This is a genomic window from Paenibacillus methanolicus (assembly GCF_008124765.1).
Lineage (GTDB): Bacteria > Bacillota > Bacilli > Paenibacillales > Paenibacillaceae > Paenibacillus_Z > Paenibacillus_Z methanolicus.
Genome location: NZ_VNHS01000012.1, coordinates 230,687 through 288,357, shown reverse-complemented (window position 1 = coordinate 288,357; position 57,671 = coordinate 230,687). Strand labels below are relative to the sequence as shown.

Below are 57,671 nucleotides of genomic sequence, written 5' to 3'. Positions count from 1 at the left end.
AAGTATCCAGCTGGCACACGCGCATCATGATACAGCCCAGAACGACGAGCGGTGCCGTCGAGAAGCCATATTCTTCGGCGCCAAGCAGCGCTGCGATCGCGAGGTCGCGGCCGTTCATGATTTTGCCGTCCGTCTCCACCACGACGCGGTCGCGGAGGTTGTTCAGGATCAGCGTCTGATGCGTCTCGGCAAGGCCGAGTTCCCACGGCAAACCCGCATGGCGGATCGATGCCAGCGGCGATGCGCCCGTGCCGCCGTCATATCCCGAGACGAGAATGACGTCCGCGCGGCCTTTGGCAACGCCCGCCGCGATCGTGCCTACGCCAACCTCGGATACGAGCTTAACGTTAATGCGCGCGCGAGGATTCGCGTTCTTCAGATCGTGGATGAGCTCCGCCAAGTCTTCGATCGAGTAGATGTCATGGTGCGGCGGCGGCGAGATGAGACCTACGCCCGGCGTGGAGCCGCGGACTTCGGCTACCCAAGGATAAACCTTGCGACCAGGCAGCTGACCGCCTTCGCCCGGCTTCGCGCCTTGCGCCATCTTAATCTGGATCTCGTCGGCATTGACTAGGTAGTTACTCGTGACGCCGAAGCGGCCCGATGCGACCTGCTTGATCGCGCTGCGGCGGGAATCGCCGTTCGCGTCCGGGATGAAGCGCGCCGGATCTTCGCCGCCTTCGCCCGTATTGGACTTGCCGCCGATGCGGTTCATCGCGATCGCAAGCGCTTCGTGCGCTTCCTTGCTGATGGAGCCGAACGACATCGCGCCCGTCTTGAACCGTTTCACGATCGATTCCACGGATTCGACTTCGTCGAGCGGAATCGGCTGAGCGTCGAAGTTGAAGTCCAGCAGCGAGCGGAGCGTCAGGTGCTTCTTGTCTTCGCCCTGCACCATCGCCGAGAATTTCTTGTACATGTCATAGTTATTCGTACGCGAAGCCATCTGCAGCGTATGGATCGTCTGCGGGCTGAACAGGTGGTCTTCGCCGTCTTTACGCCATTGGTATTCGCCGCCGGAGTCGAGCTCCTTCACGCGGCCTTCCTGCTCGGCGAACGCCCGGTTATGATGCTTGAGCGTCTCTTGCGCCACGATATCGAGGCCGATGCCGCCGATACGCGATGGCGTCCAAGTGAAATACTTCTCGATCAGTTCTTCCTGCAGACCGACGGCTTCGAAAATTTGCGCGCCGCGGTACGATTGGATCGTCGAAATCCCGTATTTGGACAGAATTTTCGTAACGCCTTTCGTCGCTGCTTTAATGAAGTTTTTGACCGCTTTCTCGTGCGTCACGCCGCGCAGCAGGCCTTGGCGGATCATGTCGTCGAGCGTCTCGAACGCCAAGTATGGGTTTACGGCGCTGACGCCGTAGCCGAGCAGCAAGGCGAAGTGATGCACTTCGCGCGGCTCGCCAGACTCCAGCAGGATGCTGACGCGCGTGCGCGTGCCTTCGCGGATCAAATGGTGATGCAGCGCGGAGACGGCAAGCAGCGCCGGGATCGCCGCGTTCTCGCGGTCTACGCCGCGGTCGGACAAGATCAAGATATTGTGGCCTTTGGCGATAACGCGGTCGGCCGCTTCGTTTATTTGCGCAAGCGCGGCGCGCAATCCTTCTTCGCCTTCGGCAGCCGGGAACAGAATCGGCAGCGTGATCGACTTGAAGCCTGGACGGCGAACATGGCGCAATTTTGCGAACTCTTCATTAGAAAGAACAGGCGATGCGAGCGAAATCTGGCGCGCGCTCTCCGGCTCCGGATGAAGCAGGTTGCGCTCCGGCCCGATCGTCGTCGTCGTCGCGGTGATGATCTCCTCGCGGATCGCGTCGATCGGCGGGTTCGTTACTTGCGCGAACAACTGCTTGAAGTAGTTGTACAGTCGCTGAGGGCGTTCCGACAGAATGGCCAACGGCGCGTCGTAACCCATGGAAGCGATCGGCTCAACGCCGCTGCCCGCCATCGGCTCGAGCACTTTGCGCACGTCTTCGAACGTGTAACCGAATGCTTGCTGGCGGCGCTCGACGGACTCATGGTCCGGCTCCGGCAGTTCCGGCGCGTCCGGCAGATCGTCAAGGCCAATCAGGTGCTCGTTCAGCCATTCGCGGTAAGGCTGCTCGCCCGCGATCGCGGCTTTCACTTCCTCGTCGGAAATGATGCGGCCTTCCTTCGTGTCCACGAGGAGCATACGGCCTGGGCGCAGGCGGTCTTTATAAAGGATGTTCTCCGGATCGATCGGCACCGTGCCGGCTTCGGAACCGAGAATGATATGATCGTCCTTCGTCACGTAGTATCGCGCGGGACGCAAGCCGTTGCGGTCGAGGATCGCGCCGATCTGCGTGCCGTCGGTGAACGCCATCGCCGCAGGACCGTCCCATGGCTCCATAAGCGTGCTGTGATATTCGTAGAAAGCCTTCTTCGTGTCGTCCATCGTCTCATGATTCGACCATGGCTCCGGCACCATCATCATCGCGACGTGCGGGAGCGAACGGCCGGATAGGAACAGGAATTCCAGCGTGTTGTCGAACATCGCCGTATCGGAACCGTCCGGGTTGATGACCGGCTTGACTTTGTCCATGTCGCTGCCGAACAGCTCGCTCTCGAAGAGCGACTGGCGGGCATGCATCCAGTTGACGTTGCCGCGCAGCGTGTTGATCTCGCCGTTGTGGATCATATATCGGTAAGGATGCGCGCGCTCCCAGCTTGGGAACGTGTTCGTCGAGAATCGGGAGTGGACGAGCGCGATCGCCGTTTCGACGGCTTCGTCGCTCAGCTCCACGTAGAACGAGCGAACCTGCTCGGTCGTGAGCATCCCTTTATACACGATTTTCTTGCTCGAGAGGCTCGGGAAGTAGAATACGTCCCCGCCCTCTGCACCGGCATAGCGAATCGCCAATTCGGCGCGCTTGCGGATGACGTACAATTTGCGTTCAAAGGACAATTCGTCCTGCAGATTGGCGGCTTTGCCGATGAATACTTGGCGTACGTACGGTTTGACGGCAAGCGCCGATTTGCCAAGCTTCTCGTCGTTCGTCGGCACGGTACGCCAGCCGATGACGGTCTGACCTTCCTCGCGGATGATCGCCTCCAGCTCGCGCTCGTTTTTGCCGCGGACCGTCTCGTCTTGGGACAAGAACAGCATGCCTACCGCATAATCGCCGCTTGCCGGCAGTTCGATTCCGAGCCCTTTCATCTCGCGCTCGAAGAACTTGTGCGGGAGTTGAAGCATGATGCCCGCGCCGTCCCCCGTATTAGGCTCGCTGCCTTGGCCGCCGCGGTGTTCCATGTTCTCCAGAACCGTGAGCGCCTGACGGACGATTGTATGCGACTTTTTCCCCTTGATGTTTGCCACAAAGCCCATCCCGCATGCGTCTTTCTCGTACTGCGGGTCGTATAGGCCTTGCTTCGGCGGCAATCCGAAACGATTCTCTTTCATTGCGTGCAACCTTTCTATCAGAAGATTTTTGTGCAAACGTAAATCATGACGGCCTTACGCTTCAATTTAGAAGCACAATCGCTTACAATGGAAAAGGAGTGCAACCTCGACCGTTTCCGCATCTTCGAGAGCACGAACATTCCGGCTCTACAGATGTTGATTGTACGGAATCTCGCTTTATCGCTTCGATGTGCCGCAGTTCAAACATCCAATGCGCAAATTTTGTATTTATATGATAATACCATCCCCCCATTGCGATATCAATTTATTCTTTTTATGATTGTGATAAGAGATCTTTTACGAAAGATGTCAGTTTCGGACTTTCATACAGCCTAACTATAGCAAAAGGAAGTGGTCTCTTTGTATAGCAACTTCAGGAAAACCCCTCTTGCCCTTCTCTCCCTCGCGGCGATCATGCTCGCCGGTTCGCTCCCGCAGGCCGGCGCGACAACGTCCGCGGCATCGCCGAACGCGAACCGAATATCCGCTGGGCAAATCGCCGAAATCCGGACAATCCCCCTCGCGGCCTCGGCGCCGGTATCCGCTTACAAGCGCGTCGATCCGTACAAAATCGTAGCTATCGGCGACTCGCTCACGGTCGGTTACGAGATGGGGATTACCGAACCGTCGGCGCTCTATGGTTACGTCGGGCGGATCTATGAGCAGGCGCTCTATCACGGCGCGGCCGAGGTGCAGAACTTCGGTGTACTCGGTCTGAAGAGCGGCGGCCTCAAGAACTGGCTGGATGCGGCGGTTCAAGGCACGACGGTCGCGGCCGAAGACGCGCAGAGCGGCTTGTCCAAATACCCGTACGCAGCCGAGACGATCGCCAAATCCGCAGCGCTGAAGGAAGCGGCCGGCGAGGCCGATTTAATCGTCATGACGATCGGCGGCAACGATTTTCTTCCTATATTTACTGAGCTGCAATCGAGAACCGTAGAACCAGCCGAGCTGCAGAAACTGCTTGACGACTTGCTTGCGGGTTATAGCACGACGCTCGAAGCTTCCCTACGAGCTATCGTCAGCCTGAATCCGGACGCCAAGATCGTGCTTGCCGACCAATATCTGCCACTCCCGAAGCCAAGCCAGTTCGTGAAAGTAGTCACGGAGGAGCAATATGCCGTCCTCGAGAAGGCGGTCTCCTCCCTGCACGACGCGCTAGAAACCGTGGAGTCGAAATTTGCCGGAGAAGGCGTATCGTTGTCGATCGTCGACATCGCAACGCCGTTCGCCGGCCAGCAATTCGTACTCACTTCCATTCGCGATAAAGACGTACATCCGAACAATGCCGGCTATGAAGTGATCGGACAGCAGTTCGCCAGCGCCATCTGGGGCGAGTACCGCAAGGCCGCTCCGCTTGCCGCTGACGTGCCGCTTCATCTAATTGTGAACGGAAAGGAGCTGGCGGGCGGCAACAAGCCGGTCATCAAGAACAACACGACGTTCCTGCCGATGCGCGACGTCGCGAACGCGCTTGGCGCCACGCTCGCTTGGGACGGCAAAACCCAAACGGCAACGATTCAGGCGGCAGGCAAGAAGGTCGCCTTCACGATCGGCGCGAAGACGATGAACGTGAACGGCCAACAGGTACCGCTGACAACGCCGGCATATCTGGCCAAGAACGGCAAGAACCTCTCCACGTATCTGCCGCTCGCGGCGCTATCGGAAGGCATTGGCTATCAGGTCGTCTACCGCAAAACGATCAAAACCGCATTCATTAATTAATAATTTTCCTTCCTAATATAAGAACGATGTAAGTACGCGTAAAAAGACCAGCTTAGGAATCAGCCGGATGACGGCTCCCTTAAGCTGGTCTTTTCTTGTATCCCTATACGGCCTGCCCCTACTCCTCCATGTTCGGCTTGCCTTCCTCGCCGCCAAGTCCGATGCGGGTCAGCTCCTCGAGCGTGAAGAGCGCGTGGAAACGTAGGCCGGCCGCTTCGATGTTCCGACGGCCCTCCGGATCCTGTTCAATGACGCAGACGACGTCGGTGACATTCGCCCCGGCCGCGCGAAGATCGTTCACGCTCTGCAGCACCTGCATGCCCGTGGAGACGATGTCCTTGACCACGCAGACGCGCTTACCCGAGATCTCCGCGCCCTCCGCGACCCGCCCGGTGCCGTACTGCTGCGCCTTCAGCCGCACGAACACGGCCGGCAGCCGCGTCTCCAGGGACAGTACGGTTACGAGCGGTATGCCGCCCAGCTCCAGACCCGCGAGCACCTGAGTGCCGACCGGCACGAACGTGGACATTTCCCACGCGATCGCGCCCATGAGACGCGGATCGGACTCGAATCGGTACGGGTCCACGTAATTATCGCTCGTCGCGCCGGAGCGCATGCGCACTTCCCCGTTCCAATGCGCGAGCTTATAGATTTCCTCGGCCATCATTTGCTTGTCCATGGTAAGAAAGATCGACTCCTTCGCTGAGATAAACGGACGATGGGGCTTGCCGCCGGCGGCGTCCATGCTACTTGTACTCCCGACCGAGCGCCTCGAGCGAACTCAAACCCTTCTCCGCCCAGCGTTTCAGCCTGTCCAACCCCTCGATCTCGCGCGCCAGCGCGGCCGCTAGCGAACTCTTGTAATCCGGCACGTCGCCGCGGTAAGGCGATAAGTCGCCGTACGGCACGTTCGTCTTCTCCGTATAGCTGAGCGCCCGGCGTTCATGAAACATCGGCACGTCGGGATTGTACGGATTGTGCAGATCCCCCTGCTCCGGATGTTTGCGCACCGCCAGAATCTTCACGAGCGCGCGCGGTCCGCCCGCTTCGACCACCTCTCCGATATATTCTCCCGTCTTCACCTGCGCGATGACCAGTTCGCCCGCTTCCGGACGATAGGGTTCGCCTGCTCTCATGACGCGTTCACGCTCCATTCCTTGAACTATTCTTTCCATAGCATATCGGAAGTGGCGAGATGTAAGCAAGTTATGGAAAAAAGCAAGCGTTATCATCTTTTTACCCGCTATGCTCGTCGGTATTCATGGGGGATGCGAACCCCCCTTGGCAATTTACCTAATTTTTAGGCGCAATTCGTACCGGTTTACAGCTTAGATAGGCGCTACAATCTTGTGTTAGCGCTCCTGCCGAAGTAATATGGTATAAGATAAGCCGCGGAGAACAGATGGCGGGCGAACCGAAGTCCTTCGTCTCTATACAGAAAAGCAGGTGAGAAGATGCGCAAGAAACGAGTGCTGCTGCTCTCGGAAGGGTTCGGCTCCGGACATACCCAAGCCGCCTACGCGCTGGCCGTCGGGCTGCGCGAGCTGGATCCGGGAATTCAGACTCGCGTCATCGAGCTCGGGAAGTTCCTGAATCCGGTGTTGGGACCGATGATTGTGAACGCTTACCGCAAAACGGTAAGCAAACAGCCGAAGCTTGTCGGCATCATGTACCGCAGACAATACAAGAAATCGCTCAACCGGCTCACCCAGCTTGCGTTGCACCGCATTTTTTATACCCATACCTCCCAAGTCATCGAACAACTGAAGCCCGATCTGATCGTCTGCACCCACCCGGTGCCGAACGCGGTCGTCGCCCGGTTGAAGCGGCTGGGGCTGGACGTGCCGCTATTCACGCTGATTACGGACTATGACGCCCACGGCACGTGGACCAGCGGCGAGGTGACCAAATACCTGGTTTCCACCCCGGTCGTGATGGAGAAGCTGCTCGAGCGAGGCATCCCGGCTCAGCGGATCGAAGTAACGGGCATCCCCGTGCATCCGAATTTTTGGCATACGCACGACAAAGCCGAGATTCGGGCCCAATTCGGCTTGAAACCGATGCCGACGGTGCTCATCATGGGCGGCGGCTGGGGTCTTATGAACAGCGACGATCTACTCGCCTATATGACCGAGTACCGCGAGCGCGTCCAGCTTATCTATTGCGTCGGCAATAATGAGGAATCTCGCGCGCGCCTGCTCGCCGACCCCCGGTTCCAGCATCCGAACGTACGGGTGATCGGCTTTACCCGGGAAGTCAGCAAGCTGATGGACATCTCTGATCTGCTGGTGACGAAGCCGGGCGGCATGACGTGCACCGAGGGACTCAGCAAAGGCATCCCGATGCTGTTCTACGAGCCCATCCCCGGCCAGGAGGAAGAGAACTGCGAATATTTCGTGCAGCAGGGATTCGGAGAGATGCTCGAGACCGCCGCCACCGTCAAACGATGGTTCGAATTAATTCAGGAGCCTTACGCCTCCGATCAATTTAGACGAAAGCTGCTGACCAAGCGGAATCAATATTATAATCCAATGCAATGCTCCCGTGCCGTCCTGCAGTTTATGCAGTGACGGTTTTTCTTTTTGGTGCCGAACGAGACAACCTTTGCCTGTATAACGCATCCCCTTCAGTGGTAAATATACCTTAAGTATGTTATCGAAGCGCGCGATGCTTGCCAAGCCAGAAGCCGGCATCGAACGAAAGGGGAACCTTATGAACAACCGCTCGCTGGACGGGAAAACGATCATTTTGCGGCTGGAGCTCGACACGGCGACCGCCCAATTCGGCAAGGCGGCGACCGCGATCGAGAAGGCCGGAGGCGACATCATCGCCATCGACGTCATTTCGACCGGACGCGGTCTGAGCGTGCGGGACTTGACGGTAAAAGTATCCGAGCAGGGGACCACCGCCCGCATCTCCGAGGCGCTGGGGGAGCTCCCGGGCATCCGGCTCGTCAACGTCTCCGACCGCACGTTCCTTCTCCATCTGGGCGGCAAAATCGCGATCGCGCCCAAGACGCCGATTCAGAACCGCGACGACCTCTCCCGGGTCTACACGCCGGAAGTGGCGCGGGTGTGCACGGCGATCAGCGAGGACCCGTCGAAGGCGTTCAACCTGACGATCAAACGCAACACGGTCGCGGTCGTCTCCGACGGCAGCGCCGTCCTCGGCCTCGGCAACATCGGCCCCTACGCCGCCATGCCGGTCATGGAGGGCAAAGCGATGCTGTTCAAGCAGTTCGCCGACGTGGACGCCTTCCCGATCTGTCTGGACACCCAAGACACGGAGGCCGTCATCACCGCGGTCAAGGCGCTCGCGCCCGGCTTCGGCGGCATTAACCTCGAGGATATCTCCGCGCCGCGCTGCTTCGAGATCGAGCGCCGGCTGCAGGCCGAACTGGACATCCCGGTCTTCCACGACGATCAGCACGGCACGGCGGTCGTCCTATATGCCGGGCTGCTGAACGCGCTCAAGCTGACGGAGCGTTCGCTCGCCGAGGCGCGCATCGTCATCTGCGGCATCGGCGCGGCGGGCACCGCCTGCACGAAGATGCTGCTGGCCGGCGGCGCCAAGCATGTCATTGGCGTCGACCGCGAAGGCATCCTGACGCGGGACAAGACTTATGCGAACGCGTCTTGGCAGTGGTACGCCGACAATACGAACGAGGAACGCCGTAGCGGCGGTCTCGCCGAAGCCCTCGAAGGCGCCGACGTCTTCATCGGAGTGTCGGCGGGCGGCATCCTGAAGCGGGAAAATATCCAGCGGATGGCCCCCGATCCGATCGTCTTCGCGATGGCCAACCCGGAACCGGAAATCCGGCCCGAGCAGGCGGAGGATCTCGTGGCCGTCTTCGCGACCGGACGATCGGATTACCCGAACCAGATCAACAACGTGCTCTGCTTCCCGGGCATCTTCCGCGGGGCGCTCGACTGCCGGGCCACCCATATTAACGAAGCGATGAAGCTGGCCGCCGCCGAGGCGATCGCATCGGTCATCGGCGAAGACGAGCTGAGCCCGCTTTACATCGTGCCCAGCGTGTTCAACGGGCGCGTCGTCGAAGAGGTGCGCCGCCGAGTCGTGCAGGCCGCCGCGGCGACCGGCGTCGCCCGCAGGCAGGTCCGCGAATAGCCGGCTCTTCGACGCAAAAAGGGACATCCGCGCCATATGGCCGCTGGATGTCCCTTCTTCATATTAATGTATAAGTGCGTTCTAAGCCGATCTAATCCTACAGCGCGCTGCCGCCGTACAGGAAGCGATGCTCCCAATGCGTGCCGGCGATGTCGTTCGTGCGTACGCCGCCGGATTCGGTCGAATACGTATGCAGCACTTTGCCGTCGCCGAGGTAGATGCCGACGTGCGTGATCGTCGCCGTGGACTTGTTCACGCCCGCGTAATTCGACGCGCTTGTTCCCTTGTAGGACATGAATAGCATGAGATCGCCGCGCTTCAGACTGCGCCAGTCGGTCTTCACGGCGCCTTTGCTCTTGACGTACTCGCCTTGCTGGCGGGAGTCCGCCGGCAGCGTCAAGCCCATCCCCTCGCGGAACGCCGTCCGGACGAAATCCGAGCAGTCGAACGTCGTCGTCGTGCTGCGGTCGGAGCTGTACTCATACGGCGTGCCCCAGTATTTCATGCCGGCCGCGATGACCGCTTCGATGGCTGCGTTCGTGTCGACGGCCGGTGTTTGCACCGCGCCGCCGCCCGTCGAGCCGCCGCCCGTGCCGCCCGTATAGTTCGTCGTCACGTACTTCGGATCCGAGCTGACATAGCCTTGGACGCCGTTCTGATCCTGAACCTGGTACCAGTAGCTGTTCGGCTGGCCGATGATCGTCAGCGGTTCGCCCGTCTTCAGATAACGGATGCGCTCCGCGCCCGTGGAAGGCCCCGTCCGGAAGGAAGCGGACGACGCCGCGACCGCGTTCGCCGTGGACGGTGCGCTGACCGCTTCGTCCGGCGCCGTAAACTCGATATATTTATCCGCGCTCGACATATATCCGACTCGGCCCGCGCCGTCTCTAACCTGAAGCCAGTACGCGTTCACTTCGCTCAGCACCGTGACGTTTTCGCCGGCTTTCAGGTAGCGAATCATCGCGCCGCTGGTGGACGGTTGCTCGCGCAGCGTGACGGAAGCCTGAATCTCGGCTTGGCCGGTCTGGGCCATGGCCGCGATCGGCATCGTGATGGAAGCGGCAAGAATCGAGATCATCGTCATTGCGGTAAGTTTCTTCATTCGTTAGGTACCCCCGTTGTCATGTTGTCGTTGGTCGCATGTCTTCACGTCATTACCTATCGCCTAGCAATCGAAGGCTGGCTGCATCCCGCTTGGGCAAGGATGCGGTTGCTTGTCCTGGCACCATTGTACGAAGTTCGACAGGCTGTCGGCTATCGACCGCTCGACCCATCTTGCCAAGTCTCCTGATCGGCAAGCCCCAATTGCGGCGAAGCCCAAAAAGCGCTCCGGCGGACATGCCCAAACGATCAAAATCGCTTGGCATCTCCGGTCGGAGCGCTGCTAGGTTGGCGGTTGACAATCGGCTAATTAGATAGGACCAAAGACGCAAACCAGGGGCAAAAGCCGAGCGGCCAGGTAACATTTACCACCTTGCCTCTCAGCTTGTTTCTTCCTGATTATGCCTTCCCCTGCGAATACTGCGGCGCCTGTTCTTCCTGCTTAACTCCCGGCGCCGCGGCAAGCTCGCGATATTTGTCCATATACTTCACGCACGTATTCACGTAGGTCGCGTGCGACCACGTCAGCGGCGTGACGGAGAGCGGCGATCCGCTGAACGGATCGAGCTGCTCCGGCAGCATGCCGGTGCGCAGCGCATGATCGGCGACCCATTCGATCGTCTGGCTGGCCGCTTGGAGTTCGGCCAGCGTCGTCGCGGATTCGATCTTCCAATCGGCGACCCACAACGTGCAGATGATCCACGGATTGCCCGGCGCTTCATGCAAGTTGCCTGTGCGCTGGAAGTAGTAATCGTTATAGTAGCGGGCGATGCCGCCGATCGGCGTGCGCACGAGCAAGCCTTGCGCGATCGCGTTCATCGTGCTGTTCACGCGCGGATCGGTCGTCGGCAATACGCCGAATGCCGCGATGCCGTATATACTGCTCTCGAGCGTCATGTCTTTGACCCACTGCCCGCCGCTGCGGTACAAGCCGCGAATGAACCGCCCTTCGCTCTCGTCATACAGATGCTTCACGATGTTCGCCTTCATCTCGTCGGCCGCCCGCTGGAACCGTTCGGCCCGCTCCTCGTTGCCGAAGAGCCGGCAGAAGTTCGACGCGGCGGTCAAGCCGGCATGAACGGCGGAGACGGAATACGTGTAGATGCCATGGCGTTCTTCCCACAAGTCGTAGCACGGCGCCGGCAATCCCGTCTCCGCGTCCACGTAGTTCGTGAGGAACTTGCCGGCGCGCACGACCAGCGTCTTATAGAGCGACTGGGCAAAAGCGATATCGCCGTGCTTCTCGTACAGCTTCCAGAACGCGTGCAGCACGAGGCCCGTCTCGTCGATCTGGATCGGCAGCTGCGGCACGCCGTCCGCGAGGAACGGATGCCAACTGGAGCCGACCGTCCCGTCCGGATTGTACTTATGGTGCAAATAGCCTTCCGGCGAGAGTCCCTCCGCGCAGAAGACGAAGAACGGCTCGACCAGTTCCGGATAGCCGGCATCGGACATCGCCAGCGCGATCATCGCGCCGTCGCGCGGCCAGACGTAACTGTAATGGTCTCGGTTGTATTGCAGAATGTCCGAGTCGTTCGCCGCCGTAATCGCACCGCGGATGTCGGTCTGCGTGCGAATGGTCAACAGACTGTGCCGGAACAAGCGAATCGCCCGCTCGCTCATCCCGCCGAAATCCCGCTTCACCTTCGTCGCCCAACCCTCCCAATAGACGGCCACGCGGCGCAGCAGTTTCTCCGGCCGGTTGTCCCGCACGTATTGGTCGAGCACCTTCACGTCCTGCAAGCTTCGGCCGACCGACATCCAGTAGTTCGCCCGCTCCGTCGAATTGCCCGACACGAGCACGGTCAGTCCGGCCGTGCTATCGACCGAGCCTTGCGAGATCGGATTGCCCATCAGATGGCCGTCCTCCGCGTCGACCCAGGTCCCTTGCGCTCCGCCGAACCGCTTGATGCCGATCGAATATTGGGCGATGCCGCCGTTGCCGCCCCAACCGTTGAACATGAAATAGAAGTTGCGCTTGTAATGGAACAAGCTTCCGTTCTCCGGCAGGAATGCGGCGGTATCGCCGACCTCGCTCTCCCCGATGCTGAGGTCTTGGTGGAAGAACAGACGCACCTCGCGCTCCTGGTTCCGTTCATTCGTTATCTCGATGCTGCGCAGCAGCACCGGGTCCCGCTGGTGAACCCCGTCGTAGATCACGAGCCGGATGCCGAGACCGTCGTGCGCCGCTTCGGTGATGGCGACCAGCGTCGAGTCCGCGTAGCGGCTTTCCTTGCGCCAGCTTGGGTTGTCGAGCCAGCTGAATTGACCGTCGACCCAGATCCCGAAGCGGCACATTTGGCCGCCGACGTGATTGTATTGCCCCACGTATGGATAATAAATATCGCGGATGTAGGAATTGCTGTCGATATTCACGAGAAGTTGGCCGTTTCCGACCGCGATATGTCTGGTCATGTCATCTCACCGACTGTGGGTAAATAGGCTTCCGTACCGAAAGGCACATGGCCCTTTTGCGTTAGCCTCATGAGGGCGTCCAGCCGGTTGGTGGATTCGACTACCGACAGGTAATCCGACTTCAACACCGAATGATAGGCGACAACCTCTCCCGTGTGAAAATACAATTGCAACTCCGCCTTATCCTCGTCATACGAACAAAATGCGATTTGCTTCGATTCGACCGGTAACAGCATCCAATCACCCTCCTTCAAATTGTGTTAAAAACCACGTTCCCTAACTATATGAGGTATTGCGCGATTTCTTCCCGATATTTCTGCGTCATCCAGTCCAGTTTTTCATGCGAGTCGGTCTCGACGACGAGCTGCAGCAGCGGCGCGTCCGTCGCGTGCAGGACGAGCACGCTCCCGTCGTCGTGATCGAAGCGAAGACCGCCCGGCCATTCGGTCGCCTCCGATTCGTGCCGTTCCGTCAACAGCCGGAAAATCGAGCCTTTGCGCTCCCACGGACAATCGATCCACTCCCGGCTCCGGTACTGCGGCGGAATCGCGGCGAGGATCTCTTCGGGCCGCTGCCCGGACCGCGCCATATGGCGCATGAGCATCGCGGCGGCATACAGGCCGTTCAAGACGGGGTGAAAAAGCGGATCGTCCGTCGCTTGCAGCATCGAGCGCGGATCGTTCTTCGTCCGCCGCGCATGACCGCCTAAGCCTTCGGCGATCGATTCCGCGACGGCCGGCGCGTCGACCGGGAGGCCGAACGTCCGGCCGCGGCTGCAATGGCTGACGGCCGCGACCGCGAGGCAGAGCAGATCGTCGCCCTCGATCGCCTCGCCTCTCGCGTCCAGCACCCGCAGCGTCCGGCCGCTTTCGTCGAGAATCAGCTTCAAGTCGGCGCCGGCCATCAGCGGCCAGAACGCATGCTCGTTCGGCGATCCCGCGTACACGATGCGCGATGCGCCCGGTCCGAGCAGCGCGGCCGTAAGGCCGAAGATGCCGGGATCGCAGCAGACCGCCACCGTGCCGAGTTCCTCGCCCGCCCATCCGGCCGCCTCGGCGAAACGTCTGGCATAAACGTCATTCACATACGTCTCCCCGCGTCCGCCCAGCCGATCCGGCTGAACCCGCCGAAAATCGTTGTGATTGTAAGCCGACTCGACTTTCCGCGCCACCGCGCTCGCGATCGGCAAACCCGCGGCGTCGCCGCACTCGAGACGAATGCGGATCTCGCTCTCGCCGGCCGCGTGCTGGACGTGAATATACCCGTCCATGCCCGCCTCCAAGATGTAAGCGCGAGCGGCATCCGGCAGCGTCGTTCCGCCGTCGATGACGTCGATGCAGGCGGTCTGCAGCGCGGGGATGATCGATTCTTTCATGATCGCCGCGTACGGGTGTTCCGAATTCGTCACGAGCAGCCGGCTCCCTTCCGGCAGCTGAGAAGCGTAGGCCTGGGCGAACCGGGACGCGCTCTGCGGCGTCATCTCGACGCCGGCTTCGCCTTGGGCGCCCCAGTCGCCGAACAAGCGGGAGGCCGCCGCGCCGCCCCAGATGAGCGAGGTCGGCACATGCGCGTCGTCCCGGACCTCCTTCTCCGGCCAGACGTGGACGTTGCCCGCTACCGTCGCCCTTCGGCCGATCCGGCAGTGGCTGCCGATGACGGACTGCGCTTTGAGCCGGGAGCCGTCGCCGATCGCGCTGTGGTTGCATAGGAGGGAGCCTCGCATCTCGACGGCTTGTCCGAGCTGGGCGTTATCCCAAATAATCGAACGTTCCAGCTCGGAGGCGCCGCCTACGCGGGCGGAATGGCCGATGATGGAATACGGGCCCAGCACCGTGCCGGGCTCGACGCGCGCCCCGCTGCCAATATAGGCGGGCCCGAGGATGCGGACAGACTCGTCCAGCTGCGCATCCTCGTGCGCCCACACGCCGGGCATCAGGGAGCGTCCATCCAATTGTACCTCGACTTTGCCGTCCAGCATGTCGAACTGCGTCTGCTTGTACTGATCAATGCTGCCGATATCGGACCAGTACCGGTCCGTCACGTACCCGTAGAGCGGAATGCCCGCCTCCATGAGCGAAGGGAACAGCTCTTTGCTGAAGTCGTACTCTCTCCCGGCCGGAATTTGGGCGAGCACGTCCGGCTCCACAATATATATACCCGTATTGACCGTGTCGCTGAACACTTCCGGCCAATCCGGTTTCTCCAGAAACCGGATAATTTTGCCGTTCGGATCGGTCTGGACGACGCCGAACTCCAGCGGCCGCTCCACCCGGGCCAAGACGAGCGTCGCCGAGGAGCCGCTTCGTTCATGGAAGCGGACCGCTTCGGTCAGATCGATGTCGGTCAGCGCGTCGCCGCTAATGACGACGAACCGTTCGTCGAGAAAGTCTTCCGCGTTCTTGATGCTGCCCGCCGTCCCGAGCGGAACCGTCTCGTCATAATACCGCAGGTTCACGCCGTAATCGCGCCCATCGCCGTAATAGCGGGTGATCGCCTCCGGGATATATTGGGTCGTCACCGCTATGTCGGTCAGGCCATGCGCCTTGAGCAGCTCGATAATGTAGCTCATGCACGGCTTGTTCAGCAGCGGCACCATCGGCTTGGGCAGCGAACACGTCAGCGGCCGCAGCCGCGTCCCTTTGCCGCCCGCCATAATGACTGCTTTCATGCTTCGTCCCCCTCTCTAGCTCTGCGCGCTCGCGGCGGCGAATTGCCGATCCACCGCGTCTCCGTAGATTCCGCTTACGCGCTGCGCCAATCGCTCCCATTGATATTCGGTGACGAGCTTCTCGTAGGCGTTCTCGGCCATCGACTCGGCTCGTTCGGGATACAGCAGCGATTCGGTCACATGCCAAGCGAGTGATTCGACATGGCCCGGCAGCGCCTTGAAGCCATGCACGCCGTGCTCGATAATGCTCGCCAGCCCTCCCGTATCCGACACGACGAGCGGCCTGCGATACCGCATCGCCTCGAGCGCCACGAGACCGAACGGCTCGTACAGGCTCGGAATGACGACGACGTCCGCCCGCGCCATCCAGGCGCTCTTCTCGTGGTCGCTGACGAAGCCGACGAACCGGACGCGATCCCCCAAGCCCGCCGCCTGCTGACGCAGGGCATGCTCCATCGGCCCGCTGCCCGCGATGACGATCCGCGCGTCGGGCACGTGGTGCAGAATTTGCGGCGCGGCATGCAGAAGCACCTGCACCCCTTTCTCGAACACGAGCCGGCCGATGAAGAAGATGACGCGTCCTTCCTCCTGCTTCGGCTGGGCCGCATCCTCCACGTGAATGTCGATGCCGTTCGGCACGAGGGCGATTTTGTCCTCCGGTAGCTCGAAGCATCGGCGCACCTCTTCGACCATCGTCGTGCTGCACACGATGACCTTCGACGCCTCGTAGCATAGTCCCGCTTCCAGCCGGTGGATATTCTGCTGCAGCTCCGTATGGAGCGCCCCGCCGTTGCGTCCCCACTCCGTCGCATGGATCGTCGCCACGAGCGGAATGCGGTAGCTCATTTTGATTTCGCGCGCCGTGTAATACACCATCCAATCGTGGGCGTGGAGCACGTCGACCCGTCCGCCCGCCTCGATCCACTGCACCAGATGGTCGGTCATCGCCAAGTTCATCTCGAACATCCAATGGAAAAAGTCCGTATCGCCCGAATGCAACACCGGCACACGGTGGACGAAGACGCCGTCCTTCTCTTCGAAATAAGGCGCCCCGAATTCCGATGTCGTCACCACGTGCACCGCTTCGCCCCGCCGGGCCAGCTCCTGCGCCAGCTCGCTGACCGCCTTGGACAGTCCCCCGACGTTCTTCGGCGGATACTCCCAGGCGAGCATGAACGTGTTGCGCTTGTTCCGCGTCCGCTCCATGATCCGCTCGAAGCGCGAAGCCGACAACAGCGCGACGGGCGACGGCACGTCGATCGGCAGGTAGTCCGCGAAGTTCGCCAGCGGGAAGCAGTTGTCTTGTTCCTCGAGCTTCGCGATCCAGTCCGGATCGAGCGATTCGTGGTCCAGCATGTCGCACAGCCGGTGAAAATCGAACAGATGGCGCTTCGTCCGGTTCACCGCGTATTCGACGACCGTGCCCGCATCCATGATGAACGCCCAGTCGCTGCTCTGCGCCAGCATCAGCTCGCGCACGGCCTGGTTCAGCGCCCGCCGCGTCAGCGCGCGCAGCCCGCTCTCGCCTGCGCCCGCCAATTCCGCGTGCGCGCCGGCGACGCGGATCATCCGCTCCTCCGCTTGGTGCAGGTGGCGGTAGATCCAATCGTTATGCCCCTGCAGCCATACTTCGGCCGACGAATTCCGTCCCCAGCTCGAATCGCCGATCTTGCCGGTGTCCGCCAGCGGGTATTGGGCCAAATACTCCGACGGCGTAATCATTTTGATCGTATGCTGATCGTAATAAAGCTTGCGGCACAGCTCCTCCAGCCAGATCGGACCCTCGTACCACCAATGGCCGAACAGCTCGGCATCGTACGGGGACAGCATGAGCGGCGTCCGGTCTAGGAAGCCGTAAGCATGCTCGGCCTCCGCCTGGCGGCACGCGACGAAGTGGTCCGCCTGCATCGCCGCCTTGCCGCGCGCCCATTCCGGATTGTACGGCTCCTTGTACGAGCCTTTGGACGTGATGCGGAAATATTTGATGCCCGTGTTCACCCGCTCGTTCGTCGGCAGCACATAAGGTTTGATGTAACGCCATGCCTCTTCGGATTCCCAGCCTAAATCCCAGCCGATGTCGCGGTAGTACTCCCGGTAGTCGAAATCGCCGGGGTAACCGTCCGTCGAGCTCCATACCTGCCGCGCCGAAGCGGGATCGCGCGGGAACGCCGTCACGCCGTACGGCGTGAGAAGCGGCGCGTACAGCTCGCGGTTGGCCCTCGGAGTCGCGTATTGAACGGCAGTGGAATCGCAAATGAAATAATGAATGCCGTACTGGCGCAAAATGCGGTCGACCCCGACGCTATAGGCGCACTCGGGGAGCCAAATGCCGCGCGGGCGCTGGCCGAAGTGACGGACGTAATCGTTCACCGCGGTCGCGATCTGCGCCTTGATAGCCTCCTCCGTCTTGACGAGCGGCAGGAACGCGTGGGTCGCCGCGCTGGTCATAATCTCGATCTTGCCGGCATCCTGCAGCGCCTTGAAGCGCGGGATGAGCGCCATGCCTCCGGCGATATACATCGCTTTGTAATGCTCGAAGCGTTCCTTGTACATGTGCGCGAGCGGCAGCAGGCTCGGCTCGTCCTTAAGCCGCTTCGTCTCGCTCTCCGCCAGCCGGATCAGCTTATCCAGATGGGAGAGGAAGCGCTGCTGCATGAGCGAATCTTCCAAGAGGGCCAGCAGCGTCGGGGTCATGGAGAGCGTCATGCGAAAATCGACGCCGTCCCCGTCCAGCCGCTCCATCATCTCTAGCAGCGGCAAATACGTTTCCAGCATCGCTTCGTAAAACCAGCGTTCCTCTAAATAATCGTCCCGGTCATGGTGACGTATGTAAGGCAGATGCATGTGCAGCACCAGGGTGATATACCCTTTGCAGACCGGCTTCGGCCGGATTTTGTTCATCATCAAGACGAATGCCTCCTTTCTGGATCTGGGCGAGGGTTTGCATATTCTCGAAAAGATGCGGCATGACGCGTTCGCCGTACGGATGAACCGTCGGCCAGGCCGCGATAACCGGCTCGCCGTAGCCCGGCGCGGCATCGCGCGGCGCGGCGGCGAAATTCGAGCGCATCAGCGGCACGAATTGCCGGTTCCACGTGTAGGTGCCGAAATCGACGAGGTACGTGCAGCCTGCCCGGACGCCGCCGATATACCAGTTGTTCGCCTCCGGGTTCGTCTCGATATCGAAATAGCCGTTCGCGTTGCTGCCGTTAAAGTAGACGTTGGTGACGTCGTAGACGCGCAGCACTTTCGGCAGAAAGTGCCAGTCGGTCTGAAAATGCTGGGCGGCCAGCCACCTGCGGCGGTTGCCGATCTCCCAGTAGACATATAACGTATGGGCGTCCCGAACCAGCACATGAAGCAAATCCTTATCATAGCGGTCGGGCAGTTCCTGATGATAAAGCATCGGCTAAAAGCCGCCTCCTCTCGCGCATTGCGGGTTCAACGTCAGTCCCTGGCGTAGCACTGTTTTCAACCAACGTCATTAGAATGGCATTCCTATCCTCGGGTTATGCAAAATATCCCGGTAATTACCTCCCCCTTCCCTCTCCGCTGCAATGCTGTTAAGAAGGGCTGCGCCCCGTTGACCCCATTTTTGTTGCTCCCTCCTCCCACCTCCTCCGCCGAGGAGGCTCCAAAGGGCTTTGCCCTCTGGACTCCCGTCTTCGTGCTGGCCTGTTTGTTCGCGGTCGGCGGGAAGGCTTGCGTGTGGCACGCTTTTGTCCTGACGGACAAAGCTCCATGCGCGTCGCCTCCCCCTTCCCCCTCCTCCGAGGGGAACCAAAGGGCTTCGCCCTCTGGACGCCCGTCTTCGTACCTTTACGTTTGTTCGCGGTTGGCGGGCGGTTCGAGCTTGGCACGCTGTTGTCCTTGCGGACACGCTCTACTTACTTGATTGAACAACAAAAACAGCCAGGTCGGCTTTCGCCTTCCTGACTGCTCGCTAGTTCCTGTTTAATTCACGCCCTCCGCGCCGAGCGGTTCCACGTGGACGTGGACGCTCATGATGTTGTGCTTGCGCTCCATGCGCCGTTCGATCTCGTCGCTGATCCGGTGGCTTTCCTTCAGCGACAGGTCGGGATCGACCTGCACGACGACGTCGATCAGCACGTTGCTGCCGTGCACGCGGGCCTTGATGTCCTTGATCGACCGGACGCCCTGCGTGCGCTCGATCGTGCTCCGCAGCGTATGCAGCTCTTCTTCATTAAAGCCGTCAGTCAGCGCGTGGGTGGAGCTGTAGAAGATCTCCCACGCCGTCTTGCAGATGATCCCGCCCACGAATAACGCCGCCACAGGGTCGAGCCAGTGCCAGCCGAATTGGGAACCGATGATGCCGACGGCCGCGCCGATGCTCACCAGCGCATCGGACAAATTGTCCTTGGCCGCCGCCATGAGCGCCTGATTGTTGATCCGGTTGGCAAGCCGACGGTTATACGCATAGACGCCGAACATGCAGGCAGCCGCGCCGAGCGCCACCCAGGCGGTCAACAGATCCGGCGCCGCACGGTGACCGGCGAACAACGATTTGCCCGCGCTGATCAACACCTGGATGCCGACGGTCGCCATAATGAAGGAAGCGACGAGCGCCGCGATCGTCTCCGCGCGGAAGTGCCCGTACGGATGGTCTTCGTCGGGCGGCTTCTGGGAGATTCGAAGACCGATCAAGACGGCGGTCGACGCGATAATGTCGGTCAAATTGTTGAATCCGTCCGCGACGAGCGCGGCGGAAGCAAACGTATAGCCCGCGCCGAGCTTGAGCGCCGAGAGCACCAGATACGCGCCGATGCTCACCCAGGCCCCGCGCTCGCCTTGTTTGATTTCTTGGTATTGATCCACTTACGGCAGCTCCTCTCCATGGATGGCTTCAAGCAAGTCCGCTTTGTCCGCGCGTCCGGCGGATGGCGATTGTCGCCTTCAGCATACCAAGCCGCGACCTTGTGGGTCTAGAGAAACAGTGTTGGCGCGAAGCATACTTTCCCCGCCCGCACAAGATGTTTGACCGACTCCAACTTTCGCCGGTTCTCATCCGGCAGTCCTAGTCTAGCATTGCCGTTCTGCGCGAAATCAAACCTTTTCCGCCCCCGCTTCTTCCCTCCTAAGCACGCCATTCCAAGGATTGACAGTGTTAGGGTCCGGTGTTAACGTTAGTGACGAAGAGAACTAACCTAGGAGGCCAAGTCCGTGAATTTCGACGAGCGTGGTCCGATATATGCGCAGATCGCGCACCGGATTAAAGAAGACATTATTAGCGGCAAGCTCCATGAAGAGGAGCAAGTATTGTCGCCGAACCAATATGCCGCTTTCTACCAGATTAATCCCGCCGCCGCGGCCAAAGCTTTCGAGCAGCTGGAAGAGGAAGGCATCCTGTACGAGAAGCGGGGCATCGGCCAATTCGTCAGCCGTCAGGCGCGCATCCGTCTGCTCCGCGAACGACGGGAGCGCTTCTTCAAGAAATTCGTCGATCCGATGCTCGAAGAAGCATTCGCCATCGGCATTACGCCCGAAGAGATCGCCTCGTATATGACGGGGCCCAAAGGGGGCGCGCACGGATGAACATGACGGTCGAATGGAAGGCCATTACGAAGCAATACCGCTCGCAAACCGCGCTGCGCGGCGTCACCGCCACCCTCTCCGGGAACAAGATCATCGGCCTGCTCGGCCGCAACGGCTCCGGCAAGACCTCGCTGCTCTCCATGATGAAAGGCCTGCTTCGTCCGACCTCGGGCAGCATTCTCGTGCAGGGCCAGACACCCTACGAGAACAGCGAACTCGCCCGGCAAATTTGTTTCGTGCGGGACAGCCGGATGGCGTACGGCTTCGCCAAAACGCGCGATGCGCTGGCGATCGCGGCGTCGGCGTGGCCGAATTGGGATGCGGATTACGCGAGCGCGTTGGCCGACCGGTTCGAGCTTCCCCTCGATACGAAAGTCCAGCATCTCTCGCGCGGGATGGAGTCGGCGCTCGGCGCCATTCTAGGGCTCGCGAGCCGCGCGCCGCTCACCCTGCTCGATGAGACCTACATCGGCATGGACGCCCATGCGCGCTACCTGTTCTACGAGGAGCTGCTCGCGGATTATATCCGCTTCCCCCGGATGCTGATTCTCTCCACCCATTTGATCGAGGAAGTCGGCAAGCTGTTCGAGGAAGTGGTCGTGATCGACCGAGGGACGTTGCTTCTGCACGAACCGGTTGAGCAATTATTAATGAAAGCTTATTCCGTGACGGGGACCGAATACGACGTCGACCGATTCACCGAAGACCAGCTGGTGCTGTATACGCTCGGGGGCGGCAGCTTGAAATCCGCGTCCGTGTTCGGGGAAATGACGGATCACCTGCGGAAGCTCGCCGACCTCTATCATCTGGAGGTGCGGTCCTTGCCGCTGCAGGATTTGTTCGTTCACTTGACGAGTCGCCAGGAGGTGCGCGCATGATGCCCCCCAAACCGCCGGTGCATCCCGCGCTCCTCACGCTGCGCGTCCTGGTGGCGACCGGCAAGCCAAAGCTGTTCGCGCTGTTCTGGCTCGCATCGGCGGCCATTACAGCGGCGGCGCTCGTCTATGACAGCGTAGCGCTCGGACCGATCCGAATCAGCTACTGGGACAACGTCTTCGAAGCGTTGAACGTCTACGCCTTCATCGTCGGCGTCCGTCTCACCTACGTCCACCTCGGGGTGCTGCTCAACCATGGCATTACGCGCAAGCACGCGGCGCTCGGCACGCTGCTGTTCTGCGGCGCGTTCGCGCTCGCGAGCGCCGTGCTCGTCGGCGCCGGATTCGCGGTGGAACATGCCGTGTACGCGTCCCAGTCCGGCTGGAACGAGCAATTGAAGGATCATCATCTGTTCGCGCAGGCGAACCAAATTCCGGCCATTGTCGCGGAATATTCCCTGCTTACGCTGTACTCGCTTCTCTTGGGTCATTTCATCGCGACGACGTTCTACCGGTTCGGCAAAGCCGCCGGCGTCATTGCGATCGTGCTTGCTCTCAACCTGGCGATCGGCATCGAGGTGCGGTTCTACGATAATTTCGTCAACCTGCTTCGGGAAGGCAGCCTGCTGAACAGTCTGCTGACGCCGTGGCAGTTCCTGCTGTCCTACGGTCTCGCCGTCGCTTTCCTGTATGCCCTCATTCATTACATGTTCCGCACGTCGGAAATTAAACCGCATACCCGCTAGTATGCAGCATTCAGCGATCGAGAAATACAAGTTGTTTGATAAGCGTGGCACTTTTAAATTCTTGTATTTTGAAAAACGGCCCCCTGGCCATAACCCTCGTACGAGGCGTTATGGCCAGGGGGCCGTTCGCGCAAACCGCGGATCGATCAGCCGCGCTCCGTCTCTTCCGTCGCATCCGCGGCAGCCGAACCCGGCAGGTCGGACCCGCAGGAGACGCAGAATTGCGCCGATAGATCGTTCTCCGTACCGCAATGGCTGCAGACGACGCGGATCTCGCCCATCGTGGATTCGACCGGCTTCGGCTCCTCCATCGCCAGCTGCGAGCCGCAGTCCGGGCAATATCGCGTATCGAGCGACACGACTTTGCCGCACGCGCAGGACTTCTCCGAACGGATATGCTTGATCCGTTCCTCCAGCATGTCGATCTCCATGCGAATCTCGTCCAGCTGCCGCAGGAATCCGGCTACTTCTTCCTCGTGAGCGCCATCGTGCGAGCGGCTCGCATGAGCCTGGTAGACCGTCTCGCCGATTTGGCGGAACAGCTGTTCCATGTCTTTCTCCTTGCCGGCGATTTGGCCGCGGAGCTTCGTAATTTCCACCGTTTGCTGCGCCTTCTTCGCCGCCTCTGACGCGCTCTGCTTGACTTTATCAAAAAAGGACATGAGAATCTTCTCCTTCCAGCTTTACGCCACCTTCATTTCATTCCCTTTATTCTATCACAAATCGACAGGCTGACGCATATCCTGGCGACTAGCGCTTGTCCGTCCAGATCGCCTGAATGCCAAAAAGCGGCTTTCCCCTCCACGGGGAAGCCGCTTCCTCGATCCATGTCTTATGAAGGGATGTCCTGCGGCGATTCCGCCAGCGCCGACGCCGCCGACCGTGTCAGCCGCTGCGCCTCCTCGATTCGCTCCGGCTCCGCCCAGACGGGCAGCCCGACCCGGGCGGTCGTGCCAATGCCCATCTCGCTCTCATAGAGCAGCTTGCCTTGGTGATTCTCGATAATCTTGTAGCTCATCATGAGGCCGAGGCCCGTCCCTTTCGACTTCGTCGTATAAAACGGCTCGCCAAGCCGGGCCAGCATGTCGGCCGGAATGCCTCCGCCTTCGTCCTGCACGCTCGTCCAGACCAGGCCGTCCTCCATCATGCCGGTCGAGATCCGGATCGTCCCGCCGCCCTGCATCGCTTCGATGCCGTTCTTCAGCAAGTTGATGAACACTTGCTTCAGCTGGTTCGCGATGCCCTCCACGAGGAAGATGCCCGGCTCGCTGTGCATCTCAATCTGCACGTTGTTCATGATTGCCTGCGTCTCCAGAAGCATGACGACGTCGTTCAGCACCGAATGGATAGCCGTAACCTGGAATTCCGCCGCTTGCGGTTTGGCCAGAATAAGCAATTCGCTGACGATCTGCTCGATCCGCTCCAGCTCCATCGTCATGATGGAGATGTAATTGCGCTTATTGTCTTCCTTCATCAGCTTCGTGAAGCCTTTGAGCGAGGTGAGCGGATTGCGAATCTCGTGCGCGATGCCGGCAGCCAGCTGCCCGATCGCCGAGAGCATCTCCGATTTGCGCAGCATCTCCTCCGCTTCCTTGCGCTCGGTGATCAGTTCGGAGATTTTCATGAAGAAAATCGTCTTGCCCTTCTTGATGATCGGGTGCAATTGGGCTTTCTCCCAATACAACTCGCCGTTCTTCGCATGACCGGATAACTCGCCTTCCCACGTCTCGCCGGCCTTCAGCTTCTTCCAGATCTCCTCGAAATCGGCGTCCGCCGCGCGCCAGTCGTTCAGCTCCGCTAGCTGCCGGCCCATCGTCTCTTCGCGGTTATAATCGGACACGTCGTAATATTTGCGGTTCGCGTACACGATGGCGCCATCCGTATTCGTAATGACGACGACGGACGGGCTCTGCTCCATCGCATAGGAGAGCTTCAGCAGATCCTCGTTGATCTTCTTCAGTTCGGTAATATCGACGAAGGTGAGAATGACGCCTTTGGTCAACAGCTCGGTCGTCCGGTACGGCATCGTGCGGACGCTATACCAGCGGCCGTTCTTGCTCTTCACTTCCCGCTCCGTCGACTTGAGCGTCTTCAAGACGCGCGTGGCATCTTTCACGAAATCCGTATAATAGAAGTTATGCGATATATGACTGAACGGGCGTCCATAATCGACCTCGAGCAGATTAATCTCCTTCGTGACCGCGGGCGTGAACCGCCGGATGCACAGATGGGTATCGAGGAATATCGTCCCGATTTTCGTGCTGACCAGGAAATTGTCCATATCGTTATTAAGCTCGGTCAGCTCTTGAATCTTGAACTGGTACTCGGAGTTGATCGTGACCAGCTCCTCGTTCACCGCCTGCAGCTCTTCGTTCGTGCTCTGCAGCTCTTCGTTGGAGGCGATCAGCTCTTCGTTCGTGCTCTGCAGCTCCTCGCTGGAACTCTCGAGCTCCTCGATCGTCGCATGCAGCCGCTCCTCCGTCTGGCGAAGCTGGTTCTCCAGCCACAATAGCTGCCGGCGCACGTTCTCGTCGACTTCGATCGATTCGATTATGCTGCCGCGCTCTTGCAATTTCTCCGCCGGTTCGAACAGGACGAGCATCAGCCCGCCGAACATGCGATTCGTCTGGGAGAACGGCTTGACCGTGATCGTCGTTTCCGCTACGCCCATATTGTTATCGAACCGGACATTGTACAGCGATACCGTCGGCTCGCCGCCGCGCACCTTCTGGACGGCCGTGACGATCGCCATCGCCAGCCGAGGGTCGAGCAGCTTGTGCACGTTCCAGCTTGGTCTGCCTTCCATCGGGGACAAATACGGCTGCATCTTGCCCGTTAGATGCTTCACGTCGAGATTCTCGTCTATTAACAGCGAAGGCGGCATGTGCTCGTTGACGAGCGTCGCATATAATTCATCCGTCCTGCGCAAATCCGTTGATTTGGCCATCTCTCGTACCTTCCGCTTCATCAATTGATCCGGAGCGCCGGCCGAGCCTTCTCGTGCCTCCAAGTGCAGATTCTGCCCGCCAATGCCGCCCAACCGGTAAGCCTTATGTTGAAATATATTCCATTTCGAGTGAAACGGCTCGAACAAGTGATCCAAGCGCCCGATCGTCTCGCTCGGCCCAAGAAACAGGAAGCCCGAAGGATTCAGCGCGAAATGAAACAACGAAAGCACCTTCCGCTGCATCTCGCTCTCCAAATAAATCAGCATGTTCCGGCATGTGATTAAATCCAGGCTGCTGAACGGCGGATCCTTGATTAGATTGTGCGGCGCGAAGACGACCATCCGGCGCAGCTCTTTGGACACCTGGTACGTGTCCCCCTGCCGCGTGAAAAACCGTTCCCGCCTCTGCTCGCTCACGCTCGATTCGATGCTGACCGGATAGACGCCGAAATTGGCGTATTCGATGGAATGCTTGTCCACGTCCGTCGCGAAAATCCGAATCGTGTAGCTCCCCGCATCCGGCAGCCCGTCCATGAATTCGGCCACGAGCATCGCCAGCGAATAGGCCTCTTCCCCGGTCGAGCAGCCCGCCGTCCAGATGCGCACCTCCCGCTCCTTCGTCTTCGACTCGAAAATCCGGGGAATCACTTGCTCGGCCAGCAGGGAGAACGCCTCCGCATCGCGAAAGAAGTTGGTGACATGAATGAGCAGGTCTTTGCGCAAAGCCGTCAGCTCGTCCTCTTCCTCCGTGAACAGCTTATAGTAGGCGGAGAGCGTCTGGCAGCCCGTCGCGCTCATCCGTTTCTCGATACGCCTCAAAAGACTAGGGCGCTTATAGTAACTGAAATCGATATTGGTCTCTTGGCGGATGCTGTCCAGAATCTTCGAGACGAGCTCGTCCCTCTCGTCATCGCTGACCTGTTCGATTTCCGACACGAGGGAATCCGCGCTCGGGATGAGCGCCGGCGCGTAGTTCAGCTTGGCCGCGATCCCCTCCGGAGACAGCACGTAATCGACGTACCCCGTCTGTATCGCGCTTCGGGGCATCCCGTCGAATTTGGCGGTCGCCTCGTTCTGCGCGAAGATGATGCCGCCCGCCTTCTTAATGGCGATCGCGCCCTTGGTTCCGTCCGAACCGGTACCGGACAAAATAATGCCGATGGCCTGCGAGTGCTCCTCGAGCGCCAAGGAGCGAAAGAACACGTCGATCGGATAATGAACCTCGCCCGGCTCGGGACTGGCCACGTACAGCTTCCCCCGATGGGTGCGCAAGCTTCGGTGTGAAGGCGCCAAATAGACGGTATTGGCCTCGACCGTCATCTCATCCTCCGCTTCGACAATGCGCAGGGTCGTATATTTAGATAGAATCTCGTTCATTAAGCTCTTATAGTGAGGGGACAAATGCTGGATCACGACGTAAGCAAGTCCATTGTCGGATTTCGCTTCCTGAAATAGCGTCTTCAGCCCTTCCAGTCCGCCTGCCGAAGCGCCGATGCCGACAATGCGGGACGGTAAATCGCAAACATACTGCCGCTCTAGCTGTGCTTGTTCTTCCTGCACCTTAAGCCCTCCGTGGGAGGTCACCTGCACCTCTAATAACCCTCATTAAACATTAAACACGCTTTATAAACACGAAACAAGGCATACTTCTCCGGCTCGACCGATGTTCCTTCCGTTCGGCAAAATCTATCAAAATACTCCTCGCTTTCTCGTCGGAACAATGCCTATAATAGAGGCACTCTAACCTTGAACGCAAAGCGAAGTTCCATATTCGGGAGGCGACCCACATGCAATTGGCTGTCGAAGAGATTGCCGAGCTGATGCTCGCCGGACGCCATAGAGCGGTCATGGATCAGCTCGAGCGTTATCGGGAGAGCGGCGCGAATCGCTTGTTCCTGTACGACCGGCTGCTCAAGCCCGCGATGCGCCACATCGGCGAGCTATGGGAGAATAACCTCATCTCCGTCGCGGACGAGCATCTGGCGTCGGGCGTCTGCGAATGGGTGCTGGAGCGGCTAGGCCCCCTGCCGGACGATAGCCGGCGGTTCCGCGCCATGCTGTTGTGCACCGAAGGCGAACTGCATGATCTGGGTCTCAAAATGTGCGCCGGCATCTTCCGCGAACATCGGTGGGACACGCGTTACTACGGGCCTAACCTGCCGCTCGAATACGCCATGGCGGGTGCCCTGCATTATAAACCCGATGTCATCGCGATGTCGCTTACGATGCAGCATCAGCTCGTGCAGCTTCGATCTTACGCCGACGCCTTCCTACAGCTGATGCCGAGACCGGCCGTCGTCGTCGGAAGCCGACTCGTCGGCGAGCTCGACCTGCGGCCGCACGTCCCCAATGAGACGGTGCTGCTCGGCGATCTATTCGAATTGTCCGATTGGCTTGCGCGGTTCGAACGCTCCACGCTCGGCGAACTGCAGCAACTGGGCTAATTATGACTTGGGGGATAAGGAACATGAAGAACACGGGCGATATGCTTCATTGGTCCACGATCCCCGCCGCTTTATTCGTCGTAGACGCGTCGTTGCGCCTCTTTGAGGCCAGCGACGCCGCGATTCAACTGTTCGCCCCCGGTCGGGACGCATCCTTCCTCGAGCTGCTCGACCCGGGCTCGGTCGCGAAAGCCCGACGACTGCTTGTCCCAGGCTGCGGAGAACCGCAGCAAGGCGTCGAGCTTAATATGATCTCCATCCAAGGCCCGACGCTGCTGGTCGACGTCTACCCGCGCTGGCATTCGGATGGCCTGGGCTGGTTGTTCTGCGGCGTTAAGAACGCCGAGCTGGAACGAATCGAGCTGCGAATCGGCCGAATGACGAATCTGTTGAGGGAGGAGGCTCTGCCCTCGCGGACGGTCCGCCCGCTTCACATCCGGACGCCAAGCGATGAAACCGGCCAGCTGCGCTCCCGAATCGACGTCGCCCTCGAGCTGCTGGAGATGCTGCGGCCGGATCTGATCGAGCTGGGGAAGGACGATTTCCTGAACGTCGTCCTCGCGCAGCTGCGATCCGAGCCTCATCAGGAATTCTGATTAAGAACAAAAGGGCTTCGCCCTTCGAGAACCCTTTCTTCCTCCCCCAAGCCCCCTCGAGACAATGCTGTTAGGTTAAGAGGGCTCCGCCCCGTTGATCCCACTTTTGTTGCTCCCTCCTCCCACCTCCTCCACCGAGGAGGCTCCAAAGGGCTTTGCCCTCTGGACTCCCTTTTTCGTGCTGGCATGTTTATTCGCGGTCGGCGGGAAGGCTTGAATGTGGCACGCTTTTGTCCTGACGGACAAAGCTTCAGTGGGTTTTGAAGTTCGTCCTAAGACTTAAGCCTGTCAACTATAGGCCCTAATTGGCTTCAGCGGACGTTTTTCCTTAACCTGACAGCATTGCCCCTCGCGAGGGGTTCCGAGGGTCCCGTCCCTCTGGATACCCGGAAGAATCTTGTCTCGTTACGCGGCCGTCGTCGATGTGTCCTTTCGAGGGGATCCCGCTATTCGTGCGTTACGTTTTGCCTTGGGCTGCTATCCTGTAGGGGTGTGTCCTTGATGCGGCTCCGTGCGGACCTTCGCTTTCGTTTTTATCCATATTTGGAACGGTTCTATAACTCACCCAAACAACAAGAAGAGCCCTGCGGAATCAACCGCAGGGCTCTCGTTGTATAAGTCTCTAGCTTATTCAGCCGGGTACATGCGCTCGCGAAGCGCTTTGACTTCCGCGTTCTCGAGGTATTCGTCGTAGCTCATGATCCGGTCGATGACGCCGCTTGGCGTAATCTCCACGATGCGGTTGGCGATCGTCTGCACGAACTGATGGTCATGGGAGGTGAAGATCAGCGTGCCGTCGAAGTCGATCAACCCGTTGTTGAGCGCCGTGATGGATTCGAGGTCCAAGTGGTTCGTCGGTTCGTCCATGAGCAGCACGTTCGAGCCGGAGAGCATCATCTTGGAGAGCATGCAGCGCACTTTCTCGCCACCGGAGAGGACGCTTGCTTTCTTCAGCGCTTCGTCGCCGGAGAAGAGCATCCGGCCCAAGAAGCCGCGGATGAACGATTCGTCCTGATCCTTGGAGTATTGACGCAGCCAGTCGACCAGGTTCATCTCGACGCCGTCGAAATAAGCCGAGTTGTCTTTCGGGAAGTAAGCTTGCGTCGTCGTGACGCCCCACGCGTACGTGCCGCTGTCCGCTTCCGTCTCGCCCATCAGAATTTGCATGAGCACCGATTTCGGTTGCGTATTCGGGCCGACCAGCGCGATTTTGTCGCCTTTGTTCACGGTCAGCGTCAGGTTGTCGATCAGTTTTACGCCATCGACGCTCTTCGTGAGTCCTTCGGTGAGCAGCAATTGCTTGCCGGCTTCGCGCTCGGGCTTGAAGTGGATGAACGGATACTTCCGGCTGGAAGGGCGAATGTCGTCCAGCGAGATTTTGTCGAGGAGCTTCTTCCGGCTCGTCGCCTGCTTCGCCTTCGACTTGTTGGCGCTGAAGCGCTGGATGAACGCCTGCAGTTCCTTGATCTTATCTTCCTTCTTCTTGTTCTGGTCGCGCATGAGCGTGAGCGCCAGCTGGCTGGACTCGTACCAGAAGTCGTAGTTGCCGACGTACAACTGGATTTTGCCGAAATCGATATCCGCGATGTGCGTACATACTTGGTTCAGGAAGTGACGGTCATGGGATACGACGATAACGGTGCCTTCATAGCCGGCCAGGAAGTTCTCGAGCCATTCGATCGACTGCATATCCAAATGGTTGGTAGGCTCGTCAAGCAGCAGGATGTGCGGGCTGCCGAACAGCGCCTGCGCGAGGAGAACGCGGACTTTCTCGTTGCCGGAGAGCTCCGACATCTGCTTGTCGTGCAGCTCCGGCGGGATGCCGAGGCCATTGAGCATGCCCGCCGCTTCGGATTCCGCTTCCCAGCCGTTCATATCCGCGAATTCCGCTTCCAACTCGCCGGCGCGCATGCCGTCCTCGTCGGTGAACGGATCTTTCATGTAGATCGCGTCTTTCTCTTTCATGACCTCATAGAGCTTCTTGTGGCCCATGATGACGGTCTCGAGCACCTTGAACTGGTCGTACTCGTAATGGTTCTGCTTCAGCACGGCCAGACGCTCGCCCGGCGTGATGTGCACTTCGCCGTTCGTCTGCTCGACTTCGCCGGAGAGAATTTTCAGAAACGTCGATTTGCCGGCGCCGTTCGCGCCGATAAGGCCGTAGCAGTTGCCCGGCGTGAATTTGATATTAACATCCTCGAATAAGGCGCGCTTCCCGTATCGAAGCGTGATGCCGCTTGTACTGATCATGGTACGCAATCCCGTCCTTTTGTTCATTTGATACTCATCGCACCATTATACCACAACGAACGCGAAAAGTCCTTGCGCGAATCCGGCGCGCATGACAAGAGCAGCCACCGGAAACCCGGCGGCTGCTCTGTGTTTGCCTTTGTGCGCGATGCGACTAGTCCCAGTTCAGCTTCACTTCGTTGCCCGTCTTCGACGACTCGTAGATCGCGTCCAAAATCCGGTTGTTCGTGTAGCCCGACAGCGCGGTCGTGATCGGCTCCTTGCCTTCTTGGATGCAGGCGACGAAATGCTCGCTCATCAATTGGCGCGCGTCGCCCTCGAGCGGCGCGAGCGTCGATTCGATGATGATGTTGTTCTCGTGCGTGACCGTCTTGCCCGTGCTGCCGACGATCGAAGCGCCCGCGTCCGTGCCCATCAGGTAGATGAACGGATCTTCGCTCAGGCCCGCCGCGTGCGCGGCCCAGCTCACTTCAAGCGACAGCGTCGCGCCGTTGTCGAATTTGATCAGCGCGGTCGCCAAGTCTTCGACGTCGTAGTACCCGTCCCAATTCGGCGTGCCCCAGCTGCCGATGCCGGCTTTCTTCGGACCGAATTCCGCGTACGTCGTCCCGAATACCGATACCGGCTTCGGGTTGCCCATCATGTACAGCGTCAAGTCGAGCATGTGCACGCCGATGTCGATGAGCGGTCCGCCGCCGGACTCGTCCATCCGCGTGAACCAGGAGCCCCAGCCCGGAATGCCCTTCTTGCGGAACCAGCCCGCTTTCGCGTTGTAGATGCGGCCGAGCTTGCCTTCTTCGATCTCGCCCTTCAGCGCGCGGGACAGCCCTTCCCAGCGCATTTGGTGCGCCATCATGAGGATTTTGCCCGACTGCTCCTTCGCTTCGACGATCCGGCGCGCCGTCTCGGAGTCGATGGACATCGGCTTCTCCAGCAGGACGTGCTTGCCTTGGCGAAGCGCTTCGATCGCCAGCGGCGCGTGGAACTTGTTCGGCACGGCGACGACGACCGCGTCGATGTCCGGATCTTCCAGCAGCGCCTGCGGGCTCTGGTGGACGAGCGGAATATTGTGCTCTTGCGCCCGCTGCTCCGCGTGCGGCAGGAAGACGTCGGTGATCGCGGCCACCTGCGCGCCTTCAAGTTTCTGGAATGCGCCCATGTGCGCGTTGCCGATCGCGCCCGCGCCGATAATGCCGATTTTTACGATGCTGCTCATTATGGTATAGCCTCCCGTTGGATGATTGCGTTTGCATCTATATGGAACGCGTTACGAGGAACGCGCCCGGTGTTCTGTCGCGCTCGGATTACGTTCAATTGCAGTTTACCGGACATTCGGTGTCGAAACCAGTAGGCACGGTAGGGATTTTTCAATCCGATTTTGTCATGGCGTCGGCTTCGGCGATCTTGAGCACCCTCCCCTGCGGCAGCACCTCGATCCGCTCCGGCTCGATGCCGAGTCTTGCCCGCTCCGTCTCCAGCCGGTCCAGCGCTTCCCGCGGCGTGTCGTCCGCCAGCGCGAACGCCCCGTAGTGCATGGGAACGAACAGCCTCGCGCCCACGTCGATGAACGCCTGAAGCGCTTCTTCCGGCGTGACGTGCTGCATCTTCATGAACCACTCCGGCTCGTACGCCCCGATCGGCATGAGCGCGACGTCGATGCGGAACTGCTGCCCGATCTGCTTGAACCCGTCGAAATACCCGCTGTCCCCGGCGAAGTAGATCGTCTCGGGCGCGTAATCGTGCGGCTTCGCGTTCATGATCGACTCGACCGGCTCGATGACGAATCCGCCCCAATGCGACCGGTTCGTGTCCGTCAGCGTGCGGCGCGTCCAATGCTGAGCCGGCACGAACGTGAAGCGGACGCCGTCCACCATCGTCTGCTCCCACCACTGCAGCTCGGTGACGAATTCGAAGCCTTTCTTGCGCAGCAGCGGTCCGAGACCGGCCGGCACGATGAGCCGCTTGTCGCCGATAAGCTTCTTGAGCGAAGGCAGGTGAAGATGATCGTAATGGGAATGCGACAGCAGCACGACGTCGACCGGCGGCATTTGACCGATCTCGATCCCCGGCGGCGTCAGCCTTTTCTGAAAGCCCATCGTTTCGGCCCAGACCGGATCGGTGACGATCGTCAGCCCGCTGTGGCGGATCAGGAACGTCGAATGGCCGACCCACGTCACCGAGGCCGCCTTCGTGCGGCTTCGCAAATAGCGCAGATCGGCTTTGACCGACGGCACGCGCCAAGAGAAATCTTTCGTTTTCATTTTGGCGGCCCGCTCCCGGCGCCAGCGGCGAAGATCGGCGAACGAGCTCGTCTTCGCCTCCGGATTCATATTCGTGTAACGCATGTGCGAAACTTACCCTCCCAGCCTATCAAATCGCGGCTTCTATCTTGCGTTGCTTCTACGATATCAACCCCGCGGGAATTACGCAAATCCGGAATGGCTGCGCGGAATTCGCCAGGTCGGTCCTCGCGTCCCCTATCGTCGGTTCCGGTCAAAAGCTAGCTTACCGCCGCGGATTGACGCTGCTTGCGCAGCGTCTCCGGTCTCCCGCTCTCGCACGTTCTCTCCCGTTGCCGCGGCTCGCTTCCGGGCGTGATTTCCGGTACACTTAAAGGGATGCTGGACGGTAATATGATCGCGGTTATTAAGGAGGTATGCGCAAATGCGCTTGATATTTATTGAACCGACCCCAAGTCCGAATACGATGAAATTGAACGTGGACGAGAAGCTGCCTGCCGGCAAACGGGAGACGTACGCCTTGGCGGACGCGGACGCGGCGCCCGAGCCGCTCGCCGGCCTGCTGCGCATCGACGGCGTGCGCGGACTGTTCCGCACCGCCGACTTCATCGCTCTCGACCGCAAGCCGGGCGCGGACTGGGAACGCATCCTGTCCGGAGCGCGGACGGTGCTGGGCGAAAGCGCGGACGGCGGGAAGCCGGAGGACGGCCAAGCCGCCGACAGCTTCGGCGAGGCGCACGCATTCGTGCAGCTGTACCGCGGCATTCCGATTCAAGTCCGCGTGCGGATGGCGGACCGCGAAGTGCGCGCGGCGATGCCCGCCGCCTTCACGGACGCGGTCACCCGCGCCGCCGCCGCGACGATGATCCGCGAGCGCAAGCTCGAGGAGCTCGGCGTCCGCTACGGCGAGCCGGAAGAGATCGCGGCCGAGCTGGTGCGCGAGCTTGAGGCCGCCTATCCGCAGCAGCGGCTGGATGAGCTCGTCGCGGATGCCCTGGCCGCCGGCGCGGCGGGCGGCCAGACGCCGGCGCCGCCGGTACGCCCGGAGCCGCTGACGACCGAGGAACTGGCCGCCCGTCTGCAATCTCCGGAATGGAACGAGCGGTACGAAGCGCTGAACCGCACGATCCCGCAGCCGGATATGCTGCCGCTGCTGGCGCAATGTCTGGCGGACGACAATGCTTCGATCCGCCGGCTGGCCGTCGTCTACCTCGGCGAGCTGCGCCTGCCCGAATCGATGCCGCATCTGTTCACGGCGCTGCGCGACAGCTCCGCCTCCGTCCGCCGGACGGCGGGCGACACGCTCTCCGATCTGGGCGATCCGTCCGCGATCGGCCCGATGATCGAAGCGCTGGGCGACCGCAACAAGCTCGTCCGCTGGCGGGCGGCCCGCTTCCTGTACGAAGCGGGCGACGACAGCGCGGTCGACGCGCTGCGCGGCGCCTCGGAAGACGCCGAATTCGAAGTGCGTCTGCAGGCGCGCATGGCGCTCGAGCGCATCGAACGCGGCGAAGAAGCGGCCGGCTCGGTGTGGCAGCAGATGACGGCGCGCGAGCGCGGAGAAGGTTAGAGCGGTTGAACATCCGCCGCTTGGATTCGGCGGATGGGAGCGCCGGGAGGGGAAACCTTCCCGGCGCTTTTTGTGATAAGGGGCGACTTTCGAGCTCAATTCACTATCCCGCGCGCGAGACAAAAAAAGCGTACCCCGCCAAGCGGAGTACGCTTCTTCCCTTAATACGCCTGGCGAATCGCCGGCACGCGCGCTTCCACGAGCGCGCGGATCGCGTCCGGCGTCTCGAGTTCGAGCGCTTCGGCAGCCAACGCCGCCATGCTCGCCTGGTCGATGCCGCGGATTAGACCGCGCGCCGGCAGCACGGCATTGGCGCTCATGCTGAACTCGTGCAGGCCGAGGCCGAGCAGGATCGGCACCGCATGCGGCTGGCCGGCCATCTCGCCGCACATGCCCGCCCATTTGCCTTCGGCTCGGGCCGCGCGGATGACGCGCTCGATTAGATGCAGCACGGCCGGCTGCAGCGGATCGTTAAGCGCCGCGAGCTTCTGGTTCATCCGGTCCGCCGCGCACGTGTACTGGGTCAGATCGTTCGTGCCGATGCTGAAGAAATCGACTTCCTTCGCGAAGCGGTCCGCCAGCAGCGCCGCCGCCGGAATTTCGATCATGATGCCGCATTCGATCGCCTCGTTGAACGCCGCGCCTTCGCCGTGCAGCTCTTCCTTGCACGCGTCGACGAGCGCCTTCGCCGCCCGCCACTCGGCGAGCGTCGCGATCATCGGGAACATGATCTTCAAGTTCCCGTGGGCGCTGGCTCGCAGGATCGCGCGAAGCTGCGTCTTGAACAGCTCCGGCCGGTCGAGCGAAATCCGGATCGCCCGATAGCCGAGGAACGGATTGTCCTCCTTCGGCAGCTCGAGCAGCGGCAGCTCCTTGTCCCCGCCGATGTCCATCGTGCGGATAACGATCGGCGCATCCGGTCCGAACGTGCGGGCGACGCTGACGTAAGCGTCATACTGCTCGTCCTCCGAAGGCAGCGTATCGCGGCCCATGTAGAGGAATTCGGTCCGGTACAAGCCGACGCCTTCCGCTCCGCGCTCCTTCGCGCTGACGGCATCGGCCGGCGAACCGATGTTGGCGACGAGCTCGACGCGCACGCCGTCCAGCGACACGCTGTCCAGCCCCATCAGCGACTGCAGCCCTTCCCGCTTCGCGCGCTCCGCCTCGCGGCGCGCGGCGAATTCGGCGATGACGATCTCGCTCGGCGCGATATGCAGCTCGCCGGATTCGCCGTCCAGGATCACCACTTCGCCCGCGCGAAGATCGGCCAGCGCATCGCCCATGCCGACGATCGCCGGGATGCCGTTCGCCCGCGCGATGATCGCCGAGTGCGACGTGCGTCCGCCCTGCAGCGTCACGAAGCCCGCGACCGCGGACGGATCGAGCTGCGCCGTGTGCGAAGGCGTCAAGTCCGGCGCCACGATAATGACCGGATCGCCGCCCCCTGCCGGAGGCATGTCGGATCGGCCGGTCAGCCGCGCGATGATGCGTCCGCCGATATCCCGGATATCCGCCGCACGCTCGCGCAAGTACTCGTCGTCTAGACTCTCGAGCATCGCCGCGATTTCGTCGCGTGCCGCCGCGATGGCCGCTTCCGCCGCCATCAGCTCATCGTTGATCGCGTTCCTCGCCCGGTCCAGCAGCTCTTCGTCTTCGAGCAGCATAAGATGGCCGTCGAAAATCTCCGCCTCGTGCGCCTGGCCCTTCGCGATCAACTGATCCCGCAGCGCCGCAACTTCCGACGCGGATTCCGCGATCGCTTGCATCAGACGCGCCGTCTCGGACTCCACCGCCGATGGCTCGATGTTAGCCGGCGCATTCGCCGCTTCGGCTTCGCTCTCCATCCGCCATACGCGGCCGATCGCGATGCCCGGCGATGCCGCTATGCCCCGGACGATCATTAGTTCCCACCGTGGCCGTCGATCGCGGCCGAGAGGATCGAGCCGATTTCCTTCTGCGCTTCCGCTTCTTGCTCGCCTTCCGTGATCAGCGTGACGCTATCGCCGTGCTTGGCGCCGAGCGTCAGCACGTTCACCAGGCTCTTCGCGCTGTTGCGCTTGCCGTCCTTCTCGACGAAAATGTTGCAGTTCGGATATTTTTTGGCCGCCTCCACGATTTGTTTCGCGGGACGTACGTGAATGCCCAGTTGGTTAGCCACAGTATAAGTTTGTTGCATGTTCTCCACTCCTGTTCGTAAAATGCTGCTTTCATCTATCTCGATCAGCCAGCCAAACTTGCTGCCGCAACCGTCCCCGTCTTGCCCGGCGCCTTCTCTGTATAACGGAACCGGGAGACGATGGACAGCCTTGCTTACATGATTTTGTTGATTTCGTCCTTCAACCGCTCGGATTGCGTGCCGAAAATTACCTGTACCGCGCCGGAACCCAGACGCATGACGCCCGAAGCGCCAAGCCCTTTCAGCGCCGCGTCGTTCACTTCCTTCTCGTCCTTCACGACCAGACGAAGGCGCGTAATGCACGCATCCACGCTGACGATGTTGTCCTTGCCGCCGAGATTCGCCAGTACATTGGCCGCCTTGTCGCTTGCCGTACCGCCGGAAGCCGCCTTCGCTGGCGCAGCGCCAGCCGCCGCAGGCTCATCGTCCTCGCGGCCCGGCGTCTTCAGGTTGAATTTCACGATCAGCACGCGGAACAGCACGTAGTAGATAAGCGCGAACACGAGGCCGATCGGGATGAGCAGCAGCGGTTTCGTCGCCAGCGAGTAGTTAAGCGCGTAATCGATAAAGCCGGCCGAGAAGCCGAAGCCGTGCTTGATGCCCATTTCGGCCACGATAAAGGCTGCCGCGCCGCTAAGCACGGCATGGATGATGAACAGCACCGGCGCCACGAACATGAACGCGAATTCAAGCGGCTCCGTAATGCCTGTCAGGAACGAGGCGATCGCCGTGCCGATGAAGATCGACGCGATCGCTTTGCGCTTCTCTTTCTTCGCGCTTTGGATAATCGCGATTGCCGCAGCCGGCAGCGCGAACATCATGATCGGGAAGAAGCCGGTCATGAACATGCCCGCCGTCGGATCGCCTTTGAAGAAGCGCGTAATGTCCCCGTGCACGACGTTGCCCGCCGCGTCGGTGAAATCGCCGATCTGGAACCAGGCGATCGAGTTGATGATATGATGCAGACCGAACGGAATGAGCAGCCGGTTAGCCAACGTGAAGATACCGGCGCCGATACCGCCGAGGTCGACGATCCAGCGGCCGAAAATATCGAGCTGGTTCTGGATCGGGCCCCAGATCAAGCCGAACACGAGGCCGACGAGCACCATCGAGATCGACGTGACGATCGGAACGAACCGTTTGCCCGCGAAGAAGCCGAGCCAGTCCGGCAGCTTGATCGTATGGAAACGCTTGTACATGTATGAAGCGACTAGACCGGCGAGAATGCCGCCGAGCACGCCCATGTTCAATTTGGCGTCCGCCCCAACGATATCCGGGAACGCGGTCGGCACTTTGGACAGCACCGTCGTCAGCACCAGGTACGCGATAACCGCCGCGAGCGCGGCAACCGCGTCGCCGACTAGACCGATCGCGACGCCGACGGCGAAGATAAGCGCCAAATTATCGAAAATCGCCGAGCCGCCCGCGCTCAGGAACGGCGCGATGTATTGGTTCAGGAAGCCGCCGACGTTCTCCCCGAGATGAAATTCCTTCACGTAATCGATGCTGCCGAAACGAAGCAGAATCGAAGCCGCAGGCAGCGTTGCAACCGGCAGCATAAGCGCTTTACCGATCCGTTGCAAGAAAGCTAACATGTTTACTCCCCCTAGGATAGCTATGAATCTGAATCTATATCGTTACTTCGCCAGAACCGCCTGGATAACCGGATCCTGACCAGCTGTAACCGAACCTTGCAGCACTTCGAGCTCCGCGACCGACTCTTCCTCGTTCGCGATGATGACCGGCGTGATAAGCGGATAGCCTGCGGCGCGGATCGCTTCGATATCGAACTCGACCAGCGTTTGACCCGCTTTCACTTCGTCGCCGATTTGAACATGCCCCTTGAAGCCCTCGCCTTTCATCGCGACCGTGTTGATGCCGATATGCACGAGCAGTTGAAGTCCGGAGGCGTGCTCGAGAATGACGGCGTGATTCGTATGGATCACGTGCGCGACAACCGCGTCGAACGGGGCGATAAGTTTGCCGACCGAAGGTTCGATCGCAATGCCGCGTCCCATATGCCCGCCGGCGAATGCCTCGTCCGGAACCTCGGTGAGGGGTACCGCTTTGCCCGTAATCGGGGCCGTAATGGTGAACGTATCTTTTTTGGCTTTGAACAATTTTCCGAACATGATTGGAACCCTCCTGATGAATGTGTTAGTTGGCGCGCAAACTGCTCTTCCCTACGATCCGGCTTGTCCCGGCGCCTGAAACACCTCGAACAACCGGTACAAATGAATGGCCAGAAACCCGATCTCATCCTCGCTCACCGGCTTGCCGATATAACCGTGCACCAGCTGCGACAGCTCTTCCGCCAGCGCGTACGCTTCGGGCATCTGCTGCGGCAGGGCGGCGACTAGCGGGTTATGCACCCGCTTGTCTTGGCTGATGCGTTCGACCGAATAGCGCAGATGCGTGATGAGCCGAATGTAATCGATGCTTTCCCGCGATATCCGGATGCCTCGCCGCTCTTCGATCTGCTCGATCAGCTCGTTGATCAAGTTCGTGAACTTCACGATTTGGCCAACCGGCACGTTGCTCACCGCCGAATGGACATGGTACGTTAGGAAGCCGACTTCCTCTTCCGGTACCCGGATGTGAAAGGCATTCGCGACTAGCTCCGCGGCTCGCTTAGCGATCTCATATTCGTCTTTGTAGCACATTTTCGTCTCGTACAAGAACGGGTTGACGATCTCCATGCCGTTGCGCAGCCGATAGACGACGAACTGAATATGGCTTGGCAGCGCGAAATAAATTTTGCGGTTCACCAGCTCGCCGAAGCTTGCCGTAATCAAGCCGATAATTTCTTCCGAAATTCGGATGACCTCCGGCTCCATGTCGCCGAGCAAGGAATGGTACTGCACCATCTCGCCCGGATCGTCGAGACGGAAGCGTTTCTCGATGCGCGGATCGGTGGCCGGAATGCTTTCGCCGCATTTGCCCGCGAACCCGATGCCTTTGCCCATCAACACATATTCTTCTTTCGTCTGGTCATCCAAAACGAGCACGACGTTATTATTGATTGCGCGTTCGATTCGCAATGTGGAATCCCTCTTTGTCATCGCATTCATCACCTTCGCTTATTATGGCAAAAAGGCAAAAAAAAGAGCCAAGAAAAAGACTCTGCTTCGCAGAATCGTTCTCTTGGCTCATGCCCTCTACCCGAGGTAACACGCCGTCGTGTATGATTATGTCCTCATCATAACGCAAAGAAAGCGTTACCGTCAACTCTCTCTTTCGTGGAAAAAACCCCCTGCCGACAGGGATTCGCGCGCCTTCAGCCCGCTCTACGAAGCGCTCTCGATACGGGAGGCGATGGTCGTCCCCAGGATGGTCTCGATCTCTTCCGCGGCCTTCGGCTTCGACAGATAATACCCCTGCACCTCGCTGCAACCGTGCTCGCGCAGAAAATCGAGCTGTTCCTTCGTCTCCACGCCCTCTGCGCAAACGCTTAAATGCAGGCTGTGCGCCATCGCGATGATCGCCTGCACGATGGCCGTATCGTCCGAGGAGTGCGGCAGATTGCGGATAAACGAGCGGTCGATCTTCAGCACGTCGAGCGGATATTGCCGCAAATAGCTGAGCGAGGAGTAACCCGTGCCGAAGTCGTCGATCGACACGGTTATGCCGCGCGCCTTAACGGCCTGCAGCCGTTCGGCCACGGCCCGCTCGTTCTGGCTGGCGACGCTCTCCGTAATCTCGAGCTCCAGCAGCTCGCCCGGCAGTCCCGTCTCTCGTAGCACCTGCTCGATCCGATCCACGAGATGCGCCTGCCTGAACTGGACCAGCGACAGGTTGACGGCCATCCGCACGGGCGGATAACCCGCGTCGATCCAGCGCCGGTTCTGCTCGCACGCCTTGCGCAGGATCAGCTCGCCGATCGGGACGATGAGCCCGGACTCCTCCGCGAGCGGAATAAATTCCGCCGGACTCACCATGCCGTACTCCGGACTATGCCACCGTACAAGCGCTTCGACGCCCGCCATGCGGCCGGAATGCAGGTCGAACCTCGGCTGGTAATGCAGCAGAAATTCATCTTGTTCCAGCGCCTTATGCAAGCCCTGCTCCAGCTGCATCTCGCGCGAAGAGATGGTGCGCACGTTCGAATCATAGAAGGAATATCCGTTCTTGCCGAGCTCCTTCGTCCGGTACATGGCGGCATCCGCGTACTTGATCAGCTCTTCCGCCTCTTCGCTGTCCTTCGGAAACATGGAGATCCCGATGCTCGGCGTAACGATCAGGGAATGGCCCTCGATCATGAACGGCGTATTCGCGTGAGAGAGAATCGTCCGAGCGATATCCGACGCCTCGGATTCCGTCGTCGACGGCACCAGCACGAGAAACTCGTCGCCGGCGATCCGGCTAAGAATGTCGCCCTTGCGCATCGAGGAAGCCAGCACGCCGGAGAATGCTTTGAGCAGCTCGTCGCCGACGTGGTGGCCGAGCGTATCGTTAATCGTCTTGAATCGGTCCAGGTCGATAAACATGACGGCCGCTTCCGCGCCGCCCTCCGCGCACTGCCTCAGATGGCCGTGTACAAGCTCGAGGAACAGATTGCGGTTAGGCAGACCCGTCAGCCGGTCGTAATACGCCATCTGCCGGATCGTCTGCGCCGCTTGTTTCTTCGCCGTCACGTCGCGCGCGATCGTTTGCATGACGCCCCGGCCGTTCCACTTCACGAAGATCGATTTCACTTCCAGATCGATTAATTCGCCGGACAGCTTGTAGCAGCGAAGCTCCGCGGGCCCGCTCTCCGACAGCCGGTTCGGCGGCGTATTCAAGCCGATCTCCGCGATCTCCCTGTCGTCAGGGTGAATGAAGTCGGCGAGGAACCGCCCCATCAACTCCTCCGGCTCCTTGGCGCCGAGCGTCACCGCGGCTGCGGAGTTGACGAACAGGATCATGCCGTTCAAATGGACGATGACGGGATCGGGCGAATAATGCACCAGCTTGCGGTACCGTTCCTCGCTCTCGCGCAGGGCGGCTTCGGCGCGCCTGCGCTCGGTAATGTCCCGCATGAAGGCGACCAGAATCGGCGGGTCCGCCTTGCGGATGCGGGTGACGGTCAGCTCGAGCGGGAACATCGTGCCGTCCGCGCGCATCCCCGTCGTCTCCGTCCGCTCGCCGAATGGATTGTCGCCGGGGTCGCGCACATAACGCGCGATGGCCTCCCGATACGAATCGCCCAGAAGCGTGGTGAACAACAGCTCCGGCATGAAACGGCCGACGGCTGCTTCGCGGCGGTGCCCGAAGATCCGTTCCGCGGCGGGATTGAATTCCATGATGCGGCCCGATGCGTCGATGACGACGATGCAGTCGCTGGCCGCTTCGATTAACGAACCGTTCAGCGCGACCTGCTGGGCGATGCGCCGGTCCGCGAAGTTGGCGCAGAGCATCACGATGCCCAGAACCAGAATCGACCATCCCGCCACGCCGATGGCCAGCCAGAAATAGATATTCGGCTCGAATTCGTCCGTGCTCACGCTAGCGAGCGGAGACAGCCTAAGCGCGATCATGCCGACGTACTGTACGGCCGCGATGATCGTCCCCATCGCGATGCTGCATGCGGCCTTCACCAATCGGCTTAACGGCGAAACCGGGCTGCGGAACCGAGAAGCCAAAATCTGCATGGAAACGCAAACGAGAATGGTGAGCACCGCCGCCACGCAAACCAGCGTGGGCGAATACGCGATTCTCGCCTGATCGAGCGCCAAAGCGCCCGCCGCGTGCGTGCCGCATACGCCTAGGCCGAGGAGCAGGCCATTGCGAACCATCTGGGCGGCGCTCATCTCGCGCCGCGCGCTCAATCCGATACAGGCGAATGCGACAAGGATGGCGACGCCCAGCGAGGATAACAGCGCCGTCAAGTAGTAGTCGGCCGCGCCTCCCTCGCGTCTGTAGGCCATCGTGCCGATGACATGCAAGGCCCACAAGCCGAAGCCGAGCGCGAGCGAGCCGCCCATGAACCAATAGCGGCGCGCCTTCCCCCGCGAAGCAAGCAGCAGCCGGGGAAGGTCGAGCGCGATATAAGAAGCGAAGACCGAGATGATCAAGCAGATGACGATGAGCCCGATCGGGTAATATTGCATAAGGGTTTGGCTCTGATTCACGACATGTCCACGCTTTCAATAAGGAAATCTGGATGTGACCGATTAGGGCGATCGAGAGGCGCAATATAGAATAAAAATCCATCCGAATATAAAGGATGGATCCAAGCAAATTCGGCAACTTGATCTTCCTGGCGCGGATGAAGCCCGCGCAAAGGCCAGAGCGGCGCACCCCCGGAAAACAGGGACGGCAGCCTGTTCAAGGCAGGCCATTCGAAAGATGTCGAACCAATTAAAAAATTAACTTATTATGTCATTATAACGATGCGATTTTTAGATGTATATAGCATATTTTGTCTAACATTGTCGAATAAGTTTGGAGAAATCGTCTTCATTTACGCGATCATACCGCTCACCGCCTCGATTCGCAAGATTCCCTTCCAATCTCGCCAAATATTATGCATCCTTCCGCGAATAGGCAGAAAACATGTGCATTGTCCGAACAAGAAATACGGGGATCTTGCGGAAATTGCCGCAAGATCCCCGTATTCGTATTCCCGGTTCTCCGATATTAACCCTCGTCGCCATGCCATAGCTGCCGGAACGATTCGCTACCGGCGAGCAGCTCTGCCGCCGTCCCTTTAGCCTCGATCCGGCCGTCCTTCATGACGATGATCTGGTCGGCCTGGGCGAGCGCCGCCTTCCGGTGAGACACGACGAGACAGGTCGCCTCGCCCCGGGCTTCGAACAACCGCTCCCACAGCTTGCGCTCGGTCTCGACGTCGAGCGCGCTCGACAGGTCGTCGAACACGTACATCTCCGCATCGCGGACGAGCATGCGGGCCGCAGCCGTTCGCTGCGCCTGTCCGCCGGACAGCTTGACGCCTCGCGGGCCGATGACCGTCTCGAGCCCGAGCTGCAGATGCTCGATATCGTGCTCCATGACCGCCGCATGGATGGCCCGCGCCAAGTTCCCGTCCGTCTCCTTCAAGCCGAGCAAAATATTGTTGCGCAGCGTATCGCTGTATAGCCGCGGGATTTGGGCGGTATAGGCGCTGCGCGGCGGGATGAAGAACTCGCCCGGATCCGCGACCTCCCGGCCGTTCCATCGAATCGTTCCTTCCGAGGCGGGCAGCAAGCCGAGCAACGCCCGCGCGAGCGTCGTCTTGCCGGAGCCGATCATGCCGGTCACGACGGTGAAGGAGCCTCGCGCAAGCGTAAAGCTGATGTCCGCGATTCCTCTGCCCGTATCCGGATAGCGGTAACCGAGTCCCCGCACTTCCAGCCGCTCCAGTCCGGTATCGTATCCTGCCGCTGCGCCATGCCGCGCCTCGTCCGGATCGAACTTGCCCTCCCTGCGCGAGAGATGCAGCGGGTGCGATGCGGTGAGGACGCCGGGCTTTGCGCCCTGCAGTAGCGCCGTCAGCCGCTCCAGCGCGACGCCCATCTGCTTGAAGTAGGTGAGGAACTTGCCGAAGTTCGTAATGAACTGCGTCACGAACGTCAAGTAGTAGACGAAGAGGGAGAAGTCGCCGACGGTGAAATCGCCGCCCCTCATCTTCTGGCCCGCGAGCAATAGGATCAGCCCGGTGCCGAGATTGACGGAATTGGAGAACACCGAATCGAGCAGCTCGCTCATCAGCCTGTCCTTCACCATCGTCCGGCGCCGTTCTTCGCCCAGCTGGCGGAACCGGTTCACGACGCGCTTCTCCGCGCCGGCCACCTGAATGGACTGCACGTTCGCGAACATCTCGCTGATTGCGCCCGTCACGTTCGAAGTCGCTTCGCGGCTGGCCGCCCGATACTTCTGGATGCGCTGGGTCGACAGCTGCGCCGCCGTCACGACGAGTACGAGCGGCAGGAAGACGTACAGCGTCAGCTCGGCATCGATGCCGATCAGAATAACGGCCGATACCGCCGCGAACGTCGTCATGCCGAAGGCGTCGACCGACCAGCTCGCCGCCTCCTCCGTCTGGTCGATATCGTCGCGGAAGTAGCTGATCGCCTCGCCCGGCGAGACGGGAATCGCTCTTGCGCCCGGCTGCTGCTGCACGTGCGCGAGCATGTTGCGGCGCAGCAGCATGCCGATGCGGAACCGGAAGTGAACGTCCGTGATGAAGCCGACGAAAATAAGCGCGACCCGGGCAAGCGCCGCGCCTATCAACAGCGCGACGATGCCCCAGATACCGATGTTAAGCGCAGAATCTCCGGCCAACATATCGAAGAACTCTTTGGTAACCAAGCCCGGCGCGATCGGGGCCAGGTAGATCAGCGTCCACGCCAGCGCGTTGACGAAATACCGCATTGGCCTGTACATGATCAGCCGCCACAGAAACGTAAACGTACTCATGCGAGCACCTCCTCCATCCCCGTCTTCAGCATCCGGCTGAATTTCGAATCCGGATCGGCCGCCAGATCCGTCCGTCTGCCGAACTCGAGCACCTCGCCGTCCTCCAGCACGAGAATGCGGTCCGCGCGCTGAACGGTCGCCAACCGGTGCGCGATGATGACGCATGTCCGCCGCTCCAGCAGCAGCTGCGTCGCGCGTTCGATGCGCTGTTCGGTAAGCGGATCAAGCCGCGAGGATGCCTCGTCCATGATGACCAGTCCGGGATCGCACAGGAAGACGCGCGCGAACGCGAGCAGCTGCGCTTCCCCGGCCGATAGCCCGCCCCCGCCCGAAGCCAGCATCGTATCCAACCCCTGCGGCAGCGTCCGGTACCAGTTCGCAAGCCCCAGCTCCTCTAGCACGGCGACGATGCGCGCGTCGGCGATCGACGCGTCGTAGAAGGTCAGATTATCCCGGACCGTCGCCTGCATAATCTCGATGCTCTGCGTGACCATCGCCGCGCGAGCCCGCAGGTCGCTCACCTTCGCCTGCCGGATGTCCGAACCGCCGAGCCGGATCTCCCCCTGCTGCGGGTCGTAGAAGCGGAGCAGCATGCGCGCCATCGTCGATTTGCCGCTGCCCGTCCGGCCCAGCAGACCGAGCACTTCGCCCGGCGCGAGCTTCAGGCTGACGCCCTTGAGCGTCGGCGCGCCCTCGGCCCCTTCGTAGCTGAACACGACGTCCTTGAATTCGACCGCGAGCGGTCCGGCGGGGAAAGCGACCCCGGGACCGTCCGCAATCTCCGACTTCATCTCGAACAGCTCGTTAATGCGCACGATGCTGGCGTCCGCCTTCTGCAGATCTTCCAGCTGCGTGCGGATTTTCTCGATCGGCTTGGCCAGCAGCTCCGTGTAATAGAAAATGAGATACACCGTGCCGAGCGTGATGTCGTCTTTGTACCAGAGATAGGCGCTCACCCCGAACGCCATCGCGTTGCCGAGGGCGAAGATGACGATCGTCGACGTCCACATCATCGCGAATCCGAGGAACGCTTTGATCCGCAGCGGGAGCATCCGTTCCAGCAAGCCGAAGAAGCGTCCCATGACGAAGCCTCCTGCCCCGTTGGCGCGAATATCCTCGGTCCCTTCCAGCTGCTCGCCGATAAAGCCGTAAAATTCCGCGTTCGCCTGCCGCCAGCCGCTCCATACCGGCACCGCGAATTTGCGGATCCATTGAATAATGTAAATCGCGGACACGGCGAACAGCGTCATGCCGGCGCCGATGAGCCAGTTCTCCCGAAATAGCAGCGCGATGATGCCGAAGATGAGCAGGACGTTGCCCGCCAGGTGGATAATCATGCTCGAGAAGAAGTTCGCCAGCGCATTCACGTCGCCGTCGACCCGCTCGATGATCGCGCCCGACGTGTGCGACTTATGAAAGTTCATGTCCAGCGACAGACAGTGCTCCGCCAAGTCGCCGCGCAGCGTGTTCGTCGTCCGCCACGCGACGTTCTCGCTCATATAAGTCGCCACGACGCTGACGATCTGCTGCACGACCGAGAACCCGATGAAGAGGATGGCCGCGTAATAAAGCGGTTCCATCGAGCCTTCCCCTTGCGCCTCGTCGATGAAGAACCGGATGATCTGCGGATTGACCAGCTGCAGTCCGATCGAGGCGAACAGCAGCAGCGTCAACCCAACGAGCGCTCCCCGCTGCGGAAGCAAATAACGGCGCATCAAAGCGGCGTAATGCCGGATCGATACGTTCGATTTTCCTTGACTCATGGCGCCTCCTTGACCGAAATCATAATGATGATTTTAATAGGGTACGATTTTGAATATCTTTACAGTTTACAACATTGCCGAGCGCATCGGTATTGTCGCATGTAACTATTTCTCGATCCATTGTTGGCCCTCGACCGGCGCGCGATTAGCCCCGCCGCGCCCAAGACTAGAACTAACGTTCCCATTCTAACAATGAATTCCCGCTTCATCAATAGGGCTATCGTTCCCCCTATCCATAGCTAATCGCGGTCCCCAAGCTTGTCGCGCTATCCGCGGCGGGGCCTCCGTCTGCAACCTTTCCGCTCCGCCTTTCGTCGTATTCCATTAAAAGACAATACTGGGAGGTTGGAGCGATGATTAGAAAGATCAAAAAGGGTGCCGCAATGGCGGCTGCCGCGGCGCTGCTTGCCCTATTCGCCGGTTGCGGCTCGGCCCCCGCGCGCCCGAGCTTCTCGGCGGCGGACGCGAACCGCGCGCAGATCGCGTCCGCGAACGCCTTCTCCATGGAGCTCGGACGCCGCCTGTTGCCCGGGACCGCAGAGAACCGCTTCTTCTCCCCGCTTAGCGTATCGATGGCGATGGGGCTCGCTTTGAACGGCGCCGCGGGCGAGACCCGCTCGGAGATGCTGAAGACGCTGCGGGCGCAAGGGTTGTCCGTACTCGAACTGAACGAGGGCACCCGAGCGCTGACGGACGTGCTCGAGCACCAAGATACGGAGGTCACGGCGCGGATCGCGAACGGCGCATGGGCGCAGCGGGGCATGGGGTGGAAAGAAGCGTACGCCGCGGATTTGAAGACCTATTATAACGCCGAAATTCAGGACATCGACTTCGGGGATCCCGATGCTCCCGCGGCCGTCAATAAATGGGTCGATACGCAGACGAAAGGGATGATTCCCCGCTTGATCGAAAGCTTCCCGCCCGATACGGTGTCGGCGCTCGTCAACGCGATCTATATCAAGGGGGCATGGAGCGAGCCGTTCGAAGAGGATCGGACGAAGGAGCGGCCTTTCCGCCTTCAGGACGGATCGACGGCAAGCGTCCCCATGATGGAGCAAAGCGGCTCTTACGCCTTTAAGAAGGAGCAGGCGTACGAGGTGCTGCAGCTGCCGTACGGCGAGGGCAAATGGCGCATGACGATCGTCCTGCCCGGCGATCCGGGCGGACTCGATGCCCTGCTGCCCCAGCTGCTCGACAGCCCCGAGACGTGGCGCGCCGGGCTGGCGACCGCGGGCGGAACCGTCCGCCTGCCCCGCTTCGGCATCCAGTCGACGCTGCGGTTGGAGGAGACGCTGCGGCAGCTTGGGATGAAGACGGCCTTCGACCCGGCCAAGGCGGATTTCTCCGGCATGGCGGAGGAGGGCGCGCTGTTCTATATCAGCCAGATCGTCCACCAGGCCCGCATCGAGGTTGATGAGACGGGGACGGAAGCCGCGGCGGCAACCGCAATATCGGTAGCCGGCACTGCCGAGCCGCAGCAGCCGTGCGAATTCACGGCCGACCGACCGTTCTTCTTCGCGATCGAAGAAGGCGAGATGGGGGCGATCGTCTTCCTCGGCGTCGTCCGGAATCCGGCCCTTTCCGCCGGAAACTAGCTCCTCCTACTCCCTATTTGCACCGATCTCCTTCTCGCAGCCGGCCATTCGCCGCCTAACGCCCTGCCTCCTTGCTATCTCTTCGCTCCCCATGTCCCGTCTATCGCGGGGTTTGTCTCCCCGAAGCGCGGGGTAATGAGGACTACCGATTCGAGAGGAGGCTTGGACTTATGGCAGGCACGATTCACCAGACGGGCAGCGGTCAGAGCCGCAAGCCCGCGAGTCCGGCTAACGGGCCGGGTACCAAACGCAATGACGCTCCCGCCAATCCTAGGGAAACGAAAAGCCGAGTCTGGCGGTTCGCGCAAAACCTGTACTGCCGCTTCCAGGACGACGAGGTGCCGGCGATGGGCGCGCAGCTGACGTATTACTTGATTTTGTCGTTCTTCCCGTTCCTCATCTTCATCATCGCCGTGCTGAGCTTCGCGGATTTGACCGTGCGCGACGTCATCGACGGCATCCGGCTCGTGCTGCCGGAGACGTCGACGTCCACGATCTCGGAGGCGTTCGAGGAAATCCAGCAATCCCGCAGCGGCTCGCTGTTGTCCTTCGGTCTGCTCATTACGCTGTGGTCGGCCTCCAACGGGGTGAGCGCCGTCATCAAAGCGTTGAACAAAGCGTACGACGTCGAGGAGACGCGGCCGTTCTGGAAAGTGAAGGGCATCTCGCTGCTCTTCACCGTCATCCTGGCGCTCGTCATCGTATCGAGCATGGTCATGCTCATCTTCGGCCGCGTTATCGGCGACAATTTGTACAAATGGACGCAGCTGCCCGGCAGCTTCGACGTCATCTGGGGCATCGCCCAATTCGTCCTGCCGATCGCGATCATGGCCGTCGTCTTCGCGCTGATGTACATGTTCGTCCCGAATCTGCACCTGAAATTCAAAGAAGTGCTGCCCGGGGCGATTTTCACCACGGTCGGCTGGATCGTGACGTCGCTGGCCTTCTCGTTCTACGTGAACCATTTCGGCAGCTACTCCAAAACGTACGGCAGTATTGGCGGCATTATCGTGCTGCTAACCTGGCTCTATCTGTCGAGCATCGTGCTCGTCATCGGCGGAGAGATCAACGCGGTGCTGCATTTCGACAAGAATGGCAAGCAGAAGCCCGCATGCAAATCGTTCGCGCTGCATTTGCCGTTCATGAAGAAGAAAGCGTAAGGCACGATCGATTGTCCACGGCTCATGCGTCCGAGGGCTGCATCTTCGTCATTCCGATGACGTTGGCGCAGCCCTTTTCGCGCGCGATTCGGCATGGCTCGTCCCTTGCCGTGCGCCTGCGGTCCAGCTCCGGCCTCCGCCTGGAGGTCCGCGCGTTTTCATTCCGGGGACGGTGTTGCGGCCTCCTCTATTCCACTACCATGAAATGGAAGAACGCATTCGCCATAAGGAGTGAAAATGATGAGCAAAAAGATACGCAATCGTACCCGCACGACCCAGATCGCCGTCACGTCCCTGCTCGTGGCCGCGCTGCTCGCCGCGCCGGTTGCCGGCGCGCCCGCGACGGCGCAGGCGGCGCCGGCCGCCCTGCAATTGCCTGCCGCGGGAATCGCTGGCCTCCCGGCTGCCGCCGCGACGACGGGAACAACCGCGCAAGCGCCGGCCGTCGACGCCAAAGCCGTCCAAGCGTTCACGGACGAATTCTTCGCCCGCAAGGACGTGAAGGATATTCTAAGCGGCGCGATCGCGGTCGTCGTGAAAGACGACAAGGTGCTGCTCAACGCAGGATACGGGTACGCCGACGTCGCGGCCAAGAAGCCGATCGATCCGAACGGGACGCTGTTCCGCACCGCCTCCATCTCGAAGGCGATCACCTCGACCGGCCTCATGCAGCTCGTCGAGCAGGGCAAGGTCGATCTCCATGGCGACATTACCAAGTACCTGCCCGGCGTCAATATCGTGAACAAGACGGGCGTGCCGGTCACGGTCGAGCACCTGCTGACGCATACGACCGGCTTCGAGTTTACCGACTCGGGCACGGACGCGAATCCGGATGCCGCGAAGCCGCTTTCGCTGGACGAATTCGTGAAGCGCAACGCGCCGACCGTCGTGCGCAAGCCCGGCGAAGTCTACCGCTACGACAATCTCGCGTTCAACATCCAAGGACTCATTATCGAGAACGTGACCGGGCAGCCGTTCGAACAATATATACAGGAGCACGTATTCGCCCCGCTTCAGATGAACAACGCCACGTACCTGCTTGACGAGACGTCCGGGAAGAAGCTGGCGACCGGTTACGACGGGCAGGGCAAGCCGCTCGGCGCTTATCAGCTGTCCCCGGCTATTTCGCCGGATGGCAGCATGCTCGCCTCGGGCAGCGACCTGGCGAACTTCATGATCGCCCACTTGAACGACGGCGCGTTCGGCGGCAAGCGCGTGCTGAAGGCCGAGACGGCCAAGTCGATGCTCGAGACGCATTATGAAGCCGCCCCCGGCGTGCCGATTATGGGCTATGGCTTCGAATCGTTCTTCCATAATATGCAGAACGGCCAATACGTCATGGGCAAAGGCGGCGACCTGCCGGGTTACCACTCTTGGATGTGGCTCATTCCCGAGCACAACGTCGGCGGACTGATTCTATCCACGTCCGATGCTTCCGTGGAACTGCGGACGCTGTACTTCGACGCCTTCATGGATCGCTTCTATCCGAAGAAAGCCGGCAATGCGCCGACCGCCCCCGCGTTCACGAAGCAGCAGTTGACCAAATTCGAAGGGCTCTACAGCAGCCTGCGCATGCCGCTCATGGCGACCAAAGTCACCGCGGGCGACGGCGTGCTGCTCGTGGACGACGCGCTCGGCTCGCATACGCTGAAGCCGACGGCCCCGCTGACGTTCGAGGACGAGTCCGGTCAGATCGCCGCTTTCAAGGAAGACGACAAGGGCAACATCGCCTACATTTATTACTCGTCCCCGGACAGCCTATCGCAAAAACTCGTGGAGAAGCCGGCTTATACCGACGTGCAAGGCGATAGTCCGTATGCCCCCGATATAAACCTGCTTCGCTCGCTGGGCGCCTTCGAGGACGACGGCGCAGCCGCCTTCGAGCCGGAGCGCGCCATCACCCGCGCCGAATTCGTCGCCATCGTGGCCCGCATCGCCGGGATCATGCCTTCCAAGAACCCGGTGGCGTTCCCCGACATGCGCGATCATTCGCTCGCGACGCTCGTGCAGACCGTGTATGAGCTCGGGGTGCTGACCGGCGTGCCGGGCCAGAACTTCGAGCCCGACCGCGCCATTACCCGCGAAGAAGCCGCCATCGTCGCATTCCGTCTCGCGACCGGCCTCATCGGCGCGGCGCCGGCGCCCGCGAAGCTGGCGACCGCCCCGTCCAAGTGGGCGGACGATGCGGTGCAATTCGTCGTCTCCGCCGGCTGGCACGGCCCCGAGGTGACGAAGGACGCGAGCGGAGCGGCTGAATACCGTCCCCGCGCCTCGATGACGAAGCAAGAAGCCGCGGCGCTCTACGGCACGCTGCTGCGCGGCATTCTCGGCCATTAATCACGGCTTACAAGCGCATAGAAGACAAGAAGGCTGTCCGGGAACGATTCCCGGGCAGCCTTCTTTGTTCCCGACGCATCACAGCGCTTGGATCAATTCGATTTTCCACAGCCCGTCCACGCTCGTCATCGCGAACTGCAGACGCTGTTGCTCGCCGTCCGCCGCATCGGTCGTGACCACGATGGTGCCGCGCCCGTCAGGACAAGTCGAACGTCGTCCAGCCCTCCCGGTTCAGCGCGTCGACCGTTGCCCGGAAGTATCGCTCCCCCAGTTCCGAAGGGTGACGCCGCCATTTTTCCCGCCATGTTCGCTTGTAGGGGAACGTGAACCGGATTTTCGGCTCGGAGAAAAATTCAATGTACGGCGGTTCGTCATAAATATCCCGCCATGCGACGCAGCGGCTCTCCGACACTCCGCTGTGATGCATCCAGTTGCGGCGGCACGTCTCAAAGTCGATGGTCCGCTCGCGTCCATCGTCGTCGATGTATAGCAAACCTTCCGGATCGATGCCTTGTATGCGGTCATGATGGTACTGCAACGCGGCAGCCTCCTTTGTTCGTAGGGTCAGTCAAGTAATCCGCTCATCGCGGCATCGTGCGCCACCGGATCGAACCGCATCGAAGGCACAAGGTCCAGCCATTCCATCGTCGGCTCTATCCCGGCCATCCATTCATTCGGGTTCCCGACCGGCTTCCCCATTCGCCAGGTCACCGTTTCGCTGCTTCGTTCAATCTCCGCGGCAATGATCGTGCAGCTCAGGTCGCAGTCATCCGGGCACATCAACAACGGGACGATATCCAGCTGCTTGCGCGTCAGCAGCTTGCCGCGAACGAAGGCTTGCTCGTTCGGCATGTTCAGCCAATCCACAATGACAGGCACCAAACCTTCATACAAGCCTTCCGGGTAGTGGCGATGCAGCAGCGCATCCAATGGCTCGCCGTCAATGAAAATCGTGGGGTGCGGTTGATCGCTATACAAGCTTGCCAACATTCGGGTCTCGATTCGATTTAACTTCACGTCTGCTTCCCCCTATCGGTCCGGCCTTCGCAAACTCTCCTCGCTACTCCGGCACATCCACGTATTCCGACACGCGCGCCTTCAGCAGCTCGACCAGCTCCTCGTCCATGTACCGGTAATCATCGGGAATGTCGAGTATTCGAAGCGGCTTCCCGTCCAACCGCGGGCCGAATTTCTCCTTCAGCCGACGGACGTGCTTCTTCTCCATGACGAAAATCTCGTCCGCCCAGCCGATATGCCCTTCCGTCACTTTAACGCGGGCGCCTTCCTCGGTACCGGCCGACCGAACATCGCATCCATTGAGTCCGCGAAACAGATGCTCGGCGGTTAAGCTGCGCCACTTATTGCGGCTGCAAATAAATAACAATTTCATCTAGACGGCATTCCTTCCGCAAACTGTTTCATGCTGCTTATAAAAGAAGGATTGTCGAAACGGGGCGGCAATCCGTGCGAAACCAGCACACGATCAAGCTTCTCCAGCTGAAACTGAAGTTCCTCCGCAAACCCGAGCATCTCGGCATGTTCGAACACATAGACTAACCCTTCGGTATCCCATTGCACTCGGCCTTCCTCATGGCGAACGGCCACCTCATAGCCTCCACATCCGAATACGCCGCACGTGCAATTGAACATGCGGAACGTGCCCGCGCGCGTAAGCGACTCGAAGAACGAGGCCGCTTCAAACACGTTATCCCCGTGCAAAAGGACCTCGTCAATATACACTTCGATGCTCTCCACAACGGTTGGAACCTTTTCGCGCTTATATTTTGATAGGCTCTTGTATACCTGTTTTACTTCATACTTCAAATCGAAAGCGATTCGATTCGGAACCTGCCCACTCATGCAGCACCTACTCTCCCCGACCAAACTCAATACCCTCATTTTACCAAATGACATCCCGTGTCCGCCAGAATAACCTGCCGTTCGTTATCCGTTCCTCCCGATCGGGTAATACTTCCTATACGACGCTGTTCGATACCAAGGAGGGACCACCGATGAGCAAAACCGTATACGGCGTGTACGACACGACCGCCGAAGTGCTGCGAGCGATCCACGCGCTCCGCCGAAAAGGCTACGACAGCTATGAAATCAGCGTCGTCGCGCAAGCCGAAGAGCCGTGGGATTTTGCCGCGCTGTACCGGAAGGCCGATATCCAGGCGATCGAGGATGACGAGGAGCACCGCACCTTCCTCGAGAAAGTGAAGCGCTGGTTCACCGGCGAAGACCGGGACTTGTTCCGCGAGCGGCTCGTCGCGCTTGGCGTGGGGGATGGCGATATCGACGATTATTTGCCCGACCTGCACGCGGGCAAGTTGCTCGTGCTCGTCGAGAGCGCCCGCGCGGCGGGACAGCTGCCGCCCTATTACCCCGAAGCCGTCCATGCGAGCAGACAGGAGGCAGCCGCCGCGGGAGACGACGCGCCGCCGCATCCTTACCTGGACGGCGGCCGGCTCGATGCGGCCGCGCTGGCGGCGTTGTCGGAAGGAGCGCTCTATGACGATCGCGTCTCCGCCGCTTCTCACGAAGTCCGCGAAGAAGATACGTCCGTCCACGCGCCGATGAGCAACGATTTGTTCACGGCCGACCCGTTGATGGATCCGGCTCCCGCTCAGTCGCCCGGCTCCCGGACCGCTTGGACGCCCGCGGAACGAACGGGCGGACGCGGTTAATGCCGTTCGTGTCGCTGGCGGCGATTCGGCGGATCGGCCGCTTCGACGGATCGGTTCGCGCTTATGCGCACGTTATGCCGGTCATCCTGGCCGACTGCGTTTTACGGCCATCTTGCCGCCTTCGCGCTCGGCGGGCATCCTCTCCAGTTTCGCCGCTTTCGTTTATCGTTCATACCCGCCGGGTATATACGGAATGTATCACGGAGCGATGGAACTTTAAGGAGGAATGGACAATGTCGAAAGCAGTATATGGCGTATTCAACTCGTCGTCGGAGGTGCTGGACGCGATCCGGGCACTCCAAGCCAGAGGCTATTCGAGTCAGGACATCACGGTCGTGGCCGACAAGGAAGAATCGTGGGATCTCACCGATCTCTATCGCAAAGCGGACGTGCAAACCTTAACGGACGAAGACCGGGACAACAACTCCTTCCTGGATAAAGTGAAACGCTTCTTCACGGGCGATGATCGCGAGGGATTGCGGGATCGGCTGTACACGCTGGGACTGACGGATCAAGATACCGACGCTTACATCTCGGATCTGAGGGATGGCAAATTCCTCATTCTGACGGACGATGCCAAGGGCTTCCTGGACAACCGTAACGAGGTCGCGGCGAACATCGGTCTTGCCGAGACGGCGGCCGCGACGGAAGTCGCGAGCCGCAGCACGCTGACGGACGATCTGTTCACGCCGGACCCGGCCACCCGGGATTGGTCGACGCCTTACCCGGCGGACGGGAGCACGTTATCGGCGGATGAGCTAGAGGCGGATCGCGAGCGGACGCTGAAGCTGCGCGAAGAACGGCTGCAGGTCGACAAGGAAGCGGTGCAGGCCGGCGAAGTCGTCGTGCACAAGAACGTCGTCGAAGAGCAGCGGACGATCAACGTGCCGGTTGAGCATGAAGAGGTGTTCGTCGAACGACGCGCCGTCGCGGACGGCCGGACGGATGCGGCGCCGATCGGCGAGGACGAGACGATCCGCATCCCGGTCACCGAGGAGCGCGTCGAGGTGACCAAGAAGCCGGTCGTGACCGAAGAGATCGTCATTGGCAAGCGCACCGTGCAGGAGACCGAGCAGGTGCAAGATACCGTCCGCAAAGAAAAGTTCGATCTCGACCAGAGCGGCAATCCGGTCGTACGGGAAACCGAATCGTCGTCCAGACGTTAAAATGAAAATAAAAAGGCGGGCTTATCCCCTTGAAGGGGACAAGCCCGTTTTGCATTGTTGCGCCGCGCCGCGGATGGCTTCGCGATGGCCGAGCCGCTTGCGTCCTACGCCTGTTTCCCCGTTCGCCGCAGCATCCCTTCCGCCGTAAACCATAGCCGCGCGCTTACCGTCCCGAGCAGAATAGCGGTAATCGCCGCGGAAGCGGATAGCACGAACATAATGAGAATCTGGTACCGCACCGCCTCGATCGGCTCGGCTCCCGCCACGATCATGCCCGTCATCATGCCGGGCAACTGCACGAGACCGACCGTCTTCATGCCGTCGAAGGTCGGAATCATGCTCGAGCGCACCGCCCGCCTGGCCGAATGCCGGAGCGCCTGCCGGGTCGTCGCGCCAAGCGACAGCAGCGCCTCGATCTCGCCTCGGGCCGCCTCCAGCTCCCGCGTCATGGCGCTCAAGAATAGTCCGGCGACGATCATCGAGCTGCCGATTATGATGCCGCTCACCGGAATGATATACTGCGGCGTCGCCTCGATGATGCGAAGCGACAGCAGCAGTCCCATCGTCAGCGATTCCGTCACGAGCAGCGTGGCCCCGATCCGCAGCCGGATGCCGGGGATGCGGTCCGCCCGTTTGCCCGCGTTGAACGCGGCGACGGTAATCATCCCCGCTATAATGACGACGATCAGCGCCGGATTGCGCGTGTCGAAGACAAAGTGAAGCACGTAGCCGATCAGGAACAGCTGCAGCGCCGCCCTCACCGTGCCGACGGCGATCTCCTTCTCCAGCCCCAGCTTCCGCTTGATGGACAGCAGCATCGTCACCAGCACGAAGACGAGCGTCGCCGCCAGCGCCCAGTTGCTCATGCGCGCGCGCCCCCTTCCGACCCGGCGCCCAAGCTCGCCGCCGGCTTCTTGTCGGCCGCCGCTTCCGCGCGTCCAGCCGTCCGCCCCTCGGCATCCGGCCGGACGAAACGCCTGCCCTGCTCCGTCGCCGGCCCGCGGAAGAAGACGTCCGCCTCCGCCACCTCGAGCAGCCGCCCTTCGGCCATGAACCAGACCGTGCGGCATTGCCGCTCGGCCTGATCCAGATCATGCGTGACCCACAAGCAAGCGGCGCCTTCCCGCGCCGACCATGTATCCAGCAGCGCTTCCACCGCGTCTTTGCTGCCCGGGTCCAGCGAAGCCGTCACCTCGTCGAGCAGCAGCAACCGAGGCTTCAGCAGCAGCGCCCGAACGAGCGCGGTCCGCTGCTTCTCGCCGCCGGACAGGTCAGCCGCGGCGCGCCGCCAGCCGATGTCCGCAAGACCGACCGCGTCCATCAAGCGGCGGGCGAGCGCTTCGTCGAACGGCGTGCCGTGCAGACCGCTCGCCGCTCGCAAATTGTCTTCGACCGAGCCAGGCAGCATGACGGGCTGCTGCGCGACATAGCACGCCTGGCGCCGCCACTCCTTCGGTTCGGCGTATGCGCGCGGCTCCTTCCCGCCCAGCAGCAGCCGGCCGCCGTCGGCCGCTTCCAGCAGCGCGATTATGCGGAGCAGCGTGCTCTTCCCCTGCCCCGATCCTCCGAGCAGCGCGACCCGGTCGCCGGCCGCGATCTCCGCCGTCATATCCGAGAACAGCGACCGGTCCGGCTCGTCCGGCCGCTGCTTCCTTAATCCTTCTATCGTTAATAGCGCGGTCAATCCAGCCTACCTCCCATA

General features: G+C 60.6%; 43 protein-coding genes (1 of these 43 cut by a window edge). 14 read left to right on the top strand and 29 right to left on the bottom strand.

Annotated elements, in window-relative coordinates:
• On the bottom strand, positions 1-3,430 hold the 5' portion of the coding sequence (gene gltB / locus BCM02_RS28920; protein WP_148932615.1) for a glutamate synthase large subunit. Its footprint begins 1,175 nt before the window's first position; 3,430 of the gene's 4,605 nt are visible here — the first part of the coding sequence; its start codon is at positions 3,428-3,430; the stop codon falls past the left edge of the window.
• Positions 3,431-3,790: 360 nt separating this feature from the next.
• Between gltB and BCM02_RS28915 the strand changes: the two genes are divergently transcribed.
• Entirely contained in the window at positions 3,791-5,155 is a 1,365-nt protein-coding gene (locus BCM02_RS28915) for a stalk domain-containing protein (protein WP_148932614.1), read from the top strand.
• Positions 5,156-5,273: 118 nt separating this feature from the next.
• Here BCM02_RS28915 and BCM02_RS28910 read toward each other — a convergent pair whose 3' ends face one another.
• Positions 5,274-5,834 (bottom strand): orotate phosphoribosyltransferase, encoded by a 561-nt coding sequence (locus BCM02_RS28910; RefSeq protein WP_148932613.1) that lies wholly within the window; start codon positions 5,832-5,834, stop codon positions 5,274-5,276.
• A gap of 67 nt (positions 5,835-5,901) precedes the next feature.
• Positions 5,902-6,291: a kinase-associated lipoprotein KapB gene (gene kapB, locus BCM02_RS28905; RefSeq protein WP_148932612.1), complete on the bottom strand. Its 390-nt coding sequence runs from the start codon at positions 6,289-6,291 to the stop codon at positions 5,902-5,904.
• 318 nt (positions 6,292-6,609) lie between these two features.
• On the opposite strand from kapB, the gene BCM02_RS28900 reads away from it, so the two are divergent.
• Positions 6,610-7,725, top strand: a complete 1,116-nt coding sequence (locus tag BCM02_RS28900; RefSeq protein WP_148932611.1) for an MGDG synthase family glycosyltransferase — start codon at positions 6,610-6,612, stop codon at positions 7,723-7,725.
• A gap of 142 nt (positions 7,726-7,867) precedes the next feature.
• A complete protein-coding gene (locus BCM02_RS28895) occupies positions 7,868-9,283 on the top strand; it encodes an NAD-dependent malic enzyme (RefSeq protein ID WP_148932610.1) in 1,416 nt (471 codons plus the stop codon).
• 97 nt (positions 9,284-9,380) lie between these two features.
• Here BCM02_RS28895 and BCM02_RS28890 read toward each other — a convergent pair whose 3' ends face one another.
• The 7 genes from BCM02_RS28890 to BCM02_RS28860 form a co-directional block, all read right to left on the bottom strand.
• On the bottom strand, positions 9,381-10,385 hold the full coding sequence (locus BCM02_RS28890) for a C40 family peptidase (RefSeq protein ID WP_148932609.1): 1,005 nt from the start codon (positions 10,383-10,385) through the stop codon (positions 9,381-9,383).
• A gap of 398 nt (positions 10,386-10,783) precedes the next feature.
• Entirely contained in the window at positions 10,784-12,799 is a 2,016-nt protein-coding gene (locus BCM02_RS28885) for a glycoside hydrolase family 15 protein (RefSeq protein ID WP_148932608.1), read from the bottom strand.
• Entirely contained in the window at positions 12,796-13,035 is a 240-nt protein-coding gene (locus tag BCM02_RS28880; RefSeq protein WP_148932607.1) for a KTSC domain-containing protein, read from the bottom strand. The genes BCM02_RS28885 and BCM02_RS28880 overlap by 4 nt, the downstream gene beginning before the upstream one ends.
• Before the next feature lie 44 nt (positions 13,036-13,079).
• Positions 13,080-15,467: a sugar phosphate nucleotidyltransferase gene (locus BCM02_RS28875; RefSeq protein ID WP_148932606.1), complete on the bottom strand. Its 2,388-nt coding sequence runs from the start codon at positions 15,465-15,467 to the stop codon at positions 13,080-13,082.
• A gap of 15 nt (positions 15,468-15,482) precedes the next feature.
• Complete coding sequence (locus BCM02_RS28870) at positions 15,483-18,371, bottom strand: 1,4-alpha-glucan branching protein domain-containing protein (protein ID WP_148932691.1); 2,889 nt, start codon at positions 18,369-18,371, stop codon at positions 15,483-15,485.
• Positions 18,283-18,873: a DUF4912 domain-containing protein gene (locus BCM02_RS28865; protein ID WP_148932605.1), complete on the bottom strand. Its 591-nt coding sequence runs from the start codon at positions 18,871-18,873 to the stop codon at positions 18,283-18,285. The genes BCM02_RS28870 and BCM02_RS28865 overlap by 89 nt, the downstream gene beginning before the upstream one ends.
• 548 nt (positions 18,874-19,421) lie before the next feature.
• A complete protein-coding gene (locus tag BCM02_RS28860) occupies positions 19,422-20,303 on the bottom strand; it encodes a cation diffusion facilitator family transporter (RefSeq protein ID WP_148932604.1) in 882 nt (293 codons plus the stop codon).
• A 345-nt stretch (positions 20,304-20,648) separates the two neighbouring features.
• Between BCM02_RS28860 and BCM02_RS28855 the strand changes: the two genes are divergently transcribed.
• From BCM02_RS28855 to BCM02_RS28845, 3 genes are read left to right on the top strand one after another with little or no spacing between them, the layout of a single operon-like run.
• Positions 20,649-21,020 carry a GntR family transcriptional regulator gene (locus BCM02_RS28855; protein ID WP_148932603.1) on the top strand — a complete coding sequence of 124 codons (372 nt, stop codon included), beginning with the start codon at positions 20,649-20,651 and terminating at the stop codon, positions 21,018-21,020.
• Positions 21,017-21,898 (top strand): ATP-binding cassette domain-containing protein, encoded by an 882-nt coding sequence (locus BCM02_RS28850; RefSeq protein ID WP_148932602.1) that lies wholly within the window; start codon positions 21,017-21,019, stop codon positions 21,896-21,898. The genes BCM02_RS28855 and BCM02_RS28850 overlap by 4 nt, the downstream gene beginning before the upstream one ends.
• Positions 21,895-22,641, top strand: coding sequence for a hypothetical protein (locus tag BCM02_RS28845; protein ID WP_148932601.1), 747 nt, complete (start codon positions 21,895-21,897; stop codon positions 22,639-22,641). Before BCM02_RS28850 ends, BCM02_RS28845 begins: the two co-directional genes overlap by 4 nt.
• Positions 22,642-22,787: 146 nt before the next feature.
• Here BCM02_RS28845 and BCM02_RS28840 read toward each other — a convergent pair whose 3' ends face one another.
• Together BCM02_RS28840 and BCM02_RS28835 are read right to left on the bottom strand one after the other, a co-directional pair.
• Positions 22,788-23,303, bottom strand: a complete 516-nt coding sequence (locus BCM02_RS28840; protein WP_148932600.1) for a zinc ribbon domain-containing protein — start codon at positions 23,301-23,303, stop codon at positions 22,788-22,790.
• A 170-nt stretch (positions 23,304-23,473) separates the two neighbouring features.
• Complete coding sequence (locus BCM02_RS28835; RefSeq protein WP_148932599.1) at positions 23,474-27,148, bottom strand: CheR family methyltransferase; 3,675 nt, start codon at positions 27,146-27,148, stop codon at positions 23,474-23,476.
• A gap of 227 nt (positions 27,149-27,375) precedes the next feature.
• Between BCM02_RS28835 and BCM02_RS28830 the strand changes: the two genes are divergently transcribed.
• Complete coding sequence (locus BCM02_RS28830; protein ID WP_148932598.1) at positions 27,376-28,032, top strand: cobalamin B12-binding domain-containing protein; 657 nt, start codon at positions 27,376-27,378, stop codon at positions 28,030-28,032.
• Between the two features lie 23 nt (positions 28,033-28,055).
• Complete coding sequence (locus tag BCM02_RS28825; RefSeq protein ID WP_148932597.1) at positions 28,056-28,628, top strand: hypothetical protein; 573 nt, start codon at positions 28,056-28,058, stop codon at positions 28,626-28,628.
• A 627-nt stretch (positions 28,629-29,255) separates the two neighbouring features.
• On the opposite strand, the gene BCM02_RS28820 is transcribed toward BCM02_RS28825, so the two are convergent.
• The 3 genes from BCM02_RS28820 to BCM02_RS28810 all read right to left on the bottom strand — a co-directional run bounded on the left by BCM02_RS28820 (position 29,256) and on the right by BCM02_RS28810 (position 33,223).
• Positions 29,256-30,878 (bottom strand): ABC-F family ATP-binding cassette domain-containing protein, encoded by a 1,623-nt coding sequence (locus tag BCM02_RS28820; RefSeq protein ID WP_148932596.1) that lies wholly within the window; start codon positions 30,876-30,878, stop codon positions 29,256-29,258.
• Between the two features lie 154 nt (positions 30,879-31,032).
• Positions 31,033-32,094 carry a Gfo/Idh/MocA family protein gene (locus BCM02_RS28815; RefSeq protein WP_148932595.1) on the bottom strand — a complete coding sequence of 354 codons (1,062 nt, stop codon included), beginning with the start codon at positions 32,092-32,094 and terminating at the stop codon, positions 31,033-31,035.
• A gap of 151 nt (positions 32,095-32,245) precedes the next feature.
• On the bottom strand, positions 32,246-33,223 hold the full coding sequence (locus BCM02_RS28810) for an MBL fold metallo-hydrolase (RefSeq protein ID WP_148932594.1): 978 nt from the start codon (positions 33,221-33,223) through the stop codon (positions 32,246-32,248).
• A 319-nt stretch (positions 33,224-33,542) separates the two neighbouring features.
• On the opposite strand from BCM02_RS28810, the gene BCM02_RS28805 reads away from it, so the two are divergent.
• Positions 33,543-34,688 carry a conserved virulence factor C family protein gene (locus BCM02_RS28805; protein WP_148932593.1) on the top strand — a complete coding sequence of 382 codons (1,146 nt, stop codon included), beginning with the start codon at positions 33,543-33,545 and terminating at the stop codon, positions 34,686-34,688.
• Between the two features lie 161 nt (positions 34,689-34,849).
• Here BCM02_RS28805 and ptsP read toward each other — a convergent pair whose 3' ends face one another.
• The 8 genes from ptsP to BCM02_RS28765 all read right to left on the bottom strand — a co-directional run bounded on the left by ptsP (position 34,850) and on the right by BCM02_RS28765 (position 47,024).
• A complete protein-coding gene (gene ptsP / locus BCM02_RS28800) occupies positions 34,850-36,589 on the bottom strand; it encodes a phosphoenolpyruvate--protein phosphotransferase (RefSeq protein ID WP_148932592.1) in 1,740 nt (579 codons plus the stop codon).
• Positions 36,589-36,864: an HPr family phosphocarrier protein gene (locus BCM02_RS28795; RefSeq protein ID WP_148932591.1), complete on the bottom strand. Its 276-nt coding sequence runs from the start codon at positions 36,862-36,864 to the stop codon at positions 36,589-36,591. Before BCM02_RS28795 ends, ptsP begins: the two co-directional genes overlap by 1 nt.
• Before the next feature lie 134 nt (positions 36,865-36,998).
• Entirely contained in the window at positions 36,999-38,459 is a 1,461-nt protein-coding gene (nagE, locus tag BCM02_RS28790; RefSeq protein WP_148932590.1) for an N-acetylglucosamine-specific PTS transporter subunit IIBC, read from the bottom strand.
• Positions 38,460-38,501: 42 nt separating this feature from the next.
• Positions 38,502-38,996 carry a PTS sugar transporter subunit IIA gene (locus BCM02_RS28785; protein WP_148932589.1) on the bottom strand — a complete coding sequence of 165 codons (495 nt, stop codon included), beginning with the start codon at positions 38,994-38,996 and terminating at the stop codon, positions 38,502-38,504.
• A gap of 51 nt (positions 38,997-39,047) precedes the next feature.
• Entirely contained in the window at positions 39,048-39,926 is an 879-nt protein-coding gene (locus BCM02_RS28780) for a PRD domain-containing protein (protein WP_148932588.1), read from the bottom strand.
• 225 nt (positions 39,927-40,151) lie between these two features.
• A complete protein-coding gene (locus tag BCM02_RS28775; protein WP_148932587.1) occupies positions 40,152-42,974 on the bottom strand; it encodes a bifunctional diguanylate cyclase/phosphodiesterase in 2,823 nt (940 codons plus the stop codon).
• A 508-nt stretch (positions 42,975-43,482) separates the two neighbouring features.
• Positions 43,483-45,261 (bottom strand): ABC transporter ATP-binding protein, encoded by a 1,779-nt coding sequence (locus BCM02_RS28770; RefSeq protein ID WP_148932586.1) that lies wholly within the window; start codon positions 45,259-45,261, stop codon positions 43,483-43,485.
• Entirely contained in the window at positions 45,258-47,024 is a 1,767-nt protein-coding gene (locus tag BCM02_RS28765) for an ABC transporter ATP-binding protein (protein ID WP_148932585.1), read from the bottom strand. The genes BCM02_RS28770 and BCM02_RS28765 overlap by 4 nt, the downstream gene beginning before the upstream one ends.
• Before the next feature lie 353 nt (positions 47,025-47,377).
• On the opposite strand from BCM02_RS28765, the gene BCM02_RS28760 reads away from it, so the two are divergent.
• From BCM02_RS28760 to BCM02_RS28750, 3 genes are all read left to right on the top strand, one after another.
• A complete protein-coding gene (locus BCM02_RS28760; protein ID WP_148932584.1) occupies positions 47,378-48,619 on the top strand; it encodes a serpin family protein in 1,242 nt (413 codons plus the stop codon).
• Positions 48,620-48,789: 170 nt separating this feature from the next.
• Positions 48,790-49,779 (top strand): YihY/virulence factor BrkB family protein, encoded by a 990-nt coding sequence (locus BCM02_RS28755; RefSeq protein WP_148932583.1) that lies wholly within the window; start codon positions 48,790-48,792, stop codon positions 49,777-49,779.
• Positions 49,780-50,019: 240 nt separating this feature from the next.
• Positions 50,020-52,116 carry a serine hydrolase domain-containing protein gene (locus tag BCM02_RS28750; protein WP_148932582.1) on the top strand — a complete coding sequence of 699 codons (2,097 nt, stop codon included), beginning with the start codon at positions 50,020-50,022 and terminating at the stop codon, positions 52,114-52,116.
• Positions 52,117-52,312: 196 nt separating this feature from the next.
• Here the strand turns inward: BCM02_RS28750 and BCM02_RS28745 are convergent, their stop codons facing one another.
• Genes BCM02_RS28745 through BCM02_RS28730 form a run of 4 tightly spaced genes read right to left on the bottom strand, consistent with a single transcriptional unit; the run spans position 52,313 to position 53,856 of the window.
• Positions 52,313-52,654 (bottom strand): hypothetical protein, encoded by a 342-nt coding sequence (locus tag BCM02_RS28745; RefSeq protein ID WP_148932581.1) that lies wholly within the window; start codon positions 52,652-52,654, stop codon positions 52,313-52,315.
• A 26-nt stretch (positions 52,655-52,680) separates the two neighbouring features.
• Complete coding sequence (locus BCM02_RS28740; RefSeq protein WP_148932580.1) at positions 52,681-53,133, bottom strand: hypothetical protein; 453 nt, start codon at positions 53,131-53,133, stop codon at positions 52,681-52,683.
• Between the two features lie 43 nt (positions 53,134-53,176).
• Positions 53,177-53,506: a low molecular weight protein tyrosine phosphatase family protein gene (locus BCM02_RS28735; RefSeq protein ID WP_148932579.1), complete on the bottom strand. Its 330-nt coding sequence runs from the start codon at positions 53,504-53,506 to the stop codon at positions 53,177-53,179.
• On the bottom strand, positions 53,503-53,856 hold the full coding sequence (locus BCM02_RS28730; protein WP_148932578.1) for a hypothetical protein: 354 nt from the start codon (positions 53,854-53,856) through the stop codon (positions 53,503-53,505). The genes BCM02_RS28735 and BCM02_RS28730 overlap by 4 nt, the downstream gene beginning before the upstream one ends.
• A 272-nt stretch (positions 53,857-54,128) precedes the next feature.
• Here BCM02_RS28730 and BCM02_RS28725 point away from each other — a divergent pair, with 272 nt between their 5' ends.
• Together BCM02_RS28725 and BCM02_RS28720 are read left to right on the top strand one after the other, a co-directional pair.
• The gene (locus BCM02_RS28725) at positions 54,129-54,803 is read left to right on the top strand and encodes a YflT domain-containing protein (RefSeq protein WP_187434459.1); all 675 of its coding nucleotides are present in this window, start codon (positions 54,129-54,131) and stop codon (positions 54,801-54,803) included.
• 233 nt (positions 54,804-55,036) lie between these two features.
• Positions 55,037-55,969 (top strand): YsnF/AvaK domain-containing protein, encoded by a 933-nt coding sequence (locus BCM02_RS28720; RefSeq protein WP_187434458.1) that lies wholly within the window; start codon positions 55,037-55,039, stop codon positions 55,967-55,969.
• Positions 55,970-56,073: 104 nt separating this feature from the next.
• On the opposite strand, the gene BCM02_RS28715 is transcribed toward BCM02_RS28720, so the two are convergent.
• Both BCM02_RS28715 and BCM02_RS28710 read right to left on the bottom strand, forming a co-directional pair.
• Positions 56,074-56,835: an ABC transporter permease gene (locus BCM02_RS28715; protein ID WP_148932575.1), complete on the bottom strand. Its 762-nt coding sequence runs from the start codon at positions 56,833-56,835 to the stop codon at positions 56,074-56,076.
• Positions 56,832-57,653: an ABC transporter ATP-binding protein gene (locus BCM02_RS28710; protein ID WP_246183600.1), complete on the bottom strand. Its 822-nt coding sequence runs from the start codon at positions 57,651-57,653 to the stop codon at positions 56,832-56,834. The genes BCM02_RS28715 and BCM02_RS28710 overlap by 4 nt, the downstream gene beginning before the upstream one ends.
• Positions 57,654-57,671: the final 18 nt, after the last annotated feature.

What these genes read in the sequence shown, in the direction of transcription:
- BCM02_RS28910 (WP_148932613.1), bottom strand. Translation starts at nt 5,834, where the DNA reads ATGGACAAGCAAATGATGGCCGAGGAAATCTATAAGCTCGCGCATTGG.
- kapB (WP_148932612.1), bottom strand. Translation starts at nt 6,291, where the DNA reads ATGAGAGCAGGCGAACCCTATCGTCCGGAAGCGGGCGAACTGGTCATC.
- BCM02_RS28900 (WP_148932611.1), top strand. Translation starts at nt 6,610, where the DNA reads ATGCGCAAGAAACGAGTGCTGCTGCTCTCGGAAGGGTTCGGCTCCGGA.
- BCM02_RS28895 (WP_148932610.1), top strand. Translation starts at nt 7,868, where the DNA reads ATGAACAACCGCTCGCTGGACGGGAAAACGATCATTTTGCGGCTGGAG.
- BCM02_RS28890 (WP_148932609.1), bottom strand. Translation starts at nt 10,385, where the DNA reads ATGAAGAAACTTACCGCAATGACGATGATCTCGATTCTTGCCGCTTCC.
- BCM02_RS28885 (WP_148932608.1), bottom strand. Translation starts at nt 12,799, where the DNA reads ATGACCAGACATATCGCGGTCGGAAACGGCCAACTTCTCGTGAATATC.
- BCM02_RS28880 (WP_148932607.1), bottom strand. Translation starts at nt 13,035, where the DNA reads ATGCTGTTACCGGTCGAATCGAAGCAAATCGCATTTTGTTCGTATGAC.
- BCM02_RS28875 (WP_148932606.1), bottom strand. Translation starts at nt 15,467, where the DNA reads ATGAAAGCAGTCATTATGGCGGGCGGCAAAGGGACGCGGCTGCGGCCG.
- BCM02_RS28870 (WP_148932691.1), bottom strand. Translation starts at nt 18,371, where the DNA reads ATGATGAACAAAATCCGGCCGAAGCCGGTCTGCAAAGGGTATATCACC.
- BCM02_RS28865 (WP_148932605.1), bottom strand. Translation starts at nt 18,873, where the DNA reads ATGCTTTATCATCAGGAACTGCCCGACCGCTATGATAAGGATTTGCTT.
- BCM02_RS28850 (WP_148932602.1), top strand. Translation starts at nt 21,017, where the DNA reads ATGAACATGACGGTCGAATGGAAGGCCATTACGAAGCAATACCGCTCG.
- BCM02_RS28845 (WP_148932601.1), top strand. Translation starts at nt 21,895, where the DNA reads ATGATGCCCCCCAAACCGCCGGTGCATCCCGCGCTCCTCACGCTGCGC.
- BCM02_RS28840 (WP_148932600.1), bottom strand. Translation starts at nt 23,303, where the DNA reads ATGTCCTTTTTTGATAAAGTCAAGCAGAGCGCGTCAGAGGCGGCGAAG.
- BCM02_RS28830 (WP_148932598.1), top strand. Translation starts at nt 27,376, where the DNA reads ATGCAATTGGCTGTCGAAGAGATTGCCGAGCTGATGCTCGCCGGACGC.
- BCM02_RS28825 (WP_148932597.1), top strand. Translation starts at nt 28,056, where the DNA reads ATGAAGAACACGGGCGATATGCTTCATTGGTCCACGATCCCCGCCGCT.
- BCM02_RS28820 (WP_148932596.1), bottom strand. Translation starts at nt 30,878, where the DNA reads ATGATCAGTACAAGCGGCATCACGCTTCGATACGGGAAGCGCGCCTTA.
- BCM02_RS28815 (WP_148932595.1), bottom strand. Translation starts at nt 32,094, where the DNA reads ATGAGCAGCATCGTAAAAATCGGCATTATCGGCGCGGGCGCGATCGGC.
- BCM02_RS28810 (WP_148932594.1), bottom strand. Translation starts at nt 33,223, where the DNA reads ATGCGTTACACGAATATGAATCCGGAGGCGAAGACGAGCTCGTTCGCC.
- BCM02_RS28805 (WP_148932593.1), top strand. Translation starts at nt 33,543, where the DNA reads ATGCGCTTGATATTTATTGAACCGACCCCAAGTCCGAATACGATGAAA.
- ptsP (WP_148932592.1), bottom strand. Translation starts at nt 36,589, where the DNA reads ATGATCGTCCGGGGCATAGCGGCATCGCCGGGCATCGCGATCGGCCGC.
- BCM02_RS28795 (WP_148932591.1), bottom strand. Translation starts at nt 36,864, where the DNA reads ATGCAACAAACTTATACTGTGGCTAACCAACTGGGCATTCACGTACGT.
- nagE (WP_148932590.1), bottom strand. Translation starts at nt 38,459, where the DNA reads ATGTTAGCTTTCTTGCAACGGATCGGTAAAGCGCTTATGCTGCCGGTT.
- BCM02_RS28785 (WP_148932589.1), bottom strand. Translation starts at nt 38,996, where the DNA reads ATGTTCGGAAAATTGTTCAAAGCCAAAAAAGATACGTTCACCATTACG.
- BCM02_RS28780 (WP_148932588.1), bottom strand. Translation starts at nt 39,926, where the DNA reads ATGACAAAGAGGGATTCCACATTGCGAATCGAACGCGCAATCAATAAT.
- BCM02_RS28770 (WP_148932586.1), bottom strand. Translation starts at nt 45,261, where the DNA reads ATGAGTACGTTTACGTTTCTGTGGCGGCTGATCATGTACAGGCCAATG.
- BCM02_RS28765 (WP_148932585.1), bottom strand. Translation starts at nt 47,024, where the DNA reads ATGAGTCAAGGAAAATCGAACGTATCGATCCGGCATTACGCCGCTTTG.
- BCM02_RS28760 (WP_148932584.1), top strand. Translation starts at nt 47,378, where the DNA reads ATGATTAGAAAGATCAAAAAGGGTGCCGCAATGGCGGCTGCCGCGGCG.
- BCM02_RS28755 (WP_148932583.1), top strand. Translation starts at nt 48,790, where the DNA reads ATGGCAGGCACGATTCACCAGACGGGCAGCGGTCAGAGCCGCAAGCCC.
- BCM02_RS28750 (WP_148932582.1), top strand. Translation starts at nt 50,020, where the DNA reads ATGAGCAAAAAGATACGCAATCGTACCCGCACGACCCAGATCGCCGTC.
- BCM02_RS28735 (WP_148932579.1), bottom strand. Translation starts at nt 53,506, where the DNA reads ATGAAATTGTTATTTATTTGCAGCCGCAATAAGTGGCGCAGCTTAACC.
- BCM02_RS28725 (WP_187434459.1), top strand. Translation starts at nt 54,129, where the DNA reads ATGAGCAAAACCGTATACGGCGTGTACGACACGACCGCCGAAGTGCTG.
- BCM02_RS28720 (WP_187434458.1), top strand. Translation starts at nt 55,037, where the DNA reads ATGTCGAAAGCAGTATATGGCGTATTCAACTCGTCGTCGGAGGTGCTG.
- BCM02_RS28715 (WP_148932575.1), bottom strand. Translation starts at nt 56,835, where the DNA reads ATGAGCAACTGGGCGCTGGCGGCGACGCTCGTCTTCGTGCTGGTGACG.